The organism is Streptomyces sp. NRRL F-5727 (genome assembly GCF_000719555.1).
In the GTDB taxonomy this organism is placed as follows: Bacteria; Actinomycetota; Actinomycetes; order Streptomycetales; family Streptomycetaceae; genus Streptomyces.
The window spans coordinates 1-54,550 of the sequence record NZ_JOGX01000005.1 but is presented as its reverse complement, the minus strand read 5'-3'; the positions used below and the strand labels follow the sequence as shown (position 1 = coordinate 54,550).

Here is a 54,550-nt window from a genome sequence, read left to right as displayed (position 1 = left end):
ATCCGGATCTCGCCCTGCGGGGTGCCCATGCGGACGGCGGTGACGACCGGGCCCGCCGAGACGATCCGGTCCACCGGGACGCCGAGCCGGACCTCGAACCAGCGGGCCAGCAGCTCGGCGCTCGGGTTGTCCTCCTCGGCCTCCACGGCGGCGGAGACGACGTCGGTGCCGGCCTGGTCGAGGGCGGCGGCCAGCATGGAACGCCACGGGGTGAGCCGGGTCCAGGCGAGGTCGGTGTCGCCGGGGGCGTACGAGGCGGCCCGGGCGTCCAGCGCGCGGAGCGGGTCCTCGACGGCGTACGCGTCGGTGATCCGGCGCTGGGCGAGGGCGCCGAGCGGGTCCCTGGCGGGGACGGCGGGGGCGTCCACCGGCCACCACACGACCACGGGGGCGTCGGGCAGCAGCAGCGGCAGCACCACGGAGTCGGCGCGGGCGCCGAGTTCGCCGTGCAGACGGAGCATCACCGTCTCGCCGGAGCCGGCGTCGGAGCCGAGGCGGACCTCGGCGTCGAGCCGGGTCACCTGGCGGTCGCGGGGCGACAGCGCCCGGCGGCGGATGACCACGAGGGTGCGCGAAGGGTGCTCCTTCGACGCCTCGTTGGCGGCCCGCACGGAGTCGTAGGCGTTCTCCTCGTCGGTGACGATCACGAGGGTGAGGACGACACCGACGGCGGGGGTGCCGACGGCCCTCCGGCCCTCCAGGATCGCCTTGTTGATCGCGCTGGAGTTGGTGTCCGTGAGATCGATCTTCATTGCCCGGCGCCCGTCCCTTCCTCTGCGGGGAGCCTAACGCCCCGCACGCGCGCGCGTGCGCCGGTGGGGGCGTGCGGGGTTCACTGGGCGTCCGGTTCCCCGGTGCCGTCGCCCTCGGGGGCCAGGTCGTCCTCGGTGGCGTCGGCCGCCGCGGCCCGTGCCTGGGCGCGGCGGCCGACCACGGCCGCGGCGGCGAGCGCGGTGCCGAGGAAGGCGGTGACGACCACCCAGGGGCGGTCGAGGACGTGCCCGGTGGCGTGGTCGAGGGAGTAGCGGCCCGCGCCGGTGATGCCGATGGCGGCGGCGGTGAAGCCGAGGAAGGCCGGGTACTCGTAGCCGCCGCCCTGGGCGAAGAAGCCGGCCGGGGCGTGCACGGAGACCGCGCCCGCCATGGCGCCCGCGGCGGCCGCGCCGGCGGCGGGGGTGGCGAGTCCGAGGGCGAGGAGCGCGCCGCCGCCGGCCTCGCCGAGGCCGGCGGCGACGGCGGACTGGCGGGCGGGGTGGAAGCCCATGGCCTCCATCGCGTGGGTGGTGCCCTCGATGCCCCCGCCGCCGAACCAGCCGAGGAGCTTCTGGGTGCCGTGTGCGGCGAGGACGGCACCGGTGCCGACCCGCAGCACGAGCAGCCCGAGGTCGCGTCGGTTGGGGTGCATGACGTTCTCCAGGTGCGGGAGGGGGACGCGTACGCCTCCACTCTCGGCGCGCGTCCGGCCCGCCGCCGCCCGGGAGCCGGTCCGGTACTCCGTCTGTGTCATGTTTTGCGGCGTTTGCCGGGCGTTGCTTGACTGGGGTGGCCGTCGCCGTCCCGGCCGTTCGCCTTCCCGGCCGTCCGGGCGCGGCCCGAGGGAAGTGGGTTTGACATGACGTCCGAGTCCCCCGACACCACCGCGCTCCGGGCGCGCGTCCGGGAGCTGATGCCACGCGCCGAGGAGGACCTGAGGGCGCTGGTGGCGATGCGCTCCGTGGCCGACCCGCGCCAGTTCCCGCCCGAGGAGTGCGCGAAGGCAGCCGACTTCCTGGTGCGGGCCTTCACCGAGGCGGGGCTGAGCGACATGCGGCGGGTCACCACCCCGGACGGCACGGACGCGGTGGTCGGACACGGGAAGGGGCCCGAGGGGGCGCCGACCGTGCTGCTCTACTGCCACTACGACGTGCAGCCGCCGCTGGACGACGCGGCCTGGCGGACCCCGCCGTTCGAGCTGACCGAGGTCGACGGGCGCTGGTACGGGCGCGGCGCGGCCGACTGCAAGGGCAACATCGCCATGCACCTCACCGCGCTGCGGGCGCTCGGCGGGCCGGAGGGCGCGGGCTTCCCGGTGAACATCAGGTTCGTGGCGGAGGGTTCGGAGGAGCAGGGCACCGGCGGACTCGAACAGCTGGTGCCGTTGCAGCCCGAACTGTTCGCCGCCGACGCCCTGTTGATCTGCGACACCGGCAACTTCGCGCTGGGGCTGCCGACCACGACGACCTCGCTGCGCGGGCTGACGAACGTGGTGGTGACGGTGTCCACGCTCAAGGGCGAGATGCACTCGGGCATGTTCGGCGGACCGGCGCCGGACGCGCTGGCCGCGCTGGTGCGGATCCTGGACAGCCTGCGCGACGAGCACGGCAACACGGCGATCGAAGGGCTGCCGGCCGAGGGGCTGTGGGACGGGGTGTCCTATCCGGCCGAGCAGTTCCGCGCCGACGCGGGCGTCCTGGACGGCGTGCAGCTGGTCGGCACCGGGTCGGTCGCCGACGAGCTGTGGGCACGGCCCGCGGTCACCGTCCTCGGCATCGACTGCCCGCCGGTGGTGGGTTCCTCCGCCGCCGTACAGGCGCGGGTGCGGGCGCGGGTGAGCCTGCGGGTGCCGCCCGGGACGGACGCCGAGACGGCCAGGAAGGCGCTGACCGACCACCTGGTGGCGGCGGCGCCGTGGGGCGCCCGGATCGAGGTGGAGGCGGAGAGCGCCGGGCAGCCTTTCCGGGCGCGCACGGACGGGCCCGCGTACACGGCGCTCGGGGCGGCGCTGCGCGAGGCGTACGGCGCGGACATGGTGCAGGCGGGGCAGGGAGGTTCGATCCCGCTGTGCAACGTGCTCGCGGACCGTTTCCCGGACGCGGAGATCGCGCTGATCGGCGTGGAGGAGCCGGGCTGTCTCATCCACGCCCCCAACGAGAGCGTCGACCCCGCCGAGATCGAGCGGATGGCGCTGGCGGAGGCGCTCTTCCTCCGCTCCTACGCCGGGGCGTTCGCGCGCCCGGCCGGCGCGTGAGCGCGCGCCAGGACGACGACCGCCACAGGAAGGGAGAACGGACCCCATGACGCGGACGGACGAGAGGGCGCACGAGAGGGCCGGCCGGGAGGGGGTGCCGCCCGGTCCGCTGGCGATGCTCGCGGGCGCGGCCTGGCAGGCGCTGCTGCTGGCCGGGGTCGTGGCCCTGGTCCTCGGGGTGCTCGTGCTGGTGTGGCCGGGCGCCTCACTGGTGGCGGCCGGGGTGCTGTTCGGCGTCTACCTGCTGTTCAGCGGTGTGATGCAGCTGGTCGCCGCCTTCGGCACGCACGCGACGACGGCGCTGCGGGTGATGGCCTTCATCAGCGGCGCGCTGTCGATCCTGCTGGGCCTGTTCTGCTTCCGGGGCGCGACCCAGTCGATCCTGCTGCTCGCGCTGTGGATCGGCATCGGCTGGCTCTTCCGCGGCATCACGCAGGCCGTGGCGGCCGCTTCCGACCCGGCGATGCCGGCCCGGGGCTGGCAGGTCTTCCTCGGCGTCGTCAGCGCGATCGCCGGGGTGGTGCTGATCGTGTCGCCGCTGGAGTCGGTCGCGGTGCTGACCCTGCTGGGCGGGATCTGGCTGATCGCGGTCGGCGCGGCCGAGATCGTGACCGCGATCCAGGTCCGCGCGCGGGCCAGGAGGCTGCCGCCGGGCGCCTGATCCGCCCGGGAGGTCCCGCTCGTCCGGTCCGCCGTCCGCCCGATCTCCGGGCGGGCGGCGGACCGGCTCGTTTCGTGCGCTAGATTTTGCCGGTCCATGACCGTCGATCGCTCGCGATCACCACTCTCCGGAGCCGGCTTCCCATGACCGACATCGTCAACGGCCTCGGCCGTGCCACCGCCTACGGCGCCCTCGGCGTGGTCCTGCTGATCCTCGGCATCGTGCTGGTGGACGTCCTGACCCCGGGCAAGCTGGGCCGGCAGATATGGGAGGACCGCAACCGCAACGCGTCCGTCCTGCTCAGCTCCGCCCTGCTCGGCATCGGCGGGATCGTCTTCACCTCGATCTGGACCACCTACGACAACTTCGGCAAGGGCCTGGTCTCCACCGCCGCCTTCGGCCTCCTCGGCCTGGTCATGATGGCCGTCGCCTTCCTGGTGGTCGACCTGGTGACGCCGGGCAAGCTGGGTGCCACGCTGGTGGACCCGGAGCCGCACCCGGCGGTCTGGGTGACCGCCTCCTGCAACATCGCCGTCTCCGCGATCGTCTCCGCCTCGATCGCCTGACCGCGCGCGCCGCACTCCGCCCGGCCCGGTGTCCGTCCGCTCAGGACGGGACCGGGCCGGCGGCCGTTCCGGCGGGTTCCGCCTCCAGGAAGCGGCGGCCGCGCGGCCCCTTGTAGAGCAGGGCCTCCCAGCCGAGCTCGCCGAGCACGCGGGCGCAGGCGGTCAGGGCCTCGGTCTCCTGTCCGGCGGCGCCGGAGCCGGGCGGTCCCAGCCATTCGACCACGGCGGTGGCGGGCCGCTCCCCCGCCCGCACCCGGTAGCCGGTCGCCACGCGCGCGCCGCCGGGGTCCACCGCCGAGGGGGCGAGCCCGCCGGCCTCCAGGGCGAGCGCCACGGCCCGTACCGGCTGCCGCCGCTCCCACAGGGCGGGTACGGCTCCGGCGCCCGCGCCCGGGGTGCTGGTCAGCCGCCGGATCTGCCGGAGCCCTTCGAGCGCGGAGCGGACCTCGCGGGAGCGCTGCTCGGCGTCTCCGGTGAACGGCGGACCGTCGCCGGTCGCCGCCTCGAACGCCCCCTTGCCGCCCGGGTCCCCGCTCACAGCAGCCGCCGGATCTCGCCGCGGACCCGGTAGAAGCCGCCGGCCGCCGGGTGCAGGGCCTCCACCACGAACCGGGCGCCGGGCTCCCGGATGGCGCGCGGGAACTGCACGTTCCAGGACGACTCGTAGCCGGGGCTGATCACCCGGACCCGGCTCCGGCCGCCCTCCCGGGCGCACTCGACCACGATCGAGCCGGCCGGGGCCTCGGCGACCGAGGCGACGGACGCGACGGCGGAGACGGTGGTCGCCGGGGTGTACGTGGGGAGCGCGGCGGCCAGTTTGACGTCCCGGACGACGGGGACGCTGCCCTGCTGGGCGGCCTCGATCGCCGCCTCGCTCGCGTCCACGCAGACCAGCGAGCCGTCGGTGGTCACCAGGTACAGCCGCTCGTCGCGGTACTGCATGGAGAGCGCCGAACCGCCGCCGGTGCCCAGCTTCCACAGCCGGGTGCCGTCCTCGGCGAAGCAGTAGACGGAGGAGGACGAGTCGCCGGCGAAGACGAACCGGCCGCCGGGCGAGGTGGCGCAGGAGTACACGACCGCGTCGCAGGTGTAGACGGCCTCGACCCGGCCGTCGCTCTTGGCCAGCCGCTGCACCTTCTTGCGTCCGGTGCCCGCGTAGACGGCGGTGTCCTCCTGCCAGCCGAAGAGCACCGCCCCGTCGGTGCCGGTGTGCCACAGCTCGCCGGAGCCGTCGCCGGCGTAGGCGGTGACGCCCGCCGTGTCGCCGTAGTAGACGGCGCGGCCGTCGGCCCGGACCATCCAGGCGTGTTCGCCGCGGCCGGAGCGCGACCACTGGTGCTCGTCCTCGTGGTCGATGACGGTGAGCCGGCCGGAGCGGTCGGCCACGTCGAGCACGCCCTCGTGGATGTCGAGCCAGAAGATGTCGACGTCGGAGGTGATGTCGTAGGCGGCGAACGGCAGCTTGGAGGAGAGGTCGTAGACCTTGCCGTCGTCGCAGCCGGCGTAGATCCAGAAGTCGTCGGCGACCAGGCACTTCACGCCGTCGGGGAGGCTGAACCGGGCGAGCACCTCGCCGCCGTGGGCGAGCGTGAAGACGTCCCCCGCCTGGTTGCCCACCCAGATGCGGTCCTCGTCGACGTGGATCCCGAAGGCGGCGGAGCCGGTGCGGAAGCGCCACAGGACGGGGGCGACGGCCCGGGCGGTGGAGGGCGCGGAGGTGACCGCGCGGCGGGTGACGGCCCGGGCGGCGCGCTGGCCGGGGACCGCCGGGGCGTAGCCCTTGCGGACCTTCTCGCCGATCTTCTTCGCCGCGGCGGCCTGCGCCTTCTCGGCGGTCGCGAAGGCGGAGCGCTGGGTCTGGCCGGCCGCGCCGATCCGGCCGTAACGGACCGACACCTCCAGTCCGTCGACCGTCACTTCGTAGAACTTGTGGGCACCGCCGCCGTCCTGCGACAGCTCCAGATAGGTCGTCGTCATGATCCGAACGGTAGGGGCTGCCACTGACAACGGCCTGCGGTGAAGCCGTGGCCAAGGGACCAAGGTCCCGGCGATTCAGGACCTTTGTCGCGGCATTCCGGACATACACCCCTGTGACGATGGAGCTCGAAGATCATCCGACGTGCCGTCACCTCCGGTACGGCCGAAAGGGCCTCATGACCGAGCCATCCCCGCGGGCCCTGCCCGTCCGCGTGCGCCGGCACGCGGACGGCATAGCGATGGACGACCTCTTCCGGTCGGCCCCCGGCCCCGAACGCCCCCACGACGACACCGACCGAACCCGCGAGGACGCGCGCCGGGACCACGACGACACCGCCCGGACCCGCGCCGCGGCCGGCCACCCCCTCGCCGACGGCGGTGCCCCCTCGCGCCGCCACCCGCCCGCCGACGCGGGCCTGGCCGAACGCCCCGGCCCCGCCGCCCCCGGCTGGCTCGCCGTCCTCACCGGGACGGCCGCCCTCGGCAGCGCCGCCGCCCTGCTCTGGCGGGCCCGCCCGCTGCGCACCGCGCACGTGCTCCCCTGGGAGTGGGCCGCCCTCGCCGGACTGGGCGTGCTCGCCGTGGTCTGCTTCGGCGGCCTCACGCGCGGGCGTACCGGCTCCGCCTGGGTGCTGTCCCTGTTCGGCCGCTACCGGGGCAGCGTGCGCCGCACCGGCCTGGTCTGGATCAGCCCCTTCGTGCTGCGCCGCCGGGTCGACGTACGGCTGCGGCACTGGCGCAGCGAGCCCCTCGCGGCCGTGGACGCGGAGGGTTCGGCGCTGCGGGTGGTGGTGCTGGTGGTCTGGTCGGTACGGGACACGGCACGCGCGCTGTACGCCGTCGACGACCATCTCGGCTATCTGCGGGAGCAGGTGGAGGCCGCCACCGCGCGCGTGCTGTCCCGGTTGCCCGCCGACGCCTTCCAGGGCGGGGCGCCCACGCTGCGGGACGCGGAGGCGGTCGGCGACGCGCTGACCCGGCTCCTCGCGGCGGAGTGCCGGCCGGTCGGCGTGGCCGTCTTCTCGGCCCAGCCGACCCGGATCGAGTACGCGCCCGAGGTGGCCGCCGCGATGCACCGCCGGCAGCTGGCCGTCCTGGACGCCCGGCACCGGGAGTCGGTGCTCACCGGTGTGATCGACGCCGTCGACGACACCGTGACCCGGCTGACCTCGCGCGGCCTCGTCGACCTCGACGACTTCGAACGGCAGGCCCTGGTGAAGGACCTGACCGTCGCCTTCTACACCCGGCGGGGCGACCTCGCCCGCCCGAACGAGGAGTGACCGCGTGACCGTGGAGAGGACCACCGCCGTGGACGGCCTGGAGACGCCCGGCTTCACCGACGAGACCCCCGAGGACTGCGCCTGCGCCGGCTGTGCGGCGGGCGCGCTCGCGGCCCGCCTGGAGGCCGCGCGGGCGGCGCACTCCGTGACGTCCCTGCACGGGGTGCGCCGCGCGGTGGTCACGGCGGCGGGGCTGGTCGCGCTGACCGCCGCGGGCACCGGCACGGCCGCCGCCGAACCGGCCCCGGCGCACGCCGGCTGGGACGGCTCGCGCTACTGGTTCCGCGACGCGGCCGGCGCGTGGCGGTGGACCGGCCACCGGTCCGTCTACCTCCAGCGCACCGGCGGCGCGGGCGCGAAGGCCGCCCCGGCGGGCCCGGCCCGGGAGCCGGTCTTCCGGGGGCGGCAGGGCTGGGACGCCACCGACCGGGTGTACTGGTTCCGTTCCGGCGGGCACTGGTACTGGACCTCCCACCGCGGGAAGTACGAGCAGCGCACCGGCCGTTCCGGCGCGGCCCCGGCCGAGCGCCCCTCGCGGCCCGCGCAGGGCGGCGGGACGGCGGCGCGCGGCTGGACCGCGCCGGTGGAGTCGTACGTCTTCACCGGGTCCTACGGGCAGCGCGGCTCCTGGTCGCGGGGGTACCACACGGGCCAGGACTTCGCGGTGCCGAGCGGGACGCCGGTGCGGGCGGTGGGGCCGGGCCGGGTCGTGCGGGCCGGGTACGCGGGCGCGTACGGCTACGAGGTGGTGCTCCGTCACCCGGACGGCCGCTACACCCAGTACGCCCACCTCTCCCGGATCGACGTGTCGCCGGGGCAGAGCGTGTCGGGCGGGCAGCGGATCGCGCGCTCCGGGGCGACGGGCCGGGTGACCGGTCCGCATCTGCACTTCGAGGTGCGGACCGGGCCCTCCTTCGGCGCGGACGTCGATCCGCTGCGGTATCTGCGCGGGCACGGCGTCCGGATCTGAGGCCGGTCAGCCGGTGACGCGCTCGATCCAGGCGGTGACGTCGGCGACGACCTCCGCGCGGTTGGTCTCGTTCAGGACCTCGTGGCGGGCGCCCTCGTAGCGGTGGTAGGCGAGGTCGGTGAGGCCGGCCTCGCGGTAGCGGGAGACCAGCAGGTCGGTGTGGGCGAGGCGGCCGTTGAGCGGGTCGTGGTCGCCGACGAAGAGCGCGACCGGCAGATCGGCGGGCAGGCCGGCGGGGGCGGCGAGCCGGGCGGCGGCGTCCGCCATGTGGGCGAGCCCCTGGAGGTCGAGGCCGAAGCCGCAGAGCGGGTCGGCGAGGTAGGCGTCGACCTGCTCCTCGTCGCGGCTGAGCCAGTCGGCCTCGGTGCGGACGGGGGCGAAGGGGGCGTTGAAGGCGCCGAAGGGGCCGGCGGCCGACCGGTGGGCCGCGGCGAGGGCGGTGAGGAGGGCGTCGACGGCGGTGGTGCCGGAGAGGGCCACGCCGTCGACCAGCTCCGCGTGGTCGAGGAGGTACTGCTGGGCGGCGAACGAGCCCATGCTGTGGCCGAAGAGGACGACCGGGACGCCGGGGTGCCGGTCGCGCAGGAGGCGGGTGAGGGTGGCGAGGTCGTCGACGAGGAGGTTCCAGCCGTCGGCGCCGAGATGCCCGGGCCCGGCGTGCATCGACCGGCCGTGGCCGCGGTGGTCGGCGGCGTAGACGGCGTGGCCCCGGGCGGCCAGGTGCTCGGCGAGCGGGGCGTACCGCAGGCCGTGTTCCCCCATGCCGTGCGCGATCTGCACGACGCCGCGGGCGGGTCCCTCGGGGAGCCAGGCGTGGACGTGGACGCGGACGCCGTCCTGGGAGGTGAAGGTGAACATGCGCGCTCCGGCTCCTCTGCCCGCTCGACGGAAGGTCACGCCACCGTACGCGCTGTTCGGCATTGTCGAACAAGGGTCCGGTGGCGTGATCCGCGTCTCAGGCGTGCGACGGGGCGGCGGCCTTCGGGTTCTCGGTGACCGTGAGGCGTCCTTTGCGGAGGGTCGCGAGGCGCGGGGCCCGGCGGGCCAGGGCGCTGTCGTGGGTGACCATCACGAAGGTCAGGCCGTGCTCCTGCCAGAGCCCCTCGAGGAGGTCGGCGATCTCGTCGCGGGTGGACTCGTCGAGGTTGCCGGTGGGTTCGTCGGCGAGGAGCACCTGGGGCCGCTTGACCAGCGCGCGGGCGATGGCGACGCGCTGCTGCTGGCCGCCGGAGAGCTCGGACGGCAGGTGGGCGGCGCGTTCGCCGAGGCCGACGGAGTCCAGGGCCTCGGCGGCCCGGCGGCGGCGCTCGGCGGCCTTGACGCCGAGCGGGACGAGCGCGGTCTCCACGTTCTCCTGCGCGGTGAGCGTGGGGATCAGGTTGAAGCTCTGGAAGACGAAGCCGATGTACCGGCTGCGGACGGCCGTGAGCCGGGTCTCGGAGAGCCTGGCGAGGTCGGTGCCGTCGAGGAGGACGCGGCCGGCGGTGGGGCGGTCGAGGCCGCCGAGCATCTGCAGCAGGGTGGACTTGCCGCCGCCGGTGGGGCCCTGGATGACAAGGCGGTCGCCCTGCGCGATCTTCAGGTCGATCCCGGCGAGGGCGTCGACTCTCTCCTGGCCGCGCCGGTACTGCTTGGTGACGCCGGTGAGTTCGTACATGGGTGGGACTCCTGGGGTGCGGAAGGGGCTCCTGCGGTACGGGGGTGGGCGGGGCGGCTACTCGACGCGGCGCAGCGCGTCGGCGGGGCGCAGCCGGGAGGCGCGCCAGGCGCCGAAGGCCCCGGCGACGAGTCCGCCGACGAGGGCGAGGAGGACGGCGAGCCCGACGGTGGTGAGGCTGACGGGTGCCGTGAGCGCGATGTCGACGCTGCGGCCCGCGGCGGTGCGCGCCATGCCGGGGCCGCCGGGTCCTCCGCCCAGGACCATGCCGCCGCCGCGGCCGGCGAAGCCGCCCGTGGCGGCGCCGAGTTCGGCGGTGAGGGTGGGGCTGGCGGCGGTGACGGCGTAGGCGCCGGCGAGGCCGACGGCGATGCCGAGGGCGCCGCCGATGACGCCGTTGACGAGGGCTTCGCCGACGACCTGGCGGGTGACGCGGCCGCTCCTCCAGCCGAGCGCCTTGAGGGTGCCGAACTCGCGGACGCGGCGGCTGACGGCGGAGGAGGTGAGGAGCCCGGCGACGAGGACGGCGGCGAGCAGGACGGCGTACGAGAGCCACCTGCCGACGTCGGAGGCGAGACCGGCGGCGGTGTCGAGGGAGCCGGAGACGGTCTGGGCGAGGTCGGCGGAGGTGGTGACGGTGGTGCCGGGGACGTTCTTCTGGATGGCCGCCTTGACGGCGTCGATCCGCGTCGAGTCGGTGGCCTTGACGTAGACGGTGGTGACCTTGCCGGCCGAGCCGGAGAGGGTCTGCGCCCGCCCGAGCGGGAGGTAGACCTGGGCGGCGGACTGGCCGCTGTCGGCGGTGGCGATCCCGATGATCTCGAACTTCACGCCCTTGACGGTGAGTTCGTCGCCGACGGTGAGGTCCTGCTGCTGGGCGTAGGCGCTGTCGACCACGACGACCCGGGCGTCGGTCTCGGTGGTCCTGAAGGTGCGGCCCTGGGTGATCGTGGAGGTGGTGAGGGGGCCGAGGTCGGGGCGGGTGACGTCGGTGCCGTAGAGGGTGAAGGAGTCGACGTCGAAGGCGGCGCCGCCGCCGGTGACGGTGTCGCCGGGCCCGCCGACGCCGCCGCCCTGCGCCTGCCCCGGGCCCTGCGGCTGCCCCTGCGCCTGGCCTTCGCCGCGCTGGATCTCGCCGCGCCGGAACTCCCCGTCGATCTTCAGGTTGACGAGGCTGAGGCCGCCGACGGCCCCCTCCACGCCGGCCTGCCTCGCCACGGTGGCCACGGTGGAGTCGGCGAGGGTCTGGAGGCCCTGGACCATCAGCCGGTCGCTGCTCTGCGCCTCTCCGTCGTCCCGGCCCTGGAACTCGAAGCGGGGCCGCGCGGGCTGCGCGCCCTCGGCGGGCCGCTCCTGGGCCTTGGTCACCGTGAGGTCCGTGCCGAGGCCGTAGAGGGATTCGAGGACCTTGCCCTGGGCCTGCTTCATCCCGGCGGAGACCGAGGTCACGACGATGACCAGCGCGATGCCGAGCGCGAGCCCGGAGGCGACGACGAGCGCCGCCTTTCTGCGGCGGCGCAGTTCGCGCCGGAGGTAGGTGAAGAACATGGCGGCGAAGGTAGGGCCGCCGGGTGAGGCCGGGATAAGGCCCGCGTGAGAGCCGGATGAGAGCGGGGGCGGGGGCGGGAGCGGGGGCGGTAGCAAGAGCGGGAACGAAGGCGGGGCGGGAGCGGGAACGAGGGCGGGGGCGGGAGCGAGGGCCTGCCCTCGCTCCCGCCGGCTCAGCGACGCTCCCGCCGACCCGCCCCCGCCGGGGTGCCGCTCAGGACAGGCGCTTCAGGACCTCGGCCGCCAGGGGGGCGGAGGAGGCCGGGTTCTGGCCGGTGATCAGGTTGCGGTCGACGACGACGTGGGGGGCCCACGGCTCGCCGGCCTGGACGTCGACGCCCGCCTCGCGGAGCCGCGTCTCCAGGAGCCACTTCGCCCGGTCGGCGAGGCCCGCCTGGGTCTCCTCGGCGTCGGTGAAGGCGGCGACACGGTAACCGGCGAAGGCGTTGGCGCCGTCCTCGTCCACGGCGGCGAGCAGGGCGGCCGGTCCGTGGCAGACGACGGCGAGCGGCTTGCCGGAGCCGAGCGCGGCGGTGAGCAGGCGCCCGGAGTCGGCGTTCACGGCGAGGTCCTCCATGGGGCCGTGGCCGCCGGGGTAGAACACGGCGTCGTACTCGGCGAGGTCGGCGTCCTCCAGCCGGATCGGCGTGCGGAGCTGCGCGAAGGCGTCGAGGGTGGCGGCCACCTTGGCGGCGCCCTCGGGGCCGCCGTTGGCCTCGGGGGCGAGGCTGCCCCGGTCGACGGTGGGGACGACGCCGCCGGGGGTGGCGACGACGACCTCGTGGCCGGCGGCGGTGAACGCCTCGTACGGCGCGGCGGCCTCCTCGGCCCAGAAGCCGGTGGGGTGCTTGGTGCCGTCGGCGAGGGTCCAGTGGTCGGCGCCGGTCAGCACGAAAAGGATCTTCGACATGGGTCTGCGGGGCCTCTCGGTCGCGAAGGGAGCGGGCCGCCGTTCCGGGCCCCTGGAGGGCGTCGTCCGGACGGCGAGGGTTCGACCGTAGGCCCCCGGACCCATGGGAATCCAATAGGCTCGGACATGTGGACGATAGGAATTCCGATGGATCACCGGGAACAGCGGGAAGGGCCGGAATACCGGCGGGGTCGGGACCGGGGCCGTCCGGGCCGCCGGACCTGAACCTGCTGCGGACCTTCCTCGCCGTGTACCGCGCCGGGGCCTTCACCGCGGGCGCCCGGGTCCTGGGCCTGTCGCAGCCGACGGTGACCGCGCAGATCCGGGCGCTGGAGGGCCGGCTCGGGCGGGAGCTGTTCGAGCGGCTGCCGCGCGGGGTGGCGCCGACGCCGTTCGCGGACGATCTGGCGGCGCGGGTCATGGGCCCGCTGGACGCGCTGAGCGCCGCCGCCGGCGCGGCGGCCGGGGTGCCGGGCGAGGACGCCCCGGCGGAGCCGGTCCATCTGGCGGGCCCGGCCGAGTACCTCTCGCACACCGTGCTGCCGGCCCTGGCGCCGCTCGTGGAGCGGGGGGTACGGCTGCGGATCGCGTTCGGCCTGACGGAGGGCCTGCTGGACGAACTGCGCGCGGGCCGGCACGACCTGGTGGTGTCGACGGTGCGGCCCCGGGGCCGCAGCCTCGCCTGGCTGCCGCTCGACGACGAGGAGTTCGTCCTGGTCGGCGCGCCGGTGTGGGCGGAGCGGATCGGCGGCCGGGTCGACGAGGAGGGGCCGGCCGCGCTGCACGGCGTACCGCTCGTGGCGTACGCCGAGGACCTGCCGATCCTGCGCCGGTACTGGCGCCACGTCTTCGGCCGGCGCCTGACGGCCGTGCCCGCGGTGACCGTCCCGGACCTGCGGGCGGTGCGGGCGGCGGTGGCGGGCGGCGCCGGGGTGAGCGTCCTGCCCCGCTACCTGTGCGCGGCGGAGCTGGCCACGGGCGCCCTCGTACCGCTGCACCTGCCCGAGGACCCGCCGATCAACACGGGCTTCCTGGTGCAGCGCCCCGGCCCGCCCGCCCATCCGCACGTGGCGCTGGTGCGGGACCACCTGGCCGCCCGCCGCGTCAGTACGTGACCGTGATCCGGCGGGCGGGGCCGTCCACGCGGATCGTGCCGCCGTACGGGATCACCACCTGCGGGTCGGTGTGTCCGAGGTCCACGTCGAAGACGGCCAGGGTGTCGGGGGCGTAGGCGTCCAGCGCGCGGAGCACGGCGGCGCGCTGGGCCTCCCGGTAGGCGGCCCGGCCGGCCGGGTCGTGGGGGGCGTCGAAGGACCAGGCGCGGGCCCGGCCCATGAGGAGCGCGGGGAAGCGGGCGAGCAGGCCCCGCTCCCCCATCGCCCGGAGGATCCGGAACACCTCGTCGGCGGTGGGCAGCAGCTCCGAGGTCTCCAGGAACAGCACCCCGCCCTCGTACGCCTCCGGCTCGGCGATCTCCCCTCCCGCCATGAGGAGTTGGGAGACGATCTCCAGGCAGCCGCCCCAGGAGCGGCCCTCGACCACCCGCTCGGCCCGGTGCCAGTGCCAGGGCCCGGCGGGCTCCATGACGGGCGCGGAGTCGAAGGTGCGGGGGTCCTCCCAGGGGCGCTCGACGTCGTTGGTGTCGGTCGGGGCCGGCAGGTCGTACGGGCCGGAGCCGAAGAGCGCGGCCCGCACCGAGGCGTCGGTGACCGGGTGGACGGCGCCGGGGCGGCCGAACTGGGTCATCACGGCGGCGCCGTGGTAGCCGACGACGCCGAGGTTCCACAGCCGCATCAGCAGGTTGGTGTTGTCGCTGAAACCGAAGAACGGCTTGGGGTTCGCACGGATCACCTCGTCGTCCAGGTGAGGGAGGAGGGTGATCTGGTCGTCGCCGCCGATGCTGGCGACGATCGCCTTCACGGTGGGGTCGGCGAAGGCCGCGTGCAGATCGTCGGCCCGGTCCCGCGCGGACGCGCCGAGCTTGCGCGTGGTCGGGTACTCGACGGGCACGAGCCCGTACTCCTCCGACAGCCTCCGCAGACCCAACTCGAAGGGGAGCGGCAGCACTTCGGGAAGTCCGGCGGCGGGTGACAGCACGGCGACCCGGTCCCCGGGGCGCGGCTTGGGAGGAAAGATGATGTCCGTCATTCCCGCACCCTACGGGGGAGTCGACGGCGGCCGCTCGCCCGTTTCCGCCCGCCGCCCTCCGCCCGCCCTCATCCGCCCGTCCTCATCCGCCCGTTCTTCTCCGCCCGTTCCTCTCCGCCCGGCGGTCCGCCGTCAGCGGGTGTGGGCGAGCGGGTCGGCGAGGATGTCGTGGAGGACGAGGGCGGCGGCGCCCCGGGCCGCGTCGGTGGCCGGGGAGGCGGCGCGCACGCGCGGGGCGTCGGCGGGCCAGAGGCCGGAGACGACCCGTTCGGCGAGCTCGGCGGTGACGGCCGGGGCCAGCCAGGGCATCAGCCGGGGGTAGATGCCGCCGAGGACGACGGCCTCGGGGTCGAGGAGGTTGACCGCGCCGGAGAGGGCGCGGCCGAGCATCCGTCCGGCCTCGGCGAGGGCGGCGAGGGTCCGCGGGTCGGCGCGCTCGGCGCGGGCGGCGAGGTCGTCGACGTCGTCGGCGCCCGCCGCGCCCAGCAGCGCCGCCTGCCCCGCGTACTGCTCCAGACAGCCGCGGGAGCCGCAGCGGCAGCGGGGCCCCTCGGCGTCGACGACGAGGTGCCCGATCTCGCCGGCGAAGCCGTGGGCGCCGCGCAGGAGTTCGCCGTGGACGACGACGGCGCCGCCGACGCCGGTCTCGCCGGTGAGGTGGAGGAAGGTGCGGGGCGTGCCGGCGGCGCCGAAGCGGAGTTCGGCGAGGGCCGCCATGTTGGCCTCGTTGTCGGAGGCGACCGGGAGTCCGTGGGCGCCGGGGCGGAGGGCGGCGAGGGAGTCGCCGAAGAGTCGCTCGGCGGGGGTGTCGTGCCAGCCGAGGTTGGGGGCCTGGCGGACGGTGCCGCCGGAGACCAGGCCGGGCAGGGCGAGGGCGGCGCCGGCCGGGCTCAGGCCGAGGGCCTCGGCCTCGGCGAGCACCTCGGCGGCGACGCCGGCGGCGCGGGCGAGGACCTCGGGGGCGTCGGCGCGGTTGTCGACCCGGACGGTGCGGCGGATCCGGTCGGCGCCGGTGAGGTCCACCAGGCAGACGGAGACGTAGGCGACGTTGATCTCGACGCCGAGGGCGGCGGGGCCGGTCCCGGCCGGCTTGAGGACGGTGCCGGGGCGGCCCGCCTGGCCGCTGAAGGTCTTGCCGGACTCGACCAGGAACCCGAGGTCGAGGAGCTGTTCCACGAGGGAGGAGACGGCGGGCCGGGTGAGCCCGACGCGGGCGGCGACGGCGGCCCGGGTGGTCTCGCCGGCGTCGTGGACGGTCCTGAGGACGAGGCTCAGGTTGTGCCGGCGCACGCCCGACTTGTCGGCCTTGGGTTCCGTGGGCTGGTTCATGGTGAGCGTGAGCCTAGTCGCCCCTTTCACTCGAACAGAAACGCCTCCCGGCACCTCCCCGGGAAGCCGGCCGGCGCCCCCGCACGGGGAACCGGCACCCCGCACGGGAAAAGAGTTCAGTGACCGAACTCTTTCGGCTACGCTGCCCGCCATGACCCTTCCGCGCGACTACCGCGGCCAGACCTGCTCCCTCGCCCGCGCGATGGAGGTCGTCGGCGAGCGCTGGACGCTGCTGATCCTGCGGGACGCCTTCTACGGAGTGCGCAGGTTCGGCGAGTTCGCCGCGCACCTGTCGCTGCCCCGGGCGGTGCTCACCGACCGGCTGGCCGGGCTCACCGCCGCCGGCGTCCTGGACCGCCGCCCCGACCCGGGCGGCGGCCGCCGCGAGGTGTACGTCGTCACCGCCAAGGGCCTCGGGCTGTGGCCGGCCGTCCGGGCGCTCACCGACTGGGGCGAGGAGCACGCGCCGCCGCCCGGCGGCGGGCCGCGCCGCCTCTTCCTGCACCACGCCGACGGGGCCCGGGTCGGCCCCGACGGGCACTGCTCCGGCTGCGGCGCCGCCGTCCCGCCCGGCGACCTGCTGGTCGCCCCGGGACCCGGGCTCGCCCCGCCCGGCGACGACGCCGACCCGGTCACGGCGGCCCTGGCCCGCCCGCACCGGCTGCTCACCCCGCTGCTCACCACGGCGCCGGTCCGGCGCACCACGAAGGGAACCCCATGAAGATCCTCGTCGTCGGCGCCGGTGCCACCGGTGGCTACTTCGGCACGATGCTGGCCCGCTCCGGGCAGGACGTCACCTTCCTGGTCCGCCCCGGGCGCGCGGCGGCGCTGCGCGCGGGCGGGCTGCGGGTGGTGGGCCGGGACGAGGAGTGGGTGCTGGACGCGCCCCGGCTCGTCACGGCCGGCGAGGCGCCGTCGGGAGGCCCGTACGACCTCGTCCTGCTCGGCGTGAAGGCGACCGCCCTCGACGCGGCCCTGGCGGACCTGGGCCCGTTCGTCGGACCGGGGACGGCGGTGCTGCCGCTGCTCAACGGCCTGGCCCACCTCGACGCGCTGGAGGCCCGGTTCGGCGCCGGAGCCGTCCTCGGCGGGGTCGCGAAGGTGGTCACGGCGCTCGACGACACCGGTGCGATCCGGCGCCTCGCGCCGCTGGCGCACCTCGCCCTCGGCGAGCGGGACGGCGCGGTCTCGCCGCGGGTGAAGGAGATCCGTACGGTCCTGGAGGACGCCGGGATCGACGCGCCCGTGCCCGCGTCGATCGTCACCGCGATGTGGCACAAGTGGGTCTTCATCACCACCTTCGGCGCGGTGACCAGCCTGATGCGGGGCACGGTCGGCGAGGTGTACGACGCCCCCGGCGGCCCGGAGCTGGGTCCCGCGGTGCTCGCGGAGGCGGCGGCGGTCGCCGCGGCGGCCGGGCACCCGGTGCCGGAGGAGGAGCGGGCGGCGACGCTGGCGGTGGTCTCGGCGCCGGGTTCGCCCATGGTGCCCTCGCTCTACCGGGACCTGACGGCGGGCAGGGCCACCGAGGTCGAGCACCTCTTCGGGGACCTGACCGCGCGGGCCCGCGCCCTCGGCGTGCCGACCCCGCTGCTCGACCTGGCCACCCTCCACCTGCGGGTGCACCAGCGGCGGATCGACGCCGCCGGAAGCGGTCAGTAGGCTCGGCGGCGCCGGGACGGGAGCAGAGGAGCGACAGAGTGTTCGTCAAGGTGTGCGGACTCGCCACGACCGCCGACATCGACGTGGCCGCCGAGGCGGGCTCGGACGCGGTCGGCCTGGTGATCAGCGGGACCAGTGTCCGGGGCCTCGACCGGGAGCGGGTGCCGGGGCTCGTCGCGCACGTCCCGGACGGCGTGGTGTCGGTGCTCGTCGTCAACGACACCCCGGCCGCCGAGGCCGCCCGGATCGCCGCCGACCTCGGCTTCGACGCGCTCCAGCTGCACGGACGGGCCTACGGCCGCGCCGAGTTCGAGGCCGCCGCCGCGGTCTTCCCGCACCTGTGGCGGGCGACCGCGCTCGCCGACGGGCCCGACACCCGGGTGGGCGCGCTGGGCGAGGAGATCCTACTGCTCGACTCCCCCAAGGCGGGATCCGGTTCACGCTGGGACCTCTCGCTCCTGGACACGGCCCGCCCCGAGGGCCATTGGCTCCTGGCCGGCGGCCTCGCCCCCGGGAACGTCGCCGAGGCCATCGCCACCGCCCGCCCGTGGGGCGTCGACGTCTCCAGCGGCGTCGAGTCGACCCCCGGCGTGAAGGACCACGACCTCGTCCGCGCCTTCGTCGCGGCGGCGAAGGCCGCGCCGCCCGCTCAACCCTCGGACGTCTCCGCACGTCAGTAGGGGTGAAGCACGACGCACTACCGAGAACGAGGGGACCCGTGATGGTGGAGGAACTGGCGGAGGCCGTGGTCAGGGCGGCCGGTGTGGCGGCGCGTGGCGTGGCCTCCCTGCTCACGATTCCGGAGACCTACTCGGCGGCGGCGGAGTTCGCCGCGGCGGAGGCCGATCGCCCGGACAGGCGCCGGGACGCCGGGAAGGCCGAGGACGGGCAGCAGGGCGAGAAGGCCCCCGAGGAGGGTTAGGCGGCGCCCCGGGGCGCGGTGGATCCCGGATCCAACATCCCGGACCCAATGTCCGGGATCCGATGTCCGGGATCCACCATCCCGGACCCTGGATCCGACCGCGCCCGCCCTCAGGACAGCAGCCCCGGCGTCGCCGCCCCCAGCACCCCCTCGACGCGCCCCCACGTCTCCTCGTCGCGGGCGACGGCCGGGAGGGTCTCGCCCGCTCCCGTGCCCCAGGCGGTCGCGAGGGTGACCGGGTCCTCGCCGGTGGCGGCGCCGGCGGCGAGGGCGGCCGCGCCGAGGGCGACGAGTTCGGTGGCGGCGGGGAGCACGAGGGGGCGGCCGGAGAGGCGGCGGACGGTCTCCGTCCAGGTGCGGCCGCGGGCGCCGCCGCCGATGAGGCGGAGCGGGCGGTCGCGTACGGCGGGGTCGGCGGGGTCGAGGCCGCAGGCGGTGAGGAGGCCGTCGAGGGCGCGGAGGAGGGTGAAGGCGGCGCCCTCGTAGGCGGCGCCGAGGACCGCGCGCGGGTCGGTGGTGTGGCGCAGGCCGGTGACGAGTCCGGAGGCGGCCGGGAGGTCGGGGGTGCGCTCGCCGTCCAGGTACGGCAGGACGACCGTCTCGCCGCCGGGCAGGGCGTCCTCGCGGTCGAGGCCGAGCAGCGCGGCGAACCGGTCGACGGCGAGCGTGCAGTTGAGGGTGCAGCCCAGAGGCAGGTACGTGCCGTCGGTGGCGGCGAAACCCGCGAGGGCCGGGTCGGCGGGGCGGGTGCGGGTGGCGGCGTAGACGGTGCCGGAGGTGCCGAGGCTGACCACGGGGTGGTCAAGGAGGCCGGCGGAGCCGAGGCCGAGGCCGACGGCGGCGGCCATGTTGTCGCCGGTGCCGGCGGCGACCGTGACCGTACGGGGCAGGCCGAGGGCCTCGGCGGCGGCCGCGGTGAGGGTGCCCGCGCGGGAGGCGCCGGTCGGGGCGACCGTCGGCAGCAGCGCGGGGTCCAGGCCGAGCAGGTCGAGGAGGGCGGGGTCGTAGGCGCCGTCGGCGGTGGAGTACCAGCACGTGCCGGAGGCGTCGCCGGGGTCGGTGAGGGCTTCGCCCGAGAGGCGTTCCGTGAGGAGGTCGTGCGGGAGGCGGACGGCCGCGGCGGCCTCGGCGTGGTGCGGTTCGTGCTCGCGGAGCCACTGCCACTTGGCGGCGGTCATGGAGGCGACGGGGACCGAGCCGGTGCGGTCGAGCCATGCCTTCGGGCCGCCGAGGCGGTCGGTGAGGGCGGCGGCCTGCGGGGCGGAGCGGGTGTCGTTCCAGAGCAGGGCGGGGCGCAGCGGCCGGTGGTCGGCGCCGAGCGCGACGAGGCCGTGCTGCTGGCCGGCCACGGCGAGTGCGGTGACGGCCTCCGGGGCGAGACCCGCTTCGCGTACGGCCGCGCGGACGGCGGTGACCAGGGCGGTCCACCACTGATCGGGGTCGCTCTCGCGGGCGCCGCCGGTGCCGGTGACGGTGTGCGGGGCGCGGCCGAGGCCGAGGACCTCGCCGGTGGCGGTGTCGACGGCGACGGCCTTCGTGGACTGCGTGGAGCTGTCCACGCCGATCACGACGGAGCGGCTGACGGGCACGCCCTCACCTCTCTTCTCTCATCTGGGTGGCTCATGGGGTCTGGCGCCGCCGGGCGTCGGTGGCGTATTAGTTATCTCAGAAAACAAATCCTCCCGCCAGGTCACCAGGAGAAGGAACCCACCATGACCGAGCGTTTCTCCCCCACCCCCGAGGACCGTTTCACCTTCGGCCTCTGGACCGTCGGCTGGCAGGGCCGCGACCCCTTCGGCGAGGCGACCCGCCCGGCCCTCGACCCGGTCGAGACGGTCGAGCGGCTGGCCGGGCTCGGGGCGTACGGCGTCACCTTCCACGACGACGACCTCATCCCCTTCGGCGCGCCGGAGGCGGAGCGCGAGGCCGTCGTGAAGCGGTTCCGGGACGCCCTCGACCGCACCGGCCTCCAGGTCCCCATGGCCACCACCAACCTCTTCGCCCACCCGGTCTTCAAGGACGGCGCCTTCACCGCCAACGACCGGGACGTCCGCCGCTTCGCCCTGCGCAAGACGATCCGCAACATCGACCTCGCCGTCGAGCTCGGCGCGCGGGTGTACGTCGCCTGGGGCGGCCGCGAGGGCGCCGAGTCCGGTGCGGCGAAGGACGTGCGGGTCGCCCTGGACCGGATGAAGGAGGCGTTCGACCTCCTCGGCCAGTACGTCACCGAGCAGGGGTACGACCTGCGGTTCGCGATCGAGCCGAAGCCGAACGAGCCGCGCGGCGACATCCTGCTGCCCACCATCGGCCACGCCCTCGCCTTCATCGAGCGCCTGGAGCGCCCCGAGCTGGTGGGCGTCAACCCGGAGACGGGCCACGAGCAGATGGCCGGGCTGAACTTCCCGCACGGCATCGCGCAGGCGCTGTGGGCGGGCAAGCTGTTCCACATCGACCTCAACGGCCAGTCCGGCATCAAGTACGACCAGGACTTCCGGTTCGGCGCCGGCGACCTGCGCCAGGCGTTCTGGCTGGTGGACCTGCTGGAGTCGGCCGGCTACACGGGCCCGCGCCACTTCGACTTCAAGCCGGTGCGCACGGACGGCTTCGACGGCGTCTGGGAGTCGGCGAAGAACTGCATGCGGAACTACCTGATCCTCAAGGAGCGGGCGGCGGAGTTCCGCGCCGACCCGGAGGTCGTCGAGGCCCTCGCCGCGTCCCGGCTCCCCGAGCTGGCGGTGCCCACCGCCGCCGAGGGCCTGGCCGAGCTGCTGGCCGACCCGACCGCGTACGAGACCTTCGACGCGGACGCGGCCGCGGCGCGCTCGATGGCCTTCGAGCGGCTGGACCAGCTGGCCCTGGAGCACCTGCTCGGCGTGCGGCGCTGAGCCCGGCCGCCCCCCGCGGCAGCGTCAGCGGGGGGTGAGGCTGGAGCGGCGGACGACCAGCTCCGGCTGGAGCACCACCTGCTGGTGCCGGTGGTCGGCCGCCGCCTCGCCGGTCTCCTCCAGGAGCAGTTCGGCGGCCCGGGCCCCCAGGGTCAGGGCCGGCTGGCGCACGGAGGTGAGCGGGACGGTGGCGGCCGCCGCGAACTCGATGTCGTCGTAGCCGACGATCGCCATCTCCTCCGGGACCCGCACCCCCGCCGCGTACAGCGCCTGGAGGACGCCGAGGGCCAGCAGGTCGTTGGCGCAGAAGACGGCGGTGGGGCGGTCGGCGAGGCCGAGCAGCCGGGAGCCGGCGTCCCGGCCCGAGGCCACGTCGAGCCGGTCCGCCGGGATCTCGCGGAGGGCCGCGGCGGGCAGTCCGGCCTCGGCGAGCGCCAGCAGCGCGCCCTCGCGGCGGTCCCGCACCTGCTGGAGGCGGTCGGGGCCGCTGACGTACGCGAAGGAGCGGTGGCCGGCGGCGGCGAGGTGGCGGATGGCGAGGGAGCCGCCGACGACGTCGTCGACGGAGACCGAGCAGCCGCCGCCGTCCCCGCCGACCCGGTCGACCAGGACGTACGGGATGCCGTGGCGGCGGAAGTCACGGAGGTTGGCGCCGCTGGGGTCGGCGGGGGTGACCAGGACGCCGCGCACCCGCTGCTCGGCGAAGAGCGAGAGGTAGTCGGCCTCGTCGCCGGGGTTCTGGTCGCTGTTGCAGACCATGACGCCCAGTCCGGCGGCGCGGGCGGTGCGTTCGGCGCCGCGGGCGATGTCGACGAAGAAGGGGTTGCCCATGTCGAGGACGAGCAGCGCCATGATCCGGCTGCGGCCGGCCCGGAGCTGGCGGGCGGACTCGCTGCGCACGTAGCCGAGCCGGTCGATGACCCGGCGGACGTGTTCGAGGGTGGCCGGGGAGACCCGCTCCGGCTGGTTGATCACGTTGGAGACGGTGCCGACGGAGACGCCGGCCTCCCGGGCCACGTCCTTGATCCCGACGGTACGGCCGCCGGCGCCGCGGTCCGCGCCGCTGCCGCCGCCGGACTCCCCGACGGTCCGCGCGGTGCCCGTCACCCGTTCCACCCGCATTCCACCTGGCCGTCCGTCCTGCCCGCCCCGCACGCCCGGGGTCGCCGCCACCTGTCGCATCCTATGCGGACCGTTCACGCGAGGTGGAAGACCTCGGTGAGGGGCCGCATCGCCTCGTCCGGCCGGCGGCCGTCCAGCTCCTCGAAGAAGCCGGCCATCTCGGCCTGCCAGCGGGCGTTCACCTCGGTGCCCTCCATGGCGGCCTTCGCCCGCTCGAAGTCCTCGGTCTCCAGATAGCCGACGAGGAGGCCGTCGTCGCGCAGGAAGAGCGAGTAGTTGCGCCAGCCGGTGGCGGTGAGCGCGTCGCGCATCTCCTGCCAGACCTCGGCGTGGCGCGCCCGGTACTCCTCCGCGCGCTCGGCGCGGACCTTCAGCAGGAAGCAGACCCTCTGCACAGACGGCTCCTCGGTGTCCGGACACTCGAATGAATCGATTCATCGTAGCGCCGGAAGGGGTCCGTGTCTCCGTCCGGACCACCCGGGGACACGCGTCGGCCCCGGAGCCGGGACGTGGTCCCGGGTCCGGGGCCGGTGCGGCGGGACGGGGCGCCCTCAGGCGGAGTCCCGGATCACCAGTTCCGTGGGGAGGATGACGGTCGCCGGGTCCTCGCCCGCTATCCGGGCGAGGAGGGTGCGCACCATCTCGGCGCTGATCCGGTCCCAGGGCTGCCGGATGGTGGTCAGCGGCGGCTGGGCGTCGTGCGCGGCCGGGGAGTCGTCGAAGCCGCCGACGGCGATGTCCTCGGGGACCCGCTTGCCGGCCCGGGCCAGGGCGTCGAGGACGCCCTGGGCCATCAGGTCGGAGGCGACGAACACGGCGTCGGTGTGGGGGGCCCGCTCCAGCAGGGTGCGGGCGGCCTCGGCGCCGCTGGCGCGGCTGTAGTCGCCGGTGACGATCAGGTCCTCGTCGGCGGGGAGCCCGCACTCGGCGAGCGTCTCGCGGTAGCCGGCGAGCCGCTCGACGCCGCCGGGGGTGTCGAGCGGGCCGGTGACCGTGGCGATCCGGCGCCGCCCGGTGGCGTACAGGTGCCGGACCATCTCGCGGGCGCCGTCGCGGTCGTCGGCGGCGACGTACCCGATGCGGGTGGTCTGGCCGAGCGGCTTGCCGCAGGCGACGACGGGCACGCCGGCCTCGTGCAGCCGGGCCACGACGGGGTCGCCGGAGTGGCTGGAGACGAGGAGGACGCCGTCGACGTGGCCGGCCTCGATGTAGCGGAGGTTGCGGCGGCGTTCGTCCTCGGTGCCGGCGATCATCAGGATCAGCGGGATGTCGCGGTCGGCGAGCGCCTGGGTGCAGGCGCGCAGGAGGACGTTGAAGTTGGGGTCCTCGAAGAACCGCTCCTGCGGCTCGGTCAGGAGGAAGGCGACGGAGTCGGACTTGCCGGTGATCAGCGAGCGGGCGTGCCGGTTGACGACGTAGCCCGTTCTTCGGATCGCGGCGTCGACGGCCGCCTTCGCCGCCGGGCTGACGTAGTGGCCGCCGTTGAGGACACGGGAGACGGTGCCGCGCGAGACGCCCGCCTCGCGGGCCACGTCGTGGATGGTGGCCGGGCGGCGCCTGCTCGCTGCTGTGCTCATGCTGTGTGTTTCCCCTCGTTCCCCTGTGCTCAGGACTTTACGGCGCCCGACAGCAGGTCGAGGCTCCAGAACCGCTGGATGACGAGGAAGAGGGCGATCAGCGGGACGATGGCGAGCAGCGCGCCGGTGATGACGAGGGTGTAGAGGGCGGGCTGGCTGGCGCCCTGCTTGAGGAGGGTGAACAGGCCGACGGTCATGGGGAACTTCTCGTCGTCGCCGAGCATGATGAACGGCAGCAGGAAGTTGTTCCAGATGGCGACGAACTGGAAGAGGAAGATCGTCACCAGGCCGGGGGCGAGCATCGGGACGGCGATCCGGGTGAAGATCCGCCACTCGCCCGCCCCGTCCATGCGGCCCGCCTCGACGAGTTCCGTCGGGATGGCGGCCTCGGCGTAGATGCGGCCGAGGTAGACGCCGTACGGGGAGAGGATCAGCGGCAGCAGCACGGAGACATGACTGTCCGTCAGATCGGCCTCGGCCATGAGCAGGTACTGCGGGATGGCGAGGATGACCGGGGGCATGAGGACGCCGGTGAGCATGACGTTGAAGAAGAGCTCGCGGCCGCGGAAGCGGTAGACGGCGAGGGCGTAGCCGGCGAAGGCGGAGACCACCGTCGACAGGACGGCGCCGAGGCCCGCGTAGAGGACGGAATTGCCCATCCAGCGCCAGTAGATGCCGTCGCGGTAGGCGGTGAGCTCGGTGAGGTTGTCGCCGAAGCCGCTGCCCGGGAGGAAGCTGAAGGTGGAGAAGAGCTCGTCGTCGGCCTTGGTGGCGGCGACGACGACCCAGGCGACCGGCAGCAGGCAGTAGACGGCGCCCAGGACGAGCGCGGCGGTGGGCAGCAGCGCGGTGCGGCGGGGGCGCGGGGGGCCCTGCGGGACGCCGGGGGTGGCGCCGGCGGCGGGGGCCGCCTTGCGGAGCGTCGGGGAGGCGAGCCCGGTCATCGGCTGGCTCCTTGCGTGGTGCGGCGGTTGGAGATCCTGAGGAGGGCGAAGGAGAGCACGAAGGTGGCCAGGGCGAGGACGACGGCCGTGGCGGAGGCCGCGTAGATGTTGCCGCCGGTGAACGCGTCGTTGAAGACCTTCATCAGGGGGCTCCAGGTGGAGGGGATGCCGTTGGTGAGCGGCCGGAGCGTGGTGGGCTCGTTGAACACCTGGAGGGTGGCGATGATCGAGAAGAAGAAGGTGAGGACCAGGGAGGGCGCCACCATCGGGATCTTGATGCGGAGCGCGATCTGGAGCTCGGAGCAGCCGTCGAGCTTGGCGGCCTCGAAGACCTCGGCGGGCAGGGAGCGCAGCGAGGTGTAGATGACGATCATGTTGAAGCCGGTGCCGCCCCAGACGGCGATGTTGGACATCGCCAGGTAGAGCGGGCCGCCGTCCATGAGGTCGGGCTGCGGGAGGCCGGCCTTCTCCAGGAGGTGGTGGAGGGGGCTGACGTCGGGGAGGTAGAGGAAGCCCCAGAGGACGGCGGCGATGACGCCGGGGACGGCGTACGGGAGGAAGATCGCGAGCCGGGCGAAGGAGCGGCCCCGGACGCGCTCGGAGTCGAGCAGCAGCGCGAAGAAGAGGGCGAGCCCGAGCATCACGGGGACGACGATGGCGCCGTAGCCGAGGACGCGCAGGGCGCTGGCGAGGAACTCGGAGTCGGTGAGGGCGGAGGCGTAGTTCTCCAGCCCGGCCCAGACCTCGGACTTGGCGCCCTTGCCGAGGCCGTTGCCCTTGATCTGGGTCTTGTGGACGCTGAGCCAGACCGCGTAGCCGATGGGCAGGGCGAAGAAGAGGGCGAAGAGGACGGCGGCGGGCAGGAGGAAGCCGTACGGGGCCGCCTTGACCCCGTACGACCGGCGCGCGCCCTTGCGGGGCTGTGTCACTTGGCGACCTCGAAGCCCTGCTTGGCGAGGTCGGCGACCGTGGTCTCCTGGAGCTTGGTGAGGGCGGCGTCGAAGGCGGTCTTCGTCTTGGCCTTGGCCGCCTTGCCGAACTCGTCCTTGAAGGCGGTGTAGGCGACGTTCACGTTGGGGCCCCAGGCGCCGGGGGCGGTGGTCTTCGCGATCTCGGCGGCCTTGGTGTAGAAGTCGGGCTGGTTCGCGAAGTAGTCGGGGGCCTTGGAGAGGGCGCCGCTGGTCTGGGCGGCGGTGGCGGCGGGGTAGATGCCGCTCTCCTTGACGAGGGCCGCCAGCGCCTCGGGGTCGGTGTTCAGCCAGGTGGCGAACCGGGCGGCGGCCGCCTTGTGCTTCGAGTCGGTGGTGACGGCGGTGGAGGAGCCGCCCCAGCTGCCGGTGGCGTTCTCGCCCTTGCTCCACTGCGGGAGGGGGGCCATGGCCCACTTGCCCTTGGTGGCGGGGGCGGCGGTGCCGAGGGTGCCGGGGGCCCAGACGGCGGAGACCCAGGCGATCTGCTCGCCGGTGTTGAGGGCGTTGTTCCAGGCGGGGGTGTACATCGGCTGGTTGTCGATGGCGCCCTCCTGGACGAGGCCGCCCCAGAAGTCGGTGACCTTCTTGGTGGCGGCGTCGTCGATGCCGACCTTCCAGGCGTCGCCCTCGAAGGTCCACCACGTGGCGCCGGCCTGCTGGGCGAGGCCGGCGAAGAGGCCGGAGTCGTTGGCGGAGAAGGTGGTGAGGGCCTTCTTCGGGTCCTTCTTCTTCAGCGCGCGGGCGGTCTCGGCGAACTCGTCCCAGGTGGTGGGGACGGTGAGGCCGTACTGCTTGAAGAGGTCCTCGCGGTAGAAGAACATCAGCGGGCCGGAGTCCTGCGGCAGGGCGTAGACGGCGTCGCCGCCGAAGGTGGTCTGCTGCCAGATGCCGGGGGCGAACTGCTTCTCGACGCCCTTGACCTCGCCGGCTATGTCGGCGAGGGCGTCGTTGCTGACCAGGGTCGGCAGGGCCTGGTACTCGGCCTGGACCAGGTCCGGGCCCTTGTGCGCCTTCGCCGCCGTGATGATCTTGGTGACCAGGTCGTCGCCGGACGCCTGCTTCTGCACCGTGACCTGGATGTCGGGGTGCTTGGCGTTCCAGAGGGCGGCGACCTTGTCCATGCCGGGCGCCCAGGCCCAGTAGGTGAGCTTGACGGGGCCGGACTCGGCGCCCGCCTTGTCGCCGGAGTCGGAGGATCCACAGGCGGTGAGCGCGGTGGCGCCGAGGAGGACGGCGGTGGCGGCGGCGAGGCTGCGGCGCGTGATCTGGGGCATGGGTTGGGTTCTCCCTGACCGAAAGGGGCCTCTCCATCGGACGGAGGGGCCGACCATGCATCTGTGAGCGTTCACAGTAGAGAAACGTTCCGGACACTTGTCAATGGTTGTTCCTGTGCGGTTATGTTGCGTTGCCCCTTCGAAATCTGATGTGTGTACGTTCACAGCTACGGCAACCGAACACCCCCTTCCGTTCCACAGGTGCTCAGGAGAGACTCATGCCAGCCACGACCCCCAAGGGCCTGACCCGGCTCGCGTTCGGCGGGGACTACAACCCCGAACAATGGCCGGAAAGCGTCTGGCAGGAGGACGTACGGCTGATGCGGGAGGCCGGCGTCACCATGGTGAGCGTCGGGATCTTCTCCTGGGCGCTCCTGGAGCCCGAGCAAGGCCGGTACGACTTCGGCTGGCTCGACCGGGTCCTCGACCTGCTGCACGCGCACGGCATCCGGGTCGACCTCGGCACCCCCACGGTGGCCCCGCCCGCCTGGTTCTACCGCGCGCACCCCGAGGCGCTGCCGGTCACCGCCGACGGCGTCCGCCACACCTACGGCTCGCGCGGGGCGATCTGCCACAGCTCCCCCGCCTACCGCGAGGCCGCCGCCCGGATCACCACCGAGCTGGCCCGCCGGTACGCCGGCCACCCCGCGCTCGCCCTGTGGCACGTCCACAACGAGTACGGCGTCCCCGTCAGCGCCTGCTACTGCGACGGCTGCGCCGCGCACTTCCGGCGCTGGCTCGACGGCACGTACGGCTCCGTGGAGGCCGTGAACGAGGCGTGGGGCACGGCGTTCTGGGGCCAGCGGTACGGCACGTACGAGGAGATCCTGCCGCCCCGCACCACCCCCACCGTCGGCAACCCGGCCCAGCAGCTCGACTACCGCCGCTTCGCCGACGCCACCATCCGCGAGAACTTCCGGACGGAACGGGACATCCTGCACGAGCTGTCCCCGGGCGTCCCGGTCACCACCAACTTCATGACGGCCCTCAGCCAGTGCGACTCGATCGACTACTGGGCCTGGGGCCGCGAGGTGGACCTCGTCACCAACGACCACTACCTGATCACCGACGGCCGGCGCACCCACGTCAACCTCGCCATGGCCGCCGACCTCACCCGCTCCGTCGCCGGCGGCGCGCCCTGGCTGCTCCTGGAGCACTCCACCTCGGGCGTGAACTGGCAGCCCCGCAACCCGGCCAAGCGGCCCGGCGAGATGGCCCGCAACTCCCTCGCCCACGTCGCCCGCGGCTCCGAGGGCGCCATGTTCTTCCAGTGGCGGCAGTCGCGGCGCGGCGCGGAGAAGTTCCACTCGGCGATGGTGCCGCACGGCGGCACCGACACCCGGATCTGGCGCGAGGTCGTCGAGCTCGGCGCCGGGCTCGGCGCCCTGGAGGAGGTCCGGGGCAGCCGGACCGTCCCGGACGTGGCCATGCTGTGGGACTGGCAGTCCTGGTGGGCGCAGAAGCTGGAGTGGCGGCCGAACGAGGCGCACGACGCCCGCGAGCGCGCCGACAGCTTCTACGAGACCCTCTACGACCGGCACCTCACGGTGGACTTCGCCCACCCCGAGGCCGACCTGTCCGCCTACCCGCTGGTCGTCGTCCCCGCGCTGTACCTGATGACCGAGGCCGCCGGGCAGAACCTGCGGGAGTACGTCGAGAACGGCGGCACCCTCGTCGTCTCGTACTTCTCCGGCATCGTCGACGAGCACGACGCCGTCCACCCCGGCGCCTACCCGGGCGCCCTGCGGGACGTCCTCGGCCTCACCGTCGACGAGTGGTCGCCGCTCCTGGACCACCAGCGGGTCGGCCTCGCCGGCCCCGGCGGGGCCGCGCTCACCGGCGACGTGTGGACCGAGTTCGTCCGGCCGCGCGGCGCCGAGACCGTCTGGACGTACGCGGACGGCCCCGCCGCCGGCGGCCCCGCCGTCACCCGGCACCGGCTGGGCCGGGGCACCGCCTGGTACGTCTCCACCCGCCTCGACGCGGCCTCGCTGGACGCGATCGTCGCGGCGGCGGCGGAGGACGCGGGCATCCCGAGCCGCCCCGGGATCCCGCACGACGTCGAGGTCGTCCGCCGGGCCGGCGCCCACGGCCATTACGTCTTCGTGCTCAACCACACGGAGGCGGAGACGAAGGTGCCGCTGGACGGCCCCGGCACGGAGCTCCTCACCGGCGACGCGGCGAGCGGCACGCTCACCGTCCCGGCGGGCGGCGTCCGGGTCGTCCGCCTGGACGGCTGAGGACTGAGGGCTGACGGCTGACGGCTGACGGCTCGACGCCCGCGCCGGCGGGGGGGCACGCCACCCGCGCTCCCGCCTCCGCCGCTCCTCCCCCGGCCGCGTCACGCGGCCGGGGCCCCCGATCTCCCCGGGGGCGGCCCGCACCCGCTGCGCCGCCCCCGGGTGAGCCGTACCACCCCGATCCCCCTCCCCGAGGAACAGCGCCACCGCACCACCACTCCCCCATCCGTCACCGTCGAAAGGGACATCGGCGATGCGTATCACCAGAGGCCGTCTGCGGCTTCGTTCCGCCGCTCTCGCCACCGCGCTCGGCGCGGGGCTGTTGCTCGGCCCGCTGCCCGCGCAGCAGGCCGTGGCCGCGAGCACGCTCACCAACACCGGCTTCGAGGCCGACGGGACCGGCACGGCGACGCCGTCGGGCTGGTCCACGTACTCCGCCGCCGGACAGAACGCCGCCTCGTTCACCGAGGCGGGCGGCCGCAGCGGCGGCTACCGGCTGTCGCACTGGTCGTCCTCCGCCTACAGGGTCGAGACGTACCAGTACCTCAGCGGGCTCACCGACGGCACGTACACGCTGAGCGCCTGGGTGCGTTCCGGCGGCGGCCAGAACGCCGCGTACCTCGCCCTGCGCAACTGCGGGTCCGCCGAGCAGCGCACCGACCTGCCGGTGACCACCAGCTCCTGGATACGGGTCGTGACCTCGGTCCGGGTGGTCGGCGGCGGCTGCACCGTCAGCATCAACTCCGACGCCAACGCGGGCAACTGGCTCAACGTGGACGACCTGACCTTCACCCCGGGCTCCACCGGGCTCAGCGTGAAGGGCGTGGACCTGTCCGCGCTGAAGAAGAACGAGGACTTCGGCGCCACGTACAAGAACGCCTCGGGGACGACCGGCGACCCGGTCGCGCTCCTCAAGGGCGCGGGCGCCAACTACGGCCGGCTGAAGGTGTGGGTGAACCCGGCCGACGGCTACAACACCAAGGCCCAGGTCCTCGCCACCGCGAAGCGCATCAAGGCGCAGGGCATGAAGCTGCTCGTCGACTTCCACTACTCGGACATCTGGGCCGACCCGGGCGCCCAGTCCAAGCCGGCGGCGTGGGCCGGGCACTCGTACGCGCAGCTGAAGACGGACGTGTACAACCACACGTACGACGTCCTCAACGCGCTGAAGGCGCAGGGCACCACGGCCGACATGGTGCAGATCGGCAACGAGATCAACACCGGCATGCTGTGGCCCGAGGGGTCGACGTCCAACTGGACGCAGCTCGCGGGGCTCCTCAACTCCGGGATCTCGGCGGCGAAGGCCGTCTCGTCGTCGACGCAGATCGCGCTGCACCTCGCCAACGGCGGCGACAACGCGCTGTACCGGAACTGGTTCGACAACGCCAGGGCGCAGGGCGTGAGTTACGACGTGATCGCGCTGTCGTTCTACGGCTACTGGCACGGGGCGCTGTCCTCGCTCCAGGCCAACCTGGACGACATCTCGGCCCGTTACGGCAAGAAGGTGATGGTCGCGGAGACGGCGTACCCCTTCCGGCTGGACAGCAAGGACGCGCACGAGAACATCATCGACCTGTCCTCGGAGCTGGTCTCCGGCTACCCGGCCTCCTCGGCGGGCCAGTCGGCGTGGCTGCGTGACGTGATGAACGTGGTGGAGGCCGTCCCGGGCGGTCGCGGCCTCGGCGTCGTCTACTGGGAGCCGGCCTGGACGGCGGTGACCGGCAACGGCTGGGACCCGACGGACCCGTCGTCGGGCAACGCCTGGGAGAACCAGGCCCTGTTCGGCTACGACAACAGGCTGCTGCCGGCGGCGGGCTGGTTCGCCCACCGGTAGACCCGACCCGTCCTGAAGGGCCGGACTCCTCGACGGAGTCCGGCCCTTCGTCCGTGTGCTACCACTCCGCCGGCGAACCGTCGTCGCGGCGCCAGACCGGGTTGCGCCAGCGGTGGCCGGTCTCGGCGGCCCGTTCCACGGCCTTCGCGTCGACCTCGATGCCGAGGCCGGGCGCGGTGGGCAGGGCCACGTGCCCGTCCTCGTACCGGAAGACCGAGGGGTCCACCAGGTAGTCGAGGAGGTCGGAGCCGGTGTTGTAGTGGATGCCGAGGCTCTGCTCCTGGATGAGCAGGTTGGGGGTGGCGAATCCGACCTGGAGGCAGGAGGCGAGCGCGATGGGGCCGAGGGGGCAGTGCGGGGCGAGGGAGACGTCGTACGCCTCCGCCATGGCGGCGATCCGGCGGGTCTCGGAGATGCCGCCGGCGTGCGAGAGGTCCGGCTGGGCGACGGCGATGCCCTGGCCGAGGACCTTCTTGAAGTCCCAGCGGGAGTAGAGGCGTTCGCCGGTGGCGATGGGGATCGAGGTGGAGCGGACGACCTCGCCGATGTGGTCGCTCAGCTCGGGGACGACCGGCTCCTCCACGAAGAGGGGCAGGTACGGCTCCAGGAGCGGCAGGACCCGGCGGGCCATGGGGAGGGTGAGGCGGCCGTGGAAGTCGACGGCGATGTCGAACGCGTCGCCGACGGCCTCGCGGAGGGAGGCGACCCGGTCGACGATGGCCTGGGTGGCGGCCGGGGTGTCGATGAGCCGCAGCTGGGCGGAGGCGTTCATCTTGACGGCGGTGAAGCCCTCGGCCTTGCGGGCCAGGGCCTCGCTCGCCACCTCGTCGGGGCGGTCGCCGCCGATCCAGCTGTAGACGCGGACGCGGTCGCGGACGTGGCCGCCGAGGAGTTCCCAGACGGGGACGCCGAGGGCCTTTCCCTTGATGTCCCACAGGGCCTGGTCGATGCCGGCGACGGCGCTGGAGAGGACGGGGCCGCCCCGGTAGAAGCCGCCCTTGGTGAGGACCTGCCAGTGGTCCTCGATCCGCATCGGGTCCTGCCCGATCAGGTAGTCGGAGAGTTCGTCGACGGCGGCGGCGACGGTATGGGCGCGGCCCTCGACGACGGGTTCGCCCCAGCCGGTGATCCCCTCGTCGGTGTCGATCCGCAGGAAGCACCAGCGGGGGGCGACGAGGTAGGTCTTCAGAGAGGTGATCTTCACTGGTGGTCCTTCACTGGTGGTCCTTCACGTGGTCCTTCACGTGGTCCTTCACGTGGTCCTTCACTTGGAGTCCTTCTTGACGGTCCAGCCGCCGTCGACGACGAGGTTGGTGCCGGTGATGTAGGCGGCGTCGGCCGAGGCGAGGAAGGCGACGGCGGACGCGACCTCCTCGGGGCGCCCGAGGCGGGCGAGGGCGGTGGCGTCGGCGGAGAGGCGGCGGCCCTCCTCGTCGACGTCGTTCCAGACGTCGGTGAGGATCGGGCCGGGCAGCACGGAGTTGAAGCGCACGTCGGGGCCGTACTCGACGGCGAACTGGCGGATCAGGGCGCACATGCCGCCCTTGGAGGCCGCGTAGGCGGGGTAGCCGGGGAGGCCGAAGTCGGCGTGGACGCTGGAGGTGGCGACCAGGCTGCCGCCCTCGGCGCGCAGGTCGTCGAGGAAGGTGCGGGCGGCGAGGTAGAGGGCGCGCAGGTTGACGGCGAGTTCGCGGTCCCAGGAGTCGACGGGGAGTTCGTGGGCGGCGGCCGGGGTGTGGGTGAAGGCGTTGCTGTGGAGGATGGAGACGGGGCCGAAGCGGTCGTGGGTCTCCGCGCGCAGCGCGGCCCAGTCGGCTTCGGAGGAGACGTCGCAGCGGATGTAGGCGGCGCGGCCGCCCTCCTCGCGGATGCGGGCGGCGACGGCCTCGCCGGCGTCCGCGGCGATGTCGGCGACGACGACGGCGGCGCCTTCGCGGGCGAGCCGGGCGGCGCTGGCCGCGCCGATTCCGGAGGCGGCGCCGGTGACGACGGCGGTCTGCCCGGAGAAACGGTTCATGGGAGGGGCTTTCTGGGACAGCGGGTCAGCGGGTGATGTCCTGGGCGGCCAGCAGGCCGAGTTCGGTGCGGTGCGGGATGCCCTCCCAGTCGCCGGGGACGGAGACGGCGAAGGCTCCGCAGAGGGCGGCGAGCCGGAGGCGTTCGGGCACCGGGGAGCCGTCCAGGAGGGCGGCGAGGTAGCCGGAGACGAAGGCGTCGCCGGCGCCGACGGGGTCGACGGCGGTGACGGGGACGGCGGGCCGGATGTGGGCCGCGCCGCCGGTGACGGTGAGGGCGCCGTCGGGGCCGAGCTTGAGGACGGCCTCGGCGGGGCCGAGCCGGGTGAGGGCGCGGGCCATCTCCTCGGGTTCGCCGTCGGGGACGAAGAGGGTGGCCTCCTCGGGACCGGCGAAGACCAGGTCGGTGTACGGGAGGAGGCGGCCGAGCACCTCGGCGGCCTCGGCGCGGCTCCACAGGCGCTCGCGGTGGTTGACGTCGAGGGAGACGGTGACGCCGGCGGCCCGGGCGAGGGTCACCGCGTGCTCGACGGCGGCGCGGGCGGTGGCGCTCAGCGCCGGGGTGATGCCGGTGACGTGGAGGATCCGGGCGCCGGTGATCCGGTCCTCGTCGAGGTCGGCGGGGGCGAGCCGGGAGCCGGCGAGGCCGGCCCGGTAGTAGGAGACGCGGAGCCGGTCGGCGGTCCTGCGCTCGCGGAGCATCAGCCCGGTGGGGGCGTCGGGGTCGGTGCGGGCGCCGGTGACGTCGACGCCCTCGGCGCGCAGTCCGGCGAGGATCATCGCGCCGGCGGCGTCGTCGCCGACCCGGCCGGTCCAGGCGGCGGCGTGGCCGAGCCTGCTGACGCCGACGGCGACGGTGGCCTCGGCGCCGGCCCAGCCGAGCCGCATCGGGGCACCGGCGGCGAACGGTCCGGGGGTGGTGGCGGCGGCGACGGCCATGGCCTCGCCGAGGGTCACCAGGGCCGGTGCGGGGGCGGCGACGGGTCCACGCGCGCGTGCGGGGTGCGTCATCGGAGCCGTATCCCGTCGAGGAAGGCCGCCGCCCGCTCGGTCAGGGCCGTGAGGGAGCCGCCCTCGCAGGCGTCGCCGAGGAGCGGGCCGCCGACGCCGAGGGCGGTGGCGCCGGCGGCGAGGTAGGCCGGGGCGTCGGCGGCGGAGATGCCGCCGGTGGGGACGAGCGGCACGTCGGGGAGCGGGGCACGGACGGCCTTGAGGTGGTCGAGGCCGCCGGTGGCGGCGGGGAAGAGCTTGACCATGGTCGCGCCGGCCCGCCAGGCGGTGAGGATCTCGGTCGGGGTGTACGCCCCCGGCAGCACCGGTACGTCGAGGCGGACGGCCTCGGCGATGACGTCGGTGCAGGTGGTGGGGGTGATGAGGTAGGTGGCGCCGGCCTCGACGGCGGCCTGGGCCTCGGCCGGGGTGGTGACGGTGCCGGCGCCGAGGGCGAGCCCGGGCGGGGCGTCGGCGGCGTACTCGCGGAGCGCGTCGAGCACGCCGGGGGTGGTGAGGGTGAACTCGGCGGCGCGGACGCCGGAGGCGAGGAGGGTGTCGGTGACCTCGGCGAAGCGGGCGGCGGAGGTGGAGCGGAGGATGGCGATGACGGGGGCGGCGGCCAGGGCGGCGCGCAGCCCCTCGTACGGGCTGGTCATGGTGGGTTCCTGAAGGTGGGTCAGTGGTGGTCCGCGTAGGGGGTGGCGGGCAGGCCCGTGACGCCCGGGCGGCAGACGAAGAGGCGGCCGGCGTCGGGTTCGGCGCGGCGGCGGCCCTCGGGGAGGCTGTGGGTGGCGGTGGTGATGACGAGGACGTCGAGGTCGGGTCCCGCGAAGGCGCAGCTGGTGACGTGCGAGGCGGGCAGGGCCACGCGCGCGTGGAGGACGCCGCCGGGGGTGAACGCGAGGACTTCGCCGCCGCCCCAGACGGCGACCCAGACGTTGCCCTCGGCGTCGACGGTGAGGCCGTCGGGGTAGCCGCGGTCGAGGACGGCGAAGGGGCGGCGGCCGGAGAGGGCGCCGGTGGCGGGGTCGTAGTCGAAGACGTCGACGCGGCGGGTGGGGCTGTCGGCGTAGTAGAGGAGGGTGCCGTCGGGGCTCCAGCCGAGGCCGTTGGAGATGGAGACGGGCTCGACGAGGGTGGTGAGCCGGCCGGCGTCGAGGCGGTAGAGGGCGCCGCCGCCGGGCCGTTCGTCGAAGGCCATGGTGCCGCCGAGGAGGCGGCCCGCGGGGTCGACGGAGGCGTCGTTCATGCGGCGGGGCACGCCGTCACCGGGGAGGTCGGGTGCGGCGAGCACGACGGCCTCGGCCGGGGGCCGGCCGTGCTCCAGGCGGACGAAGGCGGTGCCGGTGGCGGCGAGGAGGGCCCCGGAGGCGCAGGGGACGGCCGCGCCCACGGGGCTGTCGAAGCGGAGGGCGGCGGTCGGCACCAGGTCGGTGCGGCCGTCCTCGCGGGTGAGGGCGGCACGGTGGACCAGGCCCTCGGTGATGTCCACCCAGAGGAGTTCCTGCCGGGCGGTGTCCCAGACGGGCCCTTCGGGCAGGCGGCCGGGTGCGGGGGCGCAGGGCACGGCGCTGAGCTGGAGCATCGCTTGTCCTCCTGGGTGGCGGCAGAGGGGTGCCGGGGTGGCGAGAGAAAAACTACGGGTTCGTCTAACGGTTGTAAATACGCCGGAGCGCTCTTCTTCCAACCCTTCGAATAAGATCCTGGTCGACGACCGCGCACCGCCCGCCGACGGAGGCGGCAGAGATGACGCGCACCGCCCGCCGACGGAGGCAGCAGAGATGATCAGGCGCACCTCGCAGGACATTCGCCGCCTCAACCGCTTCGAGGTGCTGCGCCGGGTCTACGCGGGCCCGGGCGCGATGAGCCGGCAGGACATCGCCGCCGCCACGGGGCTCTCCTTCGCCACGGTCGCCAACCTCACCGCCGAACTCCTGGAGGCCGGCGTCCTCGTCGAGGCCGGCCACGAGGAGTCGGGCGGCGGACGGCCGCGCGCCCGGCTGGCCGTGAACGCCGTGCGGGGGGCGCTGATCGGCGTCGACATCGCCGAGACCTCGGTCCACGCGGAGCTGTTCGACCTGGCCCTGACGGTCCGGCACTCCGTCGAGCGGCCGCTGCCGCCGGGGGACGTACGGCCGGCCGACGTGGTCGACACCCTCGCCGGGGCCGTGGAGGAACTGCTCGCCGTCTCCGGGACCGACCGGTCGCGGGTCCTCGGCGCGGGGGTGAGCGTGCCGGGCATGGTCGAGCGCGAGGGCGGGGTGTCGTCCTTCTCGCCGTACTGGTCCTGGCACGAGGTGCCGCTGCGGGCGCTGCTCGACGAGCGGCTCGGGCTGCCGTTGTGGCTGGACAACCCGCTGCGGGCCAGCACGGTCGCGGAGATGTGGTTCGGCGCGGGCCGCGAGGTGGACGACCTGGTGGTGCTGACGCTCCGGGCCGGCGTCGGCGCGGGCATCGCGGTCGGCGGGCAGCTGTACCGGGGTTTCACCAACAGCGCGGGCGAGTGGGGCCACACCTGCCTCGCCCTCGACGGGCGGCTGTGCACCTGCGGCAACCGGGGCTGCGTGGAGGCGTACGTGTCGCTGCGCGGGATCGCCGAGACCTGGCGCGAACTCGCCCCGGACGACGAGCGGGCGGGCGGCCCGGACGACGCGGCGACGGTCGCGGCGCTGGCCCGCGCGGTGGACGCGCGGGAGCCGGCGGCCCTGACGGCCGTCGACCGCACCGCGCGCTATCTCGGCGCCGCCGTCGCCAACCTGGTGAACCTGGTCAACCCGCAGGTCGTGGTGGTCGGCAACCAGGTCGTGGACCTGCTCGGGGAGCGGCTGCTCCCGGCCGTGTACGAGGCGGTCGGCCGGCACGCGCTGGCCCTGCCGCACCGGGCGGCGACCCTCCGGCGCAGCGCCGTCCCGCACAACGCGGTGACGCGCGGCGCGGCGACCTTCGCCCTGGAGGGCTTCCTCGACGACCGGGAGGTCTTCGGCCCGGTCAGCCGCATGCGCAAGGCCGCGAAGGGCGGCGGAGCCACCGGTGCGTGACCGGACCGACGGGGCGGACCGGGCCGCACGGCCCGGAGTGGGGCCGGGGGCTGCGGGCCGGGACGCGGCCTCCGCGGCCCGGCGCGAGCCCGGGCGTGCGAGCGCGCCGGACCGGGCCGCGGTGATCGGGGGCGTGGCGTCAGCGGACCGGGCCGCGGTGGCCGAGGCGGGCGGAGAGTTCGCCGGCGCCGCGCACGGCGAGTTCGGTCAGTTCGTTCTCGCGGGCCTCGTTCCAGCGGATGACCGGGACGGAGACGGAGAGCGCGGCGACCACCCGCCCCGAGCGGTCGCGGACCGGCGCCGCCACGCAGGAGACGTCCGGGTTGGACTCGCGCTGCTCGACGGCGACGCCGAGGATGGCGATCTCGGCCAGCGCGGCCCGCAGCACGTCCGGGTCGGTGATGCTCTGCGGCGTCATAGCGGTCAGCTCGCGCCCGTCGAGGAGTTCGTCGAGCTCGTCGGCCGGGAGCATGGCGAGCAGCATCTTGCCGACCGCCGTGCAGTGGGCGGGGAGCCGCCGGCCGGCCGCCGACACCATGCGGACGGCGTGGGTGGAGTCCACCTTGGCGACGTAGATGACGTCGGCGTCCTCCAGGAGCGCGACATGGACGGTCTCGCCGCAGGTGTCGGCGATCTCGCGGGCGACCTCACGGCCCTCCGCGGCCAGGTCGAGCTGTTCGGCGTACCGGCTGCCGAGCTGGTACGTGCGCACCCCGAGCCGGTAGCGGCCGGGCTGTTCCGGCACCGGGACGAGGTAGTTGCGGGCGGCGAGCGTGGAGACCAGCTCGTGGGTGGTGGTGCGGGGCAGCTGGAGCCGGCGGGTGATCTCGGGGGCGGAGAGCGTACCGTCGCCCTGGAGGAAGAGCTCCAGAATGTCGAATGCCCTGGTCACTGCGGGTACGAGTCGTCCCATGCCCCCCACCTCACCCTCACGCTGTTCGATATGCCGTACCACGACCGAAATCGCGGACAGAGACTAGCCCCGGACCGGGGGTTGGGCAACGGCCCCTCCCCCGGAGCTCTCCCTTGACGCCTCTCGACGCCGCTGCCTACGGTCGCGCCACCTCGCCGTACCCCGTCCGGAATGACGAACACCCTGGAGCCTCCACCGTGCGCATCACGGGAATCACCACTCATGTCGTCGGCACGCCCTGGCGGAATCTCACCTATGTGCTGGTCCACACCGACGAGGGGCTGACCGGGGTCGGCGAGACCCGGATGCTCGGTCACACCGACGCCCTGCTCGGCTATCTGCGCGAGGCGGAGGCGAACCACATCGCGGGCTCGGACCCGTTCGCCGTCGAGGACCTGGTCCGCCGCATGAAGTACGGGGACTTCGGGCGGGCGGGCGAGATCGTCATGTCGGGGATCGCGGTGGTCGAGACGGCCTGCTGGGACATCAAGGGCAAGGCGCTCGGGGTGCCGGTCTGGCAGCTCCTCGGCGGACGGGTGACGGACCGGGTGCCGGCGTACGCGAACGGCTGGTACACCACCGAGCGCACCCCGGAGGCGTACCACGCGGCGGCCCGCGAGGTCGTCGCGCGCGGCTACCGGGCCCTGAAGATCGACCCGTTCGGCGCGGGGCGGCTCGAACTCGACCCGGCGGCCTCGCGGTACGCGGTCTCCCTCATCGAGGCGGTCCGGGACGCGATCGGGCCGGACACCGAGCTGATGGTGGAGATGCACGGCCGCTTCTCCCCCGCCACGGCCGTCCGGCTGGCCCGCGAACTCGCCCCGTTCCGGCCGGCGTGGCTGGAGGAGCCGGTGCCGCCGGAGAACCTGAAGGCGCTGGCGAAGGTGGCGGAGAAGACCGAACTGCCGATCGCCACCGGCGAGCGGATCCACGACCGGATCGAGTTCCGCGAGCTCTTCGAGTCGCAGGCCGCCGACATCATCCAGCCCGACGTGGGCCACATCGGCGGCATCCTGGAGGCCCGCAAACTGGCGGCGACCGCCGAGACCCACTACGTGACCGTGGCCCCGCACAACGTCGGCGGTTCGGTCCTCACCGCCGCCTCCCTCCAACTCGCGGCCTGCACGCCCAACTTCAAGGTTCTGGAGCACTTCAACGACTTCGCCGACGCGGAGATCAAGAAGGTGGTGCGCGGGGCCCCCGAGATCGACCCGGAGACCGGCTGCTTCCCCGTCTCGCACGCCCCCGGCCTCGGCGTCGAGCTGGACGTGGACGCGGCCGCCGAATTCCCGCAGCAGCGCGCCCGGTTCGACCTGTGGGCCGAGGGCTGGGAGCGGAGGCGGCCGAGGTGACGGACCGGCCCGACCGCGCGGTCCTGGTCGAACGGCCGGGCGTCCACCGGCTGGTGGTGCGCCCGCGGCCCTCGCCGGGGCCGGGCGAGGTCCTGGTGCGGGTCTTCGCCGCGGGGATCTGCCTCAGCGACCGGGAGGTGTACGAGGGGCGGCGGGCGCCCGGCTTCGTGCGGTACCCGGTGGTGCCGGGGCACGAGTGGTCCGGCACCGTCGAGGCGGTCGGCGCCGGGGTGGACCGGAACCTGGTCGGCCGGCCCTGTGTCGCCGAGGGCTTCCGCTGCTGCGGGAGGTGCGGGCGGTGCCGGGACGGCGAGACGAGCCTGTGCACCGCCGGGTACGCGGAGACCGGCTTCACCGAGCCGGGCGCCTTCGCCGACCGGCTCGTGGTGCCCGCCCGGCTGCTGCACCTGCTGCCCGAGCGCGCGGACCTGCGGGCCGCCGCGCTGCTCGAACCGGCGGCCGTGGTCGCGGCGGCGGTCCGGGCCGGGCGCCCGCGCCCGGGAGAGCGGACGGCGGTGGTCGGCGCGGGCACCCTCGGGCTGCTCGCCACGCAGTGGCTCGCCGCCTCCTCCCCCGCCGCGCTCACCGTGATCGACCCGCGCGCGGCCCGGGCGGAGCGGGCCCGCGACTTCGGCGCGACCCGCGTCCTGGACCCGGCGGCCGCCACGGCCGCGCACGGGGAGTTCGACCTGGTGGTGGAGACCGCAGGGGCTCCCACCACGGCGGCCTCGGCCTGTCTGCTGGCCCGCCGGGGCGGCCGGGTGGTACTCACGGGCATGTTCGCGGAGGGCGCCACGGGCATCGACCCGGTGCACCTCTCGCTGAACCAGCTGGAGCTGCGGAGCGTCTTCGGCGCCCCCTCGGCCGCCTGGGCGGACGCGGTGCGGGCCTTCGCGACCGGACTGCTCGATCCGGCGCCGCTCGTCACCCACGAGTTCCCGCTCGACCGCTTCGCCGAGGCGCTCGCCCTGGTCGGCGGCGGCGACCCGAGGGTCGGCAAGGTCCTGCTGAGGCCCTGAGCCCCCGCCGTACCGGCCCGCCCGGTCTCCGCGTGCCCCTGCCCCCTGCCCCGTCCGACCCGTCGAACCGAGGAGTCCGATGCGCCATCCAGGAACCGAAGCCCTCCGCCGCATCGGCCACCCGGTCCCGCCGCCCGATCCCGCCGACGCCTCGCCGCACGCCTTCCCGGACGGCGGCCGGTGGCGCACCGAGGTGCCGTCCGTGGAGGGGCCGGAGGCGCTGGAGGCGGTCCTCGCGGAGAGCGCGCGGCTCGACGTGCCGGTGCACCGGGTGAGCCAGGGCAGCGGCGTGTGGATGCTCACCGACGCCGAGATCCGGGAGATGGTGGCGGTCTGCCGCGAACGGTCCGTCGAGCTCTGCCTGTTCACCGGGCCGCGCGGCACCTGGGACACCGGTGCGGCGACCCGCACCGACTCGGGTGGCGCGGGCCCGCGGGCCCGGGGCCACGACGCGCTCGCGGGCTGCGTCGAAGACGCCCTGCGGGCCGCCGAGTTGGGGGTGCGGGCACTGCTGGTGGCGGACGAGGGCGTGCTCTGGACGCTGCACCGGCTCCGTACCGCCGGAATCCTGCCGTCGGAGACCCGGTTCAAGGTGTCCGCGCTCATCGGTCCCGTGAACCCCGCGTCGTACGCCGTCTACGAGCGGCTGGGCGCCGACTCCCTCAACGTGCCGTCCGACCTGACGACGGCGCACCTCACCGAGATCCGCCGGGTCAGCCGGGCGCCGATGGACCTGTACGTGGAGGCCCCGGACGACCTCGGCGGCTACGTCCGCCTGCACGAGGTGGCCGAACTGGTGCGCCGAGCGGCGCCGTTGTACCTGAAGTTCGGCCTGAGCCGGGCCGCCGGCATCTATCCGTACGGGACCCACCTGCGCGAGCACGCCCTCGCCACCGCACGCGAACGGGTACGCCGGGGACGGCTGGTGCTCGACCAGCTCGCCCGGCACGGCGCCGCCGCGACCATGTCCCCGGCCGGCTCCCACGACCCGGGCCCGCTGGCCCGCTTCCCCGTCACGGACTGAGGATCCGGGCGCTCAGCGGGCCTCGGTCACCGGCTCGGCCAGCAGGTCGTCGACGAGGGTGAGGCGGGTCTCGGGGAAGTACTCGGCGATCGCCTCCCGCATCATCGCCTCGCCCTCCGGGTCGGGGGTCCCGCACTTCTCGCGCGTCTCGCGGTCGGGCCAGCGGGCGTAGGCCACCCAGGTGTCGTCGTCCGAGCGGTGCAGGCGGGAGCCGTAGCTGCCGCACTCCTGGTGGATCGCCTGGGTCACCCGGTGCCAGCCGTCCATGAGCTGCTGCTCCCGCCCCGGCCGCACCTTCCACCGGTAGATCACCGCGAACATCTCTCCGCCTCCCTCGTCCGTCCGGCGGTCCGGGCCGCCCGGCCCGCCGTCGCCGACGACTGAACTACACCGACCAGTTCAGTGTCAATACTGAACCGTTCTGTCGTCACGGGCCGGCGAGCAGGTGCTCCCTCCCCGCCCGGAGGGTCAGCCGCCGTGTCTGCCCCGGCGCGCGGAGTTCGACGGCGGCGTCCCGGTCGGGCCGGAGCACGCACGTGTACTCCCCCGGTGCCCAGGCGAGGTCGATCCGGGCGCCGAACCGGGTCCGCACCCCGGTGAGCCGGCCGCGCGCGCAGAGCCCCGGCGGCGGCGCGGGCAGCAGCACGAGCCGGTCGGGGGTGGAGCGGACCAGCGCCTCCACGAGCAGCGCGGGCAGGGCGTGGGCGGCGTCGGCGTTGTACACGTCCCGCTTCGGGTAGTGCGCGCTCATCAGGGAGGCGTGGAAGTAGTCGCCGCCGAGGACCCGCCGGAGGGCGTCGCCCGTGCGGTCCGCGTCGCCGAGCCGGGCGGCGATCAGCCCCTGGTGGAGGTGGCCGTGGGCGGAGTCGTTCTCGCTGCCGCGCAGTTCGAGGGCGCGGGCGGCGGCCCGGGCGAGGCCGGGGGTGTCGTACGGGGTGATCGCGTCGAGCGGCCAGACGGGGTAGAGGTGGCTGAGGTGCCGGTGGTCGTAGCGGTCGCCGAGGCCGGGCCAGGCCCACTCGGCGAGGGCGCCGTCGGCGTTGACGCGGTAGGGCGGGAGGCGGTCGGCGAGGGCGCGGAGCCGGGCGGCCCGTGGGGCGGCGGCCCGGCCGGCGGCGGCGGTGAGGGCGTGGCGGGCGGCGGCGAGGTCCATGGTGGCGTTGACGGCGCCCCAGCTGCCGCCGTCCGGGCGGTTCTCCGGCGAGTAGGAGGGGACGACGGCGAGGTGTCCGTCGGGCCCGGTGCGGGTGAGGAAGTCCTCGTAGAACCGCGCCAGTTCGAGGAGCAGGCCGGTGAGCCAGGGGTCGCGGCGGCCGGCGGCCTCGTCCGCTTCGAGGAGCGGGAGGAGGAGCCAGTCGGCGGCGGCGGTCCAGAGGTGGAGGGGGTACTCGCGGTCGAAGTGGTACGCGTGGCCGCTCTCGCCGTCGGTGTGGGCGGGGGCCACGATGCCCCGGGTCCCGAAGACGGCCCGCGCGTTGTCCCGCCAGTCCGCGAACTGGCCCCGGATCAAGGCACGGTGGGCCTCGGTGACCTCGGGGAGGTCGGCGGCGACGGCGGAGGCGGTCTGCAGGGCGAGGTTGGCGTCGGTGGTGAAACCGCCGGCCCAGGCGGTGTCCCAGTCGCCGGTCCACAGGCCGCAGAGCCGGGGCGGCAACAGCCCGGACGAGGAGAGCAGGTGGTACCGGCCGGCGGCGAAGAGACGTTCCAGGAGGGCGGGTCCGGCGGGGCGGGCGAGCAACGCCGAGCCCGGCAGGGCCCGTTCGGCCGGGTCGGCGGCCAGGTCGAGGGCGACCCGGCGGTAGGCGGCGCGGTGGAGGCCGGTGTGCCGTTCGAGGAGCCGGGTGTACGCGGCGGCGGGGCCGCCCTCGCCGGCGACGGCGCGGAGGGCGGCGGCCTCCTCGGCGGGGTCGTACGGGCCGTCGTGCCGCCGGACCCGGGTCAGCAGCAGGAGCCGGCGGGCTCCCTCGACGCGGATGCCCCGGTCGGTGAGGGTGGTCCGGCCGGTGTCGGCGACGACGAGGGTGACGCCGGTGTAGCCGAGGGGTGAGTCGGGGTAGCGGGCGGCGAGCGTGAGGACGGTCTCGCCGTGGGCGGTGGCGATGCCGTGGGCGGCGGTGAGACCGGGCGGGGCGCCGTCGAGGCGGTGGTCGAGCTCGACGCGGACGCGGGGACCGGGCTCCGTGACGTACTGGACGAGGACGTCGTCGGCGCGGGAGACGAAGACCCGGCTGGTGCGGTCGCCGGGGGTGGCGCCGGCGGTGGCGGTGGCGGTGACGACGCCGGTGGTGAAGTCGACCTCGCGCCGCGCACCGGGGGTGCCGGCTGGGCCGTCGGCCGGGGCTTCGGCCGGAGCGTCGGCGCGGACGCGGGTCTGGAAGCCGGGGTGGAAGGGCTGGATCCAGCGCAGCGGTCGGCCGTCGGTGAAGGTCTCGGCCGCCGTCAGGTCGCCGGCGAGGAGGGCGTCCTGCAGGGCGCGCAGCCGGTCGGCGAGACGGGGCGGGTCGGTGTCGCCGGGCCGGTGGTGCGGGCGTACGAGGGTGTGGTGGGTGACGATCACCCGGTCGTCCCGGGGATCGCCGTACACCATGGCCCCGTGCCGGCCGTTCCCGGCGAGGAACGCGTCCTCCCAGCGGATGGCGGGCGCGGGCTCCCAGGTGCCGTGCACGGGTTCGGTCATGGGTGCTCCTCCAGGACGGCGGCGCCGAAGCGGTCGAGGGGGTGAGGGTGTGTCGTCGACGGTGGTGCCGGTGAGCAGGTCGCGGTGTGCCGCGGTGACGGTCACCTCCTTCTGCACCTGGGAACGGGGGCTACGTCTCTGTCGCCGCCGACAGCGTGAAGGTTGCCGCCGATCACGCATCGGTGGCCGGTCGGACACCCCCGGGGTCCGGCACCGAAGCCTTCCGGTGCCGGACCTCCGGCGTACGGCGGGCTAAGCTCTCGTGATCGTCCACCTGGGGGGCCCATGACCAGCACGACTTCCGTACGCCGTACCGCGCTTCTCGCGGCGACGCTCGCCGCACTCGCCGTCTCGTGCGTGACGACGCCGGAGCCGGACCGGACGGTGGAGCTTCCCCGTCCGTCCGCGACGGCGACAGCGACCGCCGCGTCCAAGGGCCCCGACGCCCTGCCCGACGACTCGACGCCCGCCACCGCAGCCACCTCGTCCGACCCGTACGCACCCGGCTCCGGCGAAGCCGTCCGTGACGCCTTCGCCACCCTCCAGGCGACGCTGAACGACTCCTGCGCGACGGACTGCGCCTACTTCCTGGGCCGTGTCCACAAGGAACTCCAAGAGCTGGACGCGGCCATGAAGGCCGACCCGAAGGGACCCGGCCACTTCCCCGAGCCGATCGCCCGGATCGCGGAACTGAACAGGACCCTCGCCGGGGACAGCTCCTTCGAGAACCTGAAGAAGCACCAGAAGGAGCTGATCGGCACCCGGGACTTCATCAACACGTGGATGCAGGACCACCCCGACGACTACCGCTGACGGCGGCGAACGCCAGCGCGGCGGCGACGAGCCCCGCGCTCAGCAGGAACGGCCCCGTCGGCCGTACCAGGACCGGCGCCGCCAGCAACGGCCCCGCCACGGCCCCCACGTTGAGGGCGGCCGTGGCGTAGGCCCCGGCGAGCGCGGGCGCCCCGGCCGCCTCGTACAGGATCCGGGCGATGAGCGTGCCGCCGAGGGCGAAGGACAGGGCCCCCTGGACGAGGAGCAGGACCAGCAGGGCCGCCGGCCGGTGCGCCAGCGCGGCGAGCGCGAGCCAGCCCGCGAGGAGCAGCGGCCCGCCGACGGCGAGGAGCCGGTCCGCGTGCCGGTCGGCGAACCGCCCCGCCAGGGTGACCCCGGCGAAGGAGCCCGCGCCGAACAGCACGAGGGCCACGGAGACCCAGGGCGCGGTGAGCCCGGCCGGCCCGGTGACGACCGGCGCGAGGAAGGTGAAGGCGCCGAAGGTGGCGGCGTTCACCAGCGCGGCGAGCACCATGACCCGTACGAGCCGGGGCGCGCGCAGCACGCGGAACTCGCCCCGCAGCGGGGCCGGTTCGGCCCGGCCGCCGGGGACGCCGCGCAGGACGCCGAGCGCGGCGGGCACGCACAGCGCGGCCACGGCCCAGAACGCCGCCCGCCATCCGGCGAGCGAGCCGAGCAGCGCGCCGCCGGGGACGCCGGCGACGGTGGCGACGGTCGTCCCGCCGAGGAGCACGGCGAGCGCCCGGGCCTTCCGGTCCGCCGGGACCATGGCCGTGGCGGAGGTCAGGGCCAGGGCGAGGAAGCCCGCGTTCGCGAGGGCGGCGGCCAACCGGCTGAGGAGGAGGACGGGGAAGCTGGTCGTCACGGCACCGACGACATGCGCGCCGAGGAAGACCACCACGAACAGGAGCAGCCCGGACCGCGCGGACCACCCCCGTGCGAGCACGGCCGTCAGCGGCGCGCCGATCACCATCCCGACGGCGAAGGCGGAGGTGAGCGTGCCGGCGGCGCCGAGGCTCACCCCCAGGTCACGGGCGATCTCCGGCAGCAGACCGGCGAGCATGAACTCCGAGGTGCCCATGGCGAAGACGGCCAGGGCGAGCAGATACAGGGGCAGGGGCACAGCAGACTCCGAGGCGGGACGAACAGGACGGGGGACGTCGTCGCGTCACCGCCGCCTGCCCGCCGCCCTCGCCGTCCCCGGCCGCGCGGACACACCCGACCGCCCGCACGGCGCTGATCGCGCTGCGGCGGCCGGTGCCTGTTCACCGGCTCAGAAGATGCGGAGGCTCAGGGGCTGGCGGCGTGACCGCGAGCCCCCCGCTCTGGATGCCTCAGGACCGGACATGCCGGGCAGGCTACGCGCCGCCCCCGCTCCCCCGCACCTGGTTTCCGTGGGCGGGGGGGGCGGTGCGGAGGCTGGTCGCCGTGCGAGGAAGGCGTTCGCCGTGCTCGGACTGCGGCCCGTCCTCGGTCGGCGGTGCGGGCCAGGCGGGTGATCGGGGGCCGGCTTCGCCGCCGCCTCTGGCGCGGCGTTCGGTCGTTCCGCTCGCCGGGGCGAGACAGTGGACGGGATTCTCGGCCGGACCGCCCCGGGGCCCTGTCGACGTCGGCGACCGGGCGTGCGTCCGACCGCCCACTCGTTCGCAAGGGATGCCTCGATGACCGACGCCGACCCGTCCTACCGTGATCTCCGCGCGCTGGTGATCAACTGCACGCTCAAGCGGTCGCCCGAGCGCAGCCACACACAGGGGCTGATCGACATCAGCACCGGCATCATGAAGCGCCAGGGGGTCGGCGTCGAGGTGCTGCGGGCGGTGGATCTCGACCTCGCGACCGGTGTGTGGCCGGACATGACCGAGCACGGGTGGGAGACCGACGAGTGGCCGGTCGTCTACTCGAAGGTGATGGCCGCGGACATCCTCGTGCTGGCCGGACCCGTGTGGCTGGGCGACAACTCCTCGGTCATGAAGCAGGTGGTCGAGCGCCTGTACGCGTGCTCGTCGATCCTCAACGACCGCGGTCAGTACGCCTATTACGGGCGGGTCGGGGGTTGCCTGATCACCGGCAACGAGGACGGCGCCAAGCACTGCGCGATGAACGTGATCTACAGCCTGCAGCACCTGGGGTACGTGATCCCGCCGCAGGCGGACGCCGGCTGGGTGGGCCCGGCGGGCCCGGGCCCGTCGTACCTGGACGAGGGCTCGGGCGGCCCGGAGAACGACTTCACCAACCGCAACACCACGTTCATGACGTGGAACCTGCTGCACCTCGCCCGGATGCTGAAGGACGCCGGCGGCATCCCGGCGTACGGCAACCAGCGCGCCGGGTGGGACGCGGGCTGCCGATTCGACTTCGAGAACCCCGAACACCGCTGAGCGGTCGCCGTCCGCACCCGTCACCCGTCAGGCGTCGGCCCACTCCCCGCCCGTCATCACCTGCCGGCCCGCGAGCTCCGGTTCCTCGTGCCACGCCTGGAGGTCCGTCGGGCGGACCCGGAACCAGCGGTACGCGGGACCCGAACGGCGCGCGTTCCAGCCGGTCTTGGCGTGGAAGCCGTCGGCGGCCTCCGCCGGGACCTCGTCGTGGGTGTACGTGGTGACCTCGCCGTCGAGGAGGACGACGTCCCGGGTGTCGCCGAGGGCGAGTCGGGTACGGGGGTTGGCGGCGAGGTTGCGGCCGGTGGGGTTGGTGAGCCGGGTGACGAGCCAGACGTCCCTGCCGTCCCAGAGGAAGGAGAGCGGCACGAGGTAGGGCAGCCCGTCGGGTCCGGCGGAGGCGACCCAGAGGTCCGTCTCCCGTTCCAGGCGCGCCCGTACGTCCTTGACCCGCTGCGCGGTGTCGCGCGGCGGAATGGCGCTGCCGGTCACCGCTTGACCGCTTCGATGAAGGCGGTGAACGCGGCGGCGGAGACGGTGAGGGCGGGTCCGGCCGGGACCTTGGAGTCGCGGAGGGGGACGAGGCCGAGGGTGGGGACGAGGTTGTGGGCGACCTCGACGCAGTCCCCGCCGTTGTTGCTGTAGGAAGACTTGAACCAGCAGGGGTGCTCGGTCATCACAGCATGCCCTTTCGTACCTCTTCGATCATGGCCACGCTGTCTGCCTGGGACAGCGACTCCGCCGCAAGCTGATGGTAGCCCGTGAGCATCGCCGCTACGGTTCCGCTCTCCCTCTCCAAGTGCCCGCGCGCCTGCGACTCCGCGTAGCAGAGCACCGTCCGGTCCGAGAGGGTGACCAGGTTCACGGGCAGGTCGAACGGACGCTTCTCGCCCATGGCGAACGGCGCCATCTGGACCACCGAGAACGGGTTCGCAGCGAACTCGATGAGACGCTCGAGCTGAGCCGCCATGACACCGGGGTGGCCGATCGGACGGCGGATGCAGCTCTCGTCCAGCACGACGAAGAGCATCGGAGGCGAAGGCCGCTCCAGGATCTCTTGCCGCTCCGCGAGGTACGCCATGCGCTCCTCGGCCTGTTCGGCCGTGATGACACCGCGAGCGACGTTGCTCGCCGCCAAAGCGCGTGCGTACTCGCGGGTCTGAAGCAGTCCGGGAATGATCCCCGTGGTGAACAGACGGATCTCCACGGCTCGCCGCTCTTGGTGGACGTACTCGGGGAAGCCCTCCAGCAGCACCCCGTGCCGTACCTGTCGACACTCGCGGTCGAACGACTCTTCGGCACCCGTAAGACCGAACGCCCTGTCTACAGCTCCCGAGAACTTGAGAGTTGAGGGTCGACTACCGATTTCGACGCCGGAAATGTGCTTGCTGGAGTACCCCGTACGCGTGGCCAGCTCCTCCTGCGTCCAGCCTCGTTCCTCCCGCATCCTGCGCAAACGTGCCCCGTACGCGGCCATGGGGCCGCTGTCCGGGTCAAGCCTCTTGCGGTTTCCCACCACTCTCCCCCAGAAATTCGTACGTTGAGGACGCTTCGACTGTAGGTCACGCTGGGTGCACCGCGTAGCGAAACGGCTACAGAGAGGAGCGCACCCATGCCAGGAAGCGACCATCCCGTCCCCGACCTAGGAACGTTCATGGCGGCGGACACCCCCGAGGGCCGCCCGCGCCTCGGAAAGGTGACCGCCTGGGACGGCGAGTTCGTGCACCTGCAGCGGCCCGGCGGCGGGGTCGTATGGACGGCGGCGCCGTACGAGCTGCGCCGGCCGTCCGACGACGAGCGCGCGCTGATCCGCGTCCTCACCACACCCGTCCCGGCGGCGGCCGCGGCCGATCCCCCGCCGCGGCGGTTTCCGGAGCCGCCCGTCGTCCTCTCCGTGGACCCCGCGCCCCCGGCCGTGCCGACGCCGGGGTGCGTCACCTGCACGGTCGCCGCCGAGCACGAGCGGCACCACCGCAGGACGCACGACCACTCCGCGGCGGCGGACTTCCGGGTCGAGATCCGCAACCACCCGCACGACGAGCCGAAACTGACGCTTCCCCGGGAGCTGCCGTGACCGTGGTTCCGGTCTACCGGATGGGGAGGCATCCGGGTCCGGAGTCCGAACTCACGATGACCGCGCGCTGCATGGACGGCGGGTGCGTGTGGGAGTCGGAGCCGACGCCGCAGCCGGTGGACGGCGCGGCCGGCTGCGTGACGCACACGGCCGCGACGGGGCACAGGACGTTCGCGGTCTGTCTGGAGTACATCGCGCTCGTGACCACCGGGGCGGCCGGGGACGAGGAAGGCAGTGGCTGACGTGGCCACCAGCGCCACCTCGTCACCAGGGTTCGCGCACGGTGAGCCGTTCGCTCAGTCGGCGGGGAGGCCGAACCAGCGGAGGAGTACGGGGCGGGCGTCGTCGGGGGCTTCCTCGGGCCCTCGGGCGTAGCGTGCGAGGAGGGCCAGATAGTCGTCGTGGAACGCGTCCAACTCGCCCTTCGTGAGGTGGGTGAGGCTGCGTGAACCCCGCATCCAGCCGTCGGACTCGGCCTGTCCGGCGGTGAACCGCCGGGCGAGCTCGACGTCCTCCTCCATCCTCATCCGGTCCAGCTCGGCCGACAGGGCGCGCTCGGCGTCGGTCAGCTCATCCTGGGGCGGTCTGCGGATGTCGAGGCCGCGCACCCCGCGCCACCAGCGCTCACGTCCGGCGGAGCGCTCGGGGATGTCCTCGATGAGGCCACTGCGCTCCAGCATGCGCAGGTGGTAGCTGAGCGTCCCGGTGTTCTCGCCGAGGGCGGCGGCGAGCGTGGTCGAGGTGGCCGGGCCCACCGCGCCGAGGTGGCGCAGGATCCGCAGGCGCAGGGGGTGTGCGAGGGCCTTGAGCGCCTGGGGACTGTCGACCGTGCGCCGCCCCGCGGCTTCCGCTCCGCGTTCTTCCGTCATGGTGCCAGTGTATCCGGACAGCAGCCTTTTCTCTGCAGACCTTCCTCTGCAGAGAAATCTCTGCAATGCTGTGGGTATGACGACGAACCGAGTGACCTCGCATCGCCCTCGCACCGTCCGCCGCTTCACCCGTGCTGCCGCGGGGGTGCTTCTCGCCGGGCTCGCCCTGGGCGCCGCACCCGCGCATGGAACCGAACGGGGCGCGGAGCTGCCGGAGTTCGACTTCTCCGCCTGTCCGACCGTGGACGAACTGCCCGCGGGTGCGGACCCCGGGACGTGGCGCTGCGAGGTCATGCACGCCACGGGGCACCTGCGTATGGGCGCCGTCGACGAGCCGCTCACCGAGCCGATGAGGATCGCCTTCGCGGAAGGCCGGGTGGGCGGTGAGTTCCGCCAGGTCTTCGGGAGGATGACCGCTGCGCCCATCAGGGTGGGAGGCACCCCGTTGACCCTGACTCCGCAGTACGGCGGCTACGCGGACTTCCTGTCCGACGAGACCCGGCGCGGCGAGTTCGACGTCAGGTTCGCCATAGGCGCGGCGCACGGGCTGCCGGCGTTGCCGTCGTCGGGCTGCTCGGTGGGCGGCGACGCGGAGGCGGTCCGCCTGGTGCTCAAGGACACCGCTCCCACCCGGGTGATATCCAGGGACCCCCTGGTCGTCACCTTCGGCGCCCAGGACGCGGAGTTCGCCGCCCCGCGTGCCGGCGGCTGCGGCACCCTGGGCCGTGCGGTCGACCGGCTCCTGGGCCTGCCGTCCGCGGCGGGGGCGAACGTCTTCGCCATGGATGTCACGGTGGCCATCCGGCCGTACCTCTAGACCGACTGGACCGACTGGACCGACTGGACCGACTGGACCGACAGGACCAGCTGGACCGGCTGGACCGGCGGGCCTCTTCGAGGAGGAAGCATGCTTACTCGTCCGTTGGCGCTGGCAGCGGGACGACGTCATTCGGTCGGACGGCGCTGGGACGGGACCGTACGCGCCGTGGGCGATTCCGCGGCCGGCGAATGCCGCGTCGAGGGCTGGGTGGACGTCGTCGAGGTGGCGGCCGGCAACGTGCACACCGCGAGGAACACGGGCAGATCCCATACGGTCGGACTGCGTTCGGACGGCACGGTGCTGGCGACGGGGTGGAACGGCGACGGACAGTGCGACGTCACCGACTGGCGTGGCGTCACGGCCGTGGCCGCGGGGTGGCGCCGCACCCTCGGGCTGCTTCGGGACGGCCGCGTGCTGGCGGTCGGCCGGAATGCCGAAGGGCAGTGCGACGTGGGGTCCTGGCGCGAGATGGTCGCCGTCTCGTGCGGTGACTGGCACTCGGTCGGCGTCCGGGCGGACGGTTCCGCGGTGGCCACGGGCAACGACCGACGACGTCAGTGCGCCGTCGAAGGGTGGCGTGACCTCGCCGCCGTCGCGGCCGGGTACTGCCACACCGTCGGCCTCAGAGCCGACGGGCGGGCCGTCGCGACCGGAGACCGGACGACCGGGGCGTGCGAGGTCGACGCGTGGGAGGACGTGGTGGCGCTCGACGCGGGCAGCCACCACACCGTCGGGGTCACCGCGTCCGGCCGGGCCCTTGCGACGGGGGACGACAGCCACGGACAGTGCGACGTCGGCGACTGGCGCGACATCGTCGCCGTCGCGGCCGGTTCGACGCACACCCTCGGCCTGCGCGCCGACGGCACGGTCCTGTCCGCGGGGAACGCCGCCGACGGCCGGTGTGCGGTCGACGCCTGGACCGGGATCCGGCTTCCATGACAGCCCGCCTCCGTGCCGCCGAGCGAGCCGGGCACGCTACACGCCGTCCCAGAGGCCCCTGCGCTGGAGGCGCGCCTGCCGGCGCCGCTCCGCGACCGCCGTCGAGCCGTAGATCAGTCCGGCGACCAGCGCCGGCACCAGCGCGCTCAGACCCGCCTCGAACAGCGACAGAACGAGCCCGACAGCCACGGCGGTACCGAAGCCGGCGGCGACCGGGTGGCGCGCCACCCACTGCTGGAACCGGGTCGGAGGCTCCTCTCCGCCCAAAGCCCGGTCCAGGGAACGAACTGTGCCTCGCACACGGCCGGAGCCCGAGTTCCCGCCTGACATGGCGTCCTGCCTCCCGTCCTGGCAGGGTCTCGGGCGCACGACTCGCTTTCGAGGAGCCCGGCCTGCCGTTCATGGACCCTACGCACGGAGCGACGCCGGTTCTTCGGCCTCGGCGCACCCATTTCGTCGCTCGAAGTTGCCGTGACCCGGCAAAGTTCACTCCGGCTTCCGTCCCGGCCCCGAAATGCGTGGACGGGCCCGCGCCTTGTCGCCTACGGTGGGGCTCCACGCCCTGATACGGACGGAAGGAGGCGAGTGCCGTGCGGTTCACACCTTTCCAGCGCTCCCCCTTCCACCGGTCCGGCGTGGTGGTCCGTCAGTTCTGACGGCCGGCCGGGAGCGCACCACACAGCCTGCATCCCGGAGGACATCCCATGACCGATCTGGTCATCCGCACGCTTTCCGCGAGCGACGTTCAGCTCTTCGACGCGCTCCCCGATCCCCTCGGGGCCCGAGAGAACCATCGGCGTACCCTCTTCCGCCCCGAGTGGAAGCGGGTCGCGCTGCGCGACGGCGAGGTCGTCGCGCGCGGGGCCTGGTGGGGCGGGCCCGACGACACGGAGCCCGTGAACATCAACTGGTTCGACGTGGCCGAGGGCGAGGAGGAGGCCGGGGCCGAGCTGCTGCGGTCCGCGCCCTGGCGGGTCGAGCTGGAGATCAACCTGCCCGGCGACTGGCGGGAGGAGGCCGGCCGGCGCGCCGCCGCCGAGGCGCGTTTCGCCGCCGCCCGGGCCGCCGGGTACGAACCCCTGGTGGAACGCTTCCTGTACCGGTGGACGCCGGAGCTCGGGCTGCCCGGGCGGCCCGGCCGCCTGCGGTTCGACGCCGAGCCCGACGACGCCGTGTTCTTCGACGCGCTGCGGCGCATCCACTCCGTCACCCTGGACGCCCACGCGCTCAGGGCCGTCGAGGAGGGCGGCCTCGACCAGGCCGCCCAGGAGGAGCTGGACTTCTTCCACTGGTGCCCGTCCCCACGGGAGTGGTGGCAGGTCGCTCGTACGCCGGAGGGCGAGCTGGCGGGGATCCACATCCCGGCCCACAACCCGTCCGGGCCGACGATCGGCTTCATCGGGGTCGTCCCGGAACAGCGCGGTCACGGGTACGCGTACGACCTGCTCGCCGAGTGCACCCACTTCCTCGTGGAGCAGGGGGCGGAGTTCGTCAGCGCGGCGACGGACCGGGGCAACGTCCCCATGGCGGCGCACTTCGCCAAGGCCGGCTTCCCCGTCATCAGGGAGCGCGTCCACTTCCATCCGGTGAGCCGCGCGGGCTCCTAGCGAAGGGCGGCCCGCGCGCCCGGGCCGTCCTGCTCCCCGCCGTCCTGCTCCCCGCCGCCCGGCGGGGAGTACAGCGCCCCCTGGACGTACTCCATCGCCTTCGTGAAGACGGGGTCGCCGAGACGGCGGTTCATCTCGGCCTCGTCGACGTCCTCGAGGTGCGTCTGGATCCACCAGAGGTTGCCGTAGGGGTCGCGGACGCGGCCGACGAGGTCACCGAAGAACAGGTGGGTGACCTCGGTGACGGAGGTACCGCCGGCCTCGACCGCGCGCCGGTGGACGGCCCTCGCGTCGTCCACGTACAGGCGGAGGAACGCGGGGGTCGGCGCCCAGCCCGGCGGGCTGTCGAAGGCCATGATCCGGCCGTTCCCGATGCGCAGCTCGGCGTGGCCGATCGTGCCGTCGTCCAGCACGAAGCGGCCCAGGTCCTCGGCGCCGAAGGCTCGTTCCAGGTAGTCGATGAGGCCGGCCGTGTCGGAGCCGATGATCCAGGGCGTGACGGTGGTGTAGCCCTCGGGGACGGCCTGGACGGGGGCGGGGTCGGGGGTGGCGG

The 54,550-nt window shown here is 74.4% G+C and carries 55 protein-coding genes and 1 pseudogene (1 of these 56 cut by a window edge); 24 read left to right on the top strand and 32 right to left on the bottom strand.

Going from position 1 to position 54,550, the window contains the following annotated elements:
- Both opcA and IF73_RS0105685 read right to left on the bottom strand, forming a co-directional pair.
- Nucleotides 1-752, bottom strand: partial view of a glucose-6-phosphate dehydrogenase assembly protein OpcA gene (gene opcA / locus IF73_RS0105690; RefSeq protein ID WP_031004108.1) — the 5' portion only. 163 nt of this gene lie to the left of the window's left edge; the window shows 752 of its 915 coding nt (coding positions 1-752); its start codon is at nt 750-752; its stop codon lies off the left edge, out of view.
- A gap of 80 nt (nt 753-832) precedes the next feature.
- Nucleotides 833-1,405: a DoxX family protein gene (locus tag IF73_RS0105685; protein ID WP_031004106.1), complete on the bottom strand. Its 573-nt coding sequence runs from the start codon at nt 1,403-1,405 to the stop codon at nt 833-835.
- A 207-nt stretch (nt 1,406-1,612) separates the two neighbouring features.
- Here IF73_RS0105685 and IF73_RS0105680 point away from each other — a divergent pair, with 207 nt between their 5' ends.
- From IF73_RS0105680 to IF73_RS0105670, 3 genes are all read left to right on the top strand, one after another.
- Entirely contained in the window at nt 1,613-3,007 is a 1,395-nt protein-coding gene (locus IF73_RS0105680; RefSeq protein WP_031004105.1) for a dipeptidase, read from the top strand.
- A 46-nt stretch (nt 3,008-3,053) separates the two neighbouring features.
- Complete coding sequence (locus IF73_RS0105675) at nt 3,054-3,668, top strand: HdeD family acid-resistance protein (protein WP_037878345.1); 615 nt, start codon at nt 3,054-3,056, stop codon at nt 3,666-3,668.
- Between the two features lie 143 nt (nt 3,669-3,811).
- Nucleotides 3,812-4,234, top strand: a complete 423-nt coding sequence (locus tag IF73_RS0105670; RefSeq protein ID WP_031004101.1) for a DUF350 domain-containing protein — start codon at nt 3,812-3,814, stop codon at nt 4,232-4,234.
- Between the two features lie 40 nt (nt 4,235-4,274).
- On the opposite strand, the gene IF73_RS0105665 is transcribed toward IF73_RS0105670, so the two are convergent.
- Both IF73_RS0105665 and IF73_RS0105660 read right to left on the bottom strand, forming a co-directional pair.
- Complete coding sequence (locus IF73_RS0105665) at nt 4,275-4,772, bottom strand: hypothetical protein (RefSeq protein ID WP_031004099.1); 498 nt, start codon at nt 4,770-4,772, stop codon at nt 4,275-4,277.
- Nucleotides 4,769-6,211 carry a WGR domain-containing protein gene (locus IF73_RS0105660; RefSeq protein WP_031004097.1) on the bottom strand — a complete coding sequence of 481 codons (1,443 nt, stop codon included), beginning with the start codon at nt 6,209-6,211 and terminating at the stop codon, nt 4,769-4,771. Before IF73_RS0105660 ends, IF73_RS0105665 begins: the two co-directional genes overlap by 4 nt.
- Before the next feature lie 176 nt (nt 6,212-6,387).
- Here IF73_RS0105660 and IF73_RS37490 point away from each other — a divergent pair, with 176 nt between their 5' ends.
- A complete protein-coding gene (locus IF73_RS37490; RefSeq protein ID WP_199806615.1) occupies nt 6,388-7,491 on the top strand; it encodes an SPFH domain-containing protein in 1,104 nt (367 codons plus the stop codon).
- Between the two features lie 610 nt (nt 7,492-8,101).
- Nucleotides 8,102-8,461: pseudogene (locus IF73_RS42825) on the top strand (M23 family metallopeptidase); the annotation flags it as partial.
- Nucleotides 8,462-8,467: 6 nt separating this feature from the next.
- Here the strand turns inward: IF73_RS42825 and IF73_RS0105645 are convergent.
- From IF73_RS0105645 to IF73_RS0105630, 4 genes are all read right to left on the bottom strand, one after another.
- Nucleotides 8,468-9,319: an alpha/beta hydrolase gene (locus IF73_RS0105645; protein WP_031004093.1), complete on the bottom strand. Its 852-nt coding sequence runs from the start codon at nt 9,317-9,319 to the stop codon at nt 8,468-8,470.
- Between the two features lie 97 nt (nt 9,320-9,416).
- Entirely contained in the window at nt 9,417-10,118 is a 702-nt protein-coding gene (locus IF73_RS0105640) for an ABC transporter ATP-binding protein (RefSeq protein WP_031004091.1), read from the bottom strand.
- Between the two features lie 57 nt (nt 10,119-10,175).
- Complete coding sequence (locus IF73_RS0105635) at nt 10,176-11,666, bottom strand: ABC transporter permease (RefSeq protein WP_031004088.1); 1,491 nt, start codon at nt 11,664-11,666, stop codon at nt 10,176-10,178.
- A gap of 214 nt (nt 11,667-11,880) precedes the next feature.
- Nucleotides 11,881-12,576 carry a type 1 glutamine amidotransferase domain-containing protein gene (locus IF73_RS0105630; RefSeq protein WP_031004086.1) on the bottom strand — a complete coding sequence of 232 codons (696 nt, stop codon included), beginning with the start codon at nt 12,574-12,576 and terminating at the stop codon, nt 11,881-11,883.
- A gap of 179 nt (nt 12,577-12,755) precedes the next feature.
- Between IF73_RS0105630 and IF73_RS0105625 the strand changes: the two genes are divergently transcribed.
- Nucleotides 12,756-13,691: a LysR family transcriptional regulator gene (locus IF73_RS0105625; RefSeq protein WP_031004085.1), complete on the top strand. Its 936-nt coding sequence runs from the start codon at nt 12,756-12,758 to the stop codon at nt 13,689-13,691.
- Here IF73_RS0105625 and IF73_RS0105620 read toward each other — a convergent pair.
- Together IF73_RS0105620 and IF73_RS0105615 are read right to left on the bottom strand one after the other, a co-directional pair.
- A complete protein-coding gene (locus tag IF73_RS0105620) occupies nt 13,681-14,724 on the bottom strand; it encodes a S66 family peptidase (RefSeq protein ID WP_031004083.1) in 1,044 nt (347 codons plus the stop codon). The two genes, IF73_RS0105625 and IF73_RS0105620, sit on opposite strands and share 11 nt — an antisense overlap.
- 132 nt (nt 14,725-14,856) lie before the next feature.
- The gene (locus tag IF73_RS0105615; RefSeq protein WP_031004081.1) at nt 14,857-16,053 is read right to left on the bottom strand and encodes an ROK family transcriptional regulator; all 1,197 of its coding nucleotides are present in this window, start codon (nt 16,051-16,053) and stop codon (nt 14,857-14,859) included.
- Nucleotides 16,054-16,204: 151 nt separating this feature from the next.
- On the opposite strand from IF73_RS0105615, the gene IF73_RS0105610 reads away from it, so the two are divergent.
- From IF73_RS0105610 to IF73_RS0105595, 4 genes are read left to right on the top strand one after another with little or no spacing between them, the layout of a single operon-like run.
- Nucleotides 16,205-16,774 (top strand): winged helix-turn-helix transcriptional regulator, encoded by a 570-nt coding sequence (locus tag IF73_RS0105610; RefSeq protein ID WP_031004079.1) that lies wholly within the window; start codon nt 16,205-16,207, stop codon nt 16,772-16,774.
- On the top strand, nt 16,771-17,715 hold the full coding sequence (locus IF73_RS0105605; protein ID WP_031004077.1) for a ketopantoate reductase family protein: 945 nt from the start codon (nt 16,771-16,773) through the stop codon (nt 17,713-17,715). Before IF73_RS0105610 ends, IF73_RS0105605 begins: the two co-directional genes overlap by 4 nt.
- A 38-nt stretch (nt 17,716-17,753) precedes the next feature.
- On the top strand, nt 17,754-18,395 hold the full coding sequence (locus tag IF73_RS0105600; protein ID WP_031004075.1) for a phosphoribosylanthranilate isomerase: 642 nt from the start codon (nt 17,754-17,756) through the stop codon (nt 18,393-18,395).
- Between the two features lie 41 nt (nt 18,396-18,436).
- Complete coding sequence (locus IF73_RS0105595; RefSeq protein ID WP_158821924.1) at nt 18,437-18,637, top strand: hypothetical protein; 201 nt, start codon at nt 18,437-18,439, stop codon at nt 18,635-18,637.
- 110 nt (nt 18,638-18,747) lie between these two features.
- Here the strand turns inward: IF73_RS0105595 and xylB are convergent, their stop codons facing one another.
- On the bottom strand, nt 18,748-20,226 hold the full coding sequence (xylB, locus tag IF73_RS0105590) for a xylulokinase (RefSeq protein WP_031004071.1): 1,479 nt from the start codon (nt 20,224-20,226) through the stop codon (nt 18,748-18,750).
- Nucleotides 20,227-20,349: 123 nt separating this feature from the next.
- Between xylB and xylA the strand changes: the two genes are divergently transcribed.
- The gene (gene xylA, locus IF73_RS0105585) at nt 20,350-21,522 is read left to right on the top strand and encodes a xylose isomerase (protein ID WP_031004069.1); all 1,173 of its coding nucleotides are present in this window, start codon (nt 20,350-20,352) and stop codon (nt 21,520-21,522) included.
- A gap of 24 nt (nt 21,523-21,546) precedes the next feature.
- Here the strand turns inward: xylA and IF73_RS0105580 are convergent, their stop codons facing one another.
- The 6 genes from IF73_RS0105580 to IF73_RS0105555 all read right to left on the bottom strand — a co-directional run bounded on the left by IF73_RS0105580 (nt 21,547) and on the right by IF73_RS0105555 (nt 27,410).
- The gene (locus IF73_RS0105580) at nt 21,547-22,548 is read right to left on the bottom strand and encodes a LacI family DNA-binding transcriptional regulator (RefSeq protein WP_031004068.1); all 1,002 of its coding nucleotides are present in this window, start codon (nt 22,546-22,548) and stop codon (nt 21,547-21,549) included.
- A 170-nt stretch (nt 22,549-22,718) separates the two neighbouring features.
- Nucleotides 22,719-23,039: an L-rhamnose mutarotase gene (locus IF73_RS0105575; RefSeq protein WP_031004066.1), complete on the bottom strand. Its 321-nt coding sequence runs from the start codon at nt 23,037-23,039 to the stop codon at nt 22,719-22,721.
- Between the two features lie 156 nt (nt 23,040-23,195).
- A complete protein-coding gene (locus IF73_RS0105570; protein WP_031004064.1) occupies nt 23,196-24,221 on the bottom strand; it encodes a LacI family DNA-binding transcriptional regulator in 1,026 nt (341 codons plus the stop codon).
- A gap of 29 nt (nt 24,222-24,250) precedes the next feature.
- A complete protein-coding gene (locus tag IF73_RS0105565; protein WP_031004062.1) occupies nt 24,251-25,165 on the bottom strand; it encodes a carbohydrate ABC transporter permease in 915 nt (304 codons plus the stop codon).
- Entirely contained in the window at nt 25,162-26,094 is a 933-nt protein-coding gene (locus IF73_RS0105560; protein ID WP_031004059.1) for a carbohydrate ABC transporter permease, read from the bottom strand. Before IF73_RS0105560 ends, IF73_RS0105565 begins: the two co-directional genes overlap by 4 nt.
- Nucleotides 26,091-27,410, bottom strand: a complete 1,320-nt coding sequence (locus IF73_RS0105555; RefSeq protein ID WP_031004057.1) for an ABC transporter substrate-binding protein — start codon at nt 27,408-27,410, stop codon at nt 26,091-26,093. Before IF73_RS0105555 ends, IF73_RS0105560 begins: the two co-directional genes overlap by 4 nt.
- Nucleotides 27,411-27,628: 218 nt before the next feature.
- On the opposite strand from IF73_RS0105555, the gene IF73_RS0105550 reads away from it, so the two are divergent.
- A complete protein-coding gene (locus IF73_RS0105550) occupies nt 27,629-29,650 on the top strand; it encodes a beta-galactosidase (RefSeq protein WP_031004055.1) in 2,022 nt (673 codons plus the stop codon).
- Between the two features lie 253 nt (nt 29,651-29,903).
- Nucleotides 29,904-31,484 carry a glycoside hydrolase family 53 protein gene (locus IF73_RS0105545; RefSeq protein ID WP_031004052.1) on the top strand — a complete coding sequence of 527 codons (1,581 nt, stop codon included), beginning with the start codon at nt 29,904-29,906 and terminating at the stop codon, nt 31,482-31,484.
- 58 nt (nt 31,485-31,542) lie between these two features.
- On the opposite strand, the gene dgoD is transcribed toward IF73_RS0105545, so the two are convergent.
- The 5 genes from dgoD to IF73_RS0105520 are packed head-to-tail and all read right to left on the bottom strand — an operon-like array spanning nt 31,543 to nt 36,077.
- On the bottom strand, nt 31,543-32,688 hold the full coding sequence (dgoD, locus tag IF73_RS0105540; protein ID WP_031004051.1) for a galactonate dehydratase: 1,146 nt from the start codon (nt 32,686-32,688) through the stop codon (nt 31,543-31,545).
- 60 nt (nt 32,689-32,748) lie between these two features.
- The gene (locus IF73_RS0105535) at nt 32,749-33,501 is read right to left on the bottom strand and encodes an SDR family NAD(P)-dependent oxidoreductase (protein ID WP_031004049.1); all 753 of its coding nucleotides are present in this window, start codon (nt 33,499-33,501) and stop codon (nt 32,749-32,751) included.
- 25 nt (nt 33,502-33,526) lie between these two features.
- Nucleotides 33,527-34,510 carry a sugar kinase gene (locus tag IF73_RS0105530; RefSeq protein WP_051716555.1) on the bottom strand — a complete coding sequence of 328 codons (984 nt, stop codon included), beginning with the start codon at nt 34,508-34,510 and terminating at the stop codon, nt 33,527-33,529.
- Nucleotides 34,507-35,148, bottom strand: coding sequence for a bifunctional 4-hydroxy-2-oxoglutarate aldolase/2-dehydro-3-deoxy-phosphogluconate aldolase (locus IF73_RS0105525; protein WP_031004045.1), 642 nt, complete (start codon nt 35,146-35,148; stop codon nt 34,507-34,509). The genes IF73_RS0105530 and IF73_RS0105525 overlap by 4 nt, the downstream gene beginning before the upstream one ends.
- Before the next feature lie 20 nt (nt 35,149-35,168).
- On the bottom strand, nt 35,169-36,077 hold the full coding sequence (locus IF73_RS0105520; protein WP_031004043.1) for an SMP-30/gluconolactonase/LRE family protein: 909 nt from the start codon (nt 36,075-36,077) through the stop codon (nt 35,169-35,171).
- Nucleotides 36,078-36,273: 196 nt separating this feature from the next.
- Between IF73_RS0105520 and IF73_RS0105515 the strand changes: the two genes are divergently transcribed.
- Nucleotides 36,274-37,530 (top strand): ROK family protein, encoded by a 1,257-nt coding sequence (locus IF73_RS0105515; protein WP_031004041.1) that lies wholly within the window; start codon nt 36,274-36,276, stop codon nt 37,528-37,530.
- Between the two features lie 139 nt (nt 37,531-37,669).
- On the opposite strand, the gene IF73_RS0105510 is transcribed toward IF73_RS0105515, so the two are convergent.
- Entirely contained in the window at nt 37,670-38,443 is a 774-nt protein-coding gene (locus IF73_RS0105510) for an IclR family transcriptional regulator (protein ID WP_031004040.1), read from the bottom strand.
- Between the two features lie 197 nt (nt 38,444-38,640).
- Here IF73_RS0105510 and IF73_RS0105505 point away from each other — a divergent pair, with 197 nt between their 5' ends.
- The 3 genes from IF73_RS0105505 to IF73_RS0105495 all read left to right on the top strand — a co-directional run bounded on the left by IF73_RS0105505 (nt 38,641) and on the right by IF73_RS0105495 (nt 41,838).
- A complete protein-coding gene (locus IF73_RS0105505) occupies nt 38,641-39,795 on the top strand; it encodes a mandelate racemase/muconate lactonizing enzyme family protein (RefSeq protein ID WP_031004038.1) in 1,155 nt (384 codons plus the stop codon).
- Nucleotides 39,792-40,814, top strand: coding sequence for a zinc-dependent alcohol dehydrogenase (locus IF73_RS0105500; RefSeq protein WP_031004036.1), 1,023 nt, complete (start codon nt 39,792-39,794; stop codon nt 40,812-40,814). Before IF73_RS0105505 ends, IF73_RS0105500 begins: the two co-directional genes overlap by 4 nt.
- A 79-nt stretch (nt 40,815-40,893) precedes the next feature.
- The gene (locus IF73_RS0105495) at nt 40,894-41,838 is read left to right on the top strand and encodes a hypothetical protein (RefSeq protein ID WP_031004034.1); all 945 of its coding nucleotides are present in this window, start codon (nt 40,894-40,896) and stop codon (nt 41,836-41,838) included.
- Nucleotides 41,839-41,850: 12 nt separating this feature from the next.
- On the opposite strand, the gene IF73_RS0105490 is transcribed toward IF73_RS0105495, so the two are convergent.
- Together IF73_RS0105490 and IF73_RS0105485 are read right to left on the bottom strand one after the other, a co-directional pair.
- Nucleotides 41,851-42,159 carry a putative quinol monooxygenase gene (locus IF73_RS0105490; RefSeq protein ID WP_031004032.1) on the bottom strand — a complete coding sequence of 103 codons (309 nt, stop codon included), beginning with the start codon at nt 42,157-42,159 and terminating at the stop codon, nt 41,851-41,853.
- 106 nt (nt 42,160-42,265) lie between these two features.
- Nucleotides 42,266-44,515: a glycosyl hydrolase family 95 catalytic domain-containing protein gene (locus tag IF73_RS0105485; protein WP_031004030.1), complete on the bottom strand. Its 2,250-nt coding sequence runs from the start codon at nt 44,513-44,515 to the stop codon at nt 42,266-42,268.
- A 285-nt stretch (nt 44,516-44,800) separates the two neighbouring features.
- Here IF73_RS0105485 and IF73_RS0105480 point away from each other — a divergent pair, with 285 nt between their 5' ends.
- The gene (locus IF73_RS0105480; RefSeq protein ID WP_031004028.1) at nt 44,801-45,328 is read left to right on the top strand and encodes a hypothetical protein; all 528 of its coding nucleotides are present in this window, start codon (nt 44,801-44,803) and stop codon (nt 45,326-45,328) included.
- Here IF73_RS0105480 and IF73_RS0105475 read toward each other — a convergent pair.
- Complete coding sequence (locus IF73_RS0105475) at nt 45,288-46,433, bottom strand: Cmx/CmrA family chloramphenicol efflux MFS transporter (RefSeq protein WP_037878342.1); 1,146 nt, start codon at nt 46,431-46,433, stop codon at nt 45,288-45,290. The two genes, IF73_RS0105480 and IF73_RS0105475, sit on opposite strands and share 41 nt — an antisense overlap.
- Nucleotides 46,434-46,971: 538 nt before the next feature.
- Here IF73_RS0105475 and IF73_RS0105470 point away from each other — a divergent pair.
- Nucleotides 46,972-47,688 carry a flavodoxin family protein gene (locus IF73_RS0105470; RefSeq protein ID WP_031004024.1) on the top strand — a complete coding sequence of 239 codons (717 nt, stop codon included), beginning with the start codon at nt 46,972-46,974 and terminating at the stop codon, nt 47,686-47,688.
- Nucleotides 47,689-47,715: 27 nt separating this feature from the next.
- Here the strand turns inward: IF73_RS0105470 and IF73_RS0105465 are convergent, their stop codons facing one another.
- Genes IF73_RS0105465 through IF73_RS0105455 form a run of 3 tightly spaced genes read right to left on the bottom strand, consistent with a single transcriptional unit; the run spans nt 47,716 to nt 49,204 of the window.
- On the bottom strand, nt 47,716-48,180 hold the full coding sequence (locus tag IF73_RS0105465; RefSeq protein WP_031004021.1) for a pyridoxamine 5'-phosphate oxidase family protein: 465 nt from the start codon (nt 48,178-48,180) through the stop codon (nt 47,716-47,718).
- Nucleotides 48,177-48,365 (bottom strand): DUF397 domain-containing protein, encoded by a 189-nt coding sequence (locus IF73_RS0105460; RefSeq protein ID WP_031004019.1) that lies wholly within the window; start codon nt 48,363-48,365, stop codon nt 48,177-48,179. The genes IF73_RS0105465 and IF73_RS0105460 overlap by 4 nt, the downstream gene beginning before the upstream one ends.
- On the bottom strand, nt 48,365-49,204 hold the full coding sequence (locus IF73_RS0105455) for a helix-turn-helix domain-containing protein (protein ID WP_031004017.1): 840 nt from the start codon (nt 49,202-49,204) through the stop codon (nt 48,365-48,367). Before IF73_RS0105455 ends, IF73_RS0105460 begins: the two co-directional genes overlap by 1 nt.
- A 96-nt stretch (nt 49,205-49,300) precedes the next feature.
- Here IF73_RS0105455 and IF73_RS40280 point away from each other — a divergent pair, with 96 nt between their 5' ends.
- Nucleotides 49,301-49,762, top strand: a complete 462-nt coding sequence (locus tag IF73_RS40280; RefSeq protein WP_158821922.1) for a hypothetical protein — start codon at nt 49,301-49,303, stop codon at nt 49,760-49,762.
- A complete protein-coding gene (locus tag IF73_RS40275) occupies nt 49,759-50,004 on the top strand; it encodes a hypothetical protein (protein WP_031004013.1) in 246 nt (81 codons plus the stop codon). The genes IF73_RS40280 and IF73_RS40275 overlap by 4 nt, the downstream gene beginning before the upstream one ends.
- Nucleotides 50,005-50,058: 54 nt before the next feature.
- Here the strand turns inward: IF73_RS40275 and IF73_RS0105440 are convergent, their stop codons facing one another.
- Nucleotides 50,059-50,631, bottom strand: coding sequence for an ArsR/SmtB family transcription factor (locus tag IF73_RS0105440; RefSeq protein WP_031004011.1), 573 nt, complete (start codon nt 50,629-50,631; stop codon nt 50,059-50,061).
- A gap of 76 nt (nt 50,632-50,707) precedes the next feature.
- Between IF73_RS0105440 and IF73_RS0105435 the strand changes: the two genes are divergently transcribed.
- A complete protein-coding gene (locus IF73_RS0105435) occupies nt 50,708-51,448 on the top strand; it encodes a hypothetical protein (RefSeq protein ID WP_031004009.1) in 741 nt (246 codons plus the stop codon).
- 90 nt (nt 51,449-51,538) lie between these two features.
- Entirely contained in the window at nt 51,539-52,390 is an 852-nt protein-coding gene (locus tag IF73_RS0105430) for an RCC1 domain-containing protein (RefSeq protein WP_031004007.1), read from the top strand.
- Between the two features lie 36 nt (nt 52,391-52,426).
- On the opposite strand, the gene IF73_RS38535 is transcribed toward IF73_RS0105430, so the two are convergent.
- A complete protein-coding gene (locus tag IF73_RS38535) occupies nt 52,427-52,579 on the bottom strand; it encodes a hypothetical protein (protein ID WP_158821920.1) in 153 nt (50 codons plus the stop codon).
- 515 nt (nt 52,580-53,094) lie between these two features.
- Here IF73_RS38535 and IF73_RS0105420 point away from each other — a divergent pair.
- A complete protein-coding gene (locus IF73_RS0105420) occupies nt 53,095-53,997 on the top strand; it encodes a GNAT family N-acetyltransferase (RefSeq protein ID WP_031004003.1) in 903 nt (300 codons plus the stop codon).
- On the opposite strand, the gene IF73_RS0105415 is transcribed toward IF73_RS0105420, so the two are convergent.
- A partial coding sequence (locus IF73_RS0105415; RefSeq protein ID WP_234338165.1) for a VOC family protein occupies nt 53,994-54,550 on the bottom strand: 557 nt, incomplete at its 5' end. The two genes, IF73_RS0105420 and IF73_RS0105415, sit on opposite strands and share 4 nt — an antisense overlap.

Excerpts from the sequence above, each read along its gene's own strand:
- IF73_RS0105685 (WP_031004106.1), bottom strand. The coding sequence starts at position 1,405 with ATGCACCCCAACCGACGCGACCTCGGGCTGCTCGTGCTGCGGGTCGGC.
- IF73_RS0105680 (WP_031004105.1), top strand. The coding sequence starts at position 1,613 with ATGACGTCCGAGTCCCCCGACACCACCGCGCTCCGGGCGCGCGTCCGG.
- IF73_RS0105675 (WP_037878345.1), top strand. The coding sequence starts at position 3,054 with ATGACGCGGACGGACGAGAGGGCGCACGAGAGGGCCGGCCGGGAGGGG.
- IF73_RS0105670 (WP_031004101.1), top strand. The coding sequence starts at position 3,812 with ATGACCGACATCGTCAACGGCCTCGGCCGTGCCACCGCCTACGGCGCC.
- IF73_RS0105660 (WP_031004097.1), bottom strand. The coding sequence starts at position 6,211 with ATGACGACGACCTATCTGGAGCTGTCGCAGGACGGCGGCGGTGCCCAC.
- IF73_RS37490 (WP_199806615.1), top strand. The coding sequence starts at position 6,388 with ATGACCGAGCCATCCCCGCGGGCCCTGCCCGTCCGCGTGCGCCGGCAC.
- IF73_RS0105645 (WP_031004093.1), bottom strand. The coding sequence starts at position 9,319 with ATGTTCACCTTCACCTCCCAGGACGGCGTCCGCGTCCACGTCCACGCC.
- IF73_RS0105640 (WP_031004091.1), bottom strand. The coding sequence starts at position 10,118 with ATGTACGAACTCACCGGCGTCACCAAGCAGTACCGGCGCGGCCAGGAG.
- IF73_RS0105635 (WP_031004088.1), bottom strand. The coding sequence starts at position 11,666 with ATGTTCTTCACCTACCTCCGGCGCGAACTGCGCCGCCGCAGAAAGGCG.
- IF73_RS0105630 (WP_031004086.1), bottom strand. The coding sequence starts at position 12,576 with ATGTCGAAGATCCTTTTCGTGCTGACCGGCGCCGACCACTGGACCCTC.
- IF73_RS0105620 (WP_031004083.1), bottom strand. The coding sequence starts at position 14,724 with ATGACGGACATCATCTTTCCTCCCAAGCCGCGCCCCGGGGACCGGGTC.
- IF73_RS0105615 (WP_031004081.1), bottom strand. The coding sequence starts at position 16,053 with ATGAACCAGCCCACGGAACCCAAGGCCGACAAGTCGGGCGTGCGCCGG.
- IF73_RS0105610 (WP_031004079.1), top strand. The coding sequence starts at position 16,205 with ATGACCCTTCCGCGCGACTACCGCGGCCAGACCTGCTCCCTCGCCCGC.
- IF73_RS0105605 (WP_031004077.1), top strand. The coding sequence starts at position 16,771 with ATGAAGATCCTCGTCGTCGGCGCCGGTGCCACCGGTGGCTACTTCGGC.
- IF73_RS0105595 (WP_158821924.1), top strand. The coding sequence starts at position 18,437 with ATGGTGGAGGAACTGGCGGAGGCCGTGGTCAGGGCGGCCGGTGTGGCG.
- xylA (WP_031004069.1), top strand. The coding sequence starts at position 20,350 with ATGACCGAGCGTTTCTCCCCCACCCCCGAGGACCGTTTCACCTTCGGC.
- IF73_RS0105570 (WP_031004064.1), bottom strand. The coding sequence starts at position 24,221 with ATGAGCACAGCAGCGAGCAGGCGCCGCCCGGCCACCATCCACGACGTG.
- IF73_RS0105565 (WP_031004062.1), bottom strand. The coding sequence starts at position 25,165 with ATGACCGGGCTCGCCTCCCCGACGCTCCGCAAGGCGGCCCCCGCCGCC.
- IF73_RS0105555 (WP_031004057.1), bottom strand. The coding sequence starts at position 27,410 with ATGCCCCAGATCACGCGCCGCAGCCTCGCCGCCGCCACCGCCGTCCTC.
- IF73_RS0105550 (WP_031004055.1), top strand. The coding sequence starts at position 27,629 with ATGCCAGCCACGACCCCCAAGGGCCTGACCCGGCTCGCGTTCGGCGGG.
- IF73_RS0105545 (WP_031004052.1), top strand. The coding sequence starts at position 29,904 with ATGCGTATCACCAGAGGCCGTCTGCGGCTTCGTTCCGCCGCTCTCGCC.
- IF73_RS0105535 (WP_031004049.1), bottom strand. The coding sequence starts at position 33,501 with ATGAACCGTTTCTCCGGGCAGACCGCCGTCGTCACCGGCGCCGCCTCC.
- IF73_RS0105530 (WP_051716555.1), bottom strand. The coding sequence starts at position 34,510 with ATGACGCACCCCGCACGCGCGCGTGGACCCGTCGCCGCCCCCGCACCG.
- IF73_RS0105525 (WP_031004045.1), bottom strand. The coding sequence starts at position 35,148 with ATGACCAGCCCGTACGAGGGGCTGCGCGCCGCCCTGGCCGCCGCCCCC.
- IF73_RS0105520 (WP_031004043.1), bottom strand. The coding sequence starts at position 36,077 with ATGCTCCAGCTCAGCGCCGTGCCCTGCGCCCCCGCACCCGGCCGCCTG.
- IF73_RS0105515 (WP_031004041.1), top strand. The coding sequence starts at position 36,274 with ATGATCAGGCGCACCTCGCAGGACATTCGCCGCCTCAACCGCTTCGAG.
- IF73_RS0105510 (WP_031004040.1), bottom strand. The coding sequence starts at position 38,443 with ATGGGACGACTCGTACCCGCAGTGACCAGGGCATTCGACATTCTGGAG.
- IF73_RS0105495 (WP_031004034.1), top strand. The coding sequence starts at position 40,894 with ATGCGCCATCCAGGAACCGAAGCCCTCCGCCGCATCGGCCACCCGGTC.
- IF73_RS0105490 (WP_031004032.1), bottom strand. The coding sequence starts at position 42,159 with ATGTTCGCGGTGATCTACCGGTGGAAGGTGCGGCCGGGGCGGGAGCAG.
- IF73_RS0105485 (WP_031004030.1), bottom strand. The coding sequence starts at position 44,515 with ATGACCGAACCCGTGCACGGCACCTGGGAGCCCGCGCCCGCCATCCGC.
- IF73_RS0105480 (WP_031004028.1), top strand. The coding sequence starts at position 44,801 with ATGACCAGCACGACTTCCGTACGCCGTACCGCGCTTCTCGCGGCGACG.
- IF73_RS0105470 (WP_031004024.1), top strand. The coding sequence starts at position 46,972 with ATGACCGACGCCGACCCGTCCTACCGTGATCTCCGCGCGCTGGTGATC.
- IF73_RS0105460 (WP_031004019.1), bottom strand. The coding sequence starts at position 48,365 with ATGACCGAGCACCCCTGCTGGTTCAAGTCTTCCTACAGCAACAACGGC.
- IF73_RS40280 (WP_158821922.1), top strand. The coding sequence starts at position 49,301 with ATGCCAGGAAGCGACCATCCCGTCCCCGACCTAGGAACGTTCATGGCG.
- IF73_RS0105440 (WP_031004011.1), bottom strand. The coding sequence starts at position 50,631 with ATGACGGAAGAACGCGGAGCGGAAGCCGCGGGGCGGCGCACGGTCGAC.
- IF73_RS0105435 (WP_031004009.1), top strand. The coding sequence starts at position 50,708 with ATGACGACGAACCGAGTGACCTCGCATCGCCCTCGCACCGTCCGCCGC.
- IF73_RS0105430 (WP_031004007.1), top strand. The coding sequence starts at position 51,539 with ATGCTTACTCGTCCGTTGGCGCTGGCAGCGGGACGACGTCATTCGGTC.
- IF73_RS0105420 (WP_031004003.1), top strand. The coding sequence starts at position 53,095 with ATGACCGATCTGGTCATCCGCACGCTTTCCGCGAGCGACGTTCAGCTC.